Raw genomic sequence first — 57,671 nt, forward strand, 5'->3', positions numbered from 1 at the left:
CACACCCCCATATTCTCTGGATAACTGCGTACAACATTTTTTCATATTTTTAGCTTTATTTTTATAAATGCCGATAGACCGGATATAGGACTCGATTTCTTCCGCATTCGCTTCCGCCACATCTTCTACTGTATCAAATCTGGCATACAAGGCTGGCAAGACCTCGTCTACTTGTTTATCCGTACTTTGAGCGCTTAGCATAATTGCCACCAGGTGCTGCCATGGATGATTATGATAAAATCCATCATTATGCATGCCATAGGTATCTACCAGCCAATCCAATACCTTTTGCACATATTCCTGTCTCATTCCGTTTCTTTTTCCTTCCTGCTTTCTTTCTTTTTCCTTCTGACCTTCTTTTTTTCTTCTCGTAAGAAAGTTGCCTGATTGTCTTCATCCAGTTTGTCTAATGAAATATACGCTTCTGTGTCTATTGGAAGATCCTGCTGTGATAGCTGTGACTCTACCAGACGCTTGATAACATAATAAACTGTGGCAAATAACGGTACTCCGATGATCATTCCGATGACACCAAATACTTCCCCAGCAACCAAAATTGCAAATAATACCCAAAATGGAGACAATCCTGTCGATTCTCCTAAAATTCTTGGTCCGATTATATTACCATCTACCTGCTGAAGAATAATAATAAAAATGATAAATATGATGCACTGCATTGGGTTCACCAGAAGAATTAAAAAAGCACTTGGAATCGCCCCAATATATGGACCAAAAAAAGGGATCACATTGGTAATTCCCACGATCAGACTAATCAGAGTTACATATGGCAGCTTCAAAAGATGCATGCAAATAAAACAGATGATTCCTATGATCAGGGAATCAATGATCTTTCCTGTAATAAATCCTCCAAACATCCGGTCGCACTGTCTTATCGTATCCAGAATAAAAGCATTTACCGAACGATTTTTAGAAACTGCATATAATATCTTCTTTGCCTGTCCCCGAAACTTATCTTTTTCAAACAACACATAGATCATAACAATAAAGCCTATGATAATATTAAAAAGGAATCCGAACATATCAATAATTCCAGACAGAATGGATGTCATAGCCTCATAGATGCCAGTCTTTAACCATTCATTCAGCCAATCGTTGGCCCTTATTACACATTCATTGACAAATTCCATAATCTGGCTATCACTGTGTACCCATTCCTTTAGCTGTTGTGTAAAGGACATCATCATACCTGGCAATGTTATGCTTAAATCCATGATAGTCTTTATTACTTGAGGTAATAACATACGTATTCCAATTCCTATGGTTGCCAGAGTAAGAAAGGTTGTAACAAAAACCGCAATAGTCTTTGCAGGCTTATTCTTAATCCTCCTTCTGATTAGATACTGTTCCATCTTGGTTTCAATAGGCGACAGTAAATAAGCCAGAATCAACCCTATGACAATTGGCTGAAGGGCTGATTTTATTATTGCAATATATGCACTTACTTTTTTAATATTAGAAAAACCAAGATACACAAGGATGACCGCTGAAAGGCTTGCGAATATGGTGATTCCCAATTGTAAAAATCGATGGTTTTCTTTTTTCATACTCCTCATATCCCCTTTCTTCTTAATATGAAAAAGGCGGCAAAGTATCTGCTCTGCCGTCTTGTTACACTAAAAAAATTCACGAATTATTCATCCCAGTTGTGGTACACTTCCTGAACGTCATCATCTTCATCTAATAAGTCTAATGTCTTCTGGATATTCTTAATATCCTGTTCATCTGTTAATTCCACATATGTTTGAGGAATCATGCTTACGTTGGCATCTGCCATCTTGATTCCCTCTGCTTCTAATGCTTCGCGTACTGCACTAAAGTCATCAGGATCTGTAAAAATTTCGTAACTATCTTCTTCTTCTGAAAAATCTTCTGCTCCTGCATCTAGTGCGATCATCATCAGGTCATCTGCATCCATTTCGCATTCTTCTTTGTCAATGATGATCTGACCTTTTTTATCGAACATATAAGACACGCATCCTGGTGTTCCTACATTTCCATATCCTTTTGTAAATGCATTTCTTACGTTAGATGCAGTACGGTTTTTATTATCTGTTAAGGTATCTACGATGATCGCAACTCCGTTTGGTCCATAACCTTCATATGTAATCGTCTCATAATTGACAGAGTTAGCATCTCCTGCTGCTTTTTTAATTCCGCGATCAATCGTATCATTTGGCATATTATTGGCTTTTGCTTTTGCGATAACATCACGAAGTTTACTGTTATTTGCTGGATCTGGTCCGCCTTCTTTTACAGCAACTGCGATTTCTCTACCGATAACGGTAAAAATCTTTCCTTTTTTCGCATCATTTTTTTCTTTTTTGTGTTTGATATTGGCAAACTTACTATGTCCTGACATTTCTATTCTCCTTTATCTTTCTCAATTTTACTTACTTTTATCTGTCGCACCATTTTTTCATGGATATCCATAGATTTAAAGGAATATCCTTCATATATAATTTCAACCTCTTCATTATCCTCTGGGAGATGGCCCAGCTGATCAATCAGAAATCCATTAATGGTCTCAATATCTTCATCTGGAAATTCAATATCCAGAAGCTCTTCCAGTACATCCAGTCTTGTAACACCCTGAATCAGATATCCGCCTTCTTCACCAAGCTTAGTAATCTCATGCTCATCGATATCATATTCATCAAAAATATTACCAACAATAACTTCCAGCATATCTTCCATAGCAACGATTCCTTCTGTCTGTCCATACTCATCTACCACAATGGCCATATGAATCTTCTTCAGCTGCATCTCCTTAAAGAGATCAGAAATTTCCATAGTCTCATGTACAAAAAATGCTTCTCTGGCTATTTCGGACAACGGTTTCTCTTCCTGATTCAAATAGGCTTCGATGACATCCTTTAAATACAACACGCCAAGGATATTATCAATATCCGTCTCATAAAGCGGATATCTGGAATATGGCTGCTCCAACATGAAATTCAGGCATTCCTCAATGGACATATGGTTATCGATTCCTACAATTTTCTTCCGAAACCGCATAACATCCTTGCATTCTTTATCCCCAAATTCAAATACATTGTTGATCATTTCCCGTTCATCTGCCTCGATAATTCCTTGCTCCAGTCCCTGATTCATCATATTCTTGATTTCTTCTTCGTACTCATTGTTCTCTTCGTCATCCTCATCATTTTTCTTAGAACGCGTACTCAATGAACTGGACTGCACGGATTTCTTCAGATGTAAAATATACACCAACTCTACCACACAAATCACTGCAATCAGGATTGTGATGAGGCTGCTCAGTGTACCTATATCGTCCATTCACATTCTCCTTTATAAAATATTGCAATATCCACTATATCATTATTTCCTGCATTCGTCAATGATTCTGCCTATGTATCAAGATTCAGGCTGACCTTTAAAGCCAGATCAACCTTCTCCATGATCCAAGAATCTAGATGGCAGACTCTTTCTTTCAGCCTTCGTTTATCAATTGTGCGAATCTGTTCCAGCAATACTACCGAATCTCTGACAATTTCACACTTTCGGCTGTCCAGTTCCACATGGGTCGGAAGCTTTGCCTTATTCATTTTACTCGTAATCGCCGCACAGATAACGGTGGGACTATGTTTATTGCCCGCATCGTTTTGTATAATTAAGACCGGTCTGACACCGCCCTGTTCAGAGCCTACAACCGGTCTTAGATCTGCATAAAAAATATCTCCTCGTCTAATAATCACGATTTCACTCTCCATCAAAGTTTCTTACTAGAAGTATTACCCCTTTGATAAAAAGTATGCAGATATTATTCATTTAAATAATCAATTGTACGAATTATTTTTCCATTTTGATAATATACTCTAGGAACTCTACGGCTCAAACCACAGACAAATTCATAATTGAAGCTGTTCACATTAGCAACTTCTTCTACGGTAATGGCATTGTCACCGTCTCTTCCTACTAAGGTTACATTATCTAACTCCTGTACTCCTTCCACATCCGTAACATCTACCATAAACTGATCCATACAGATGCGTCCAATGATCGGCGCATATTGACCCCGAATCAAAACACGTCCTTTAGAAGAGAGTGCTCTTGGATAACCGTCTGCATATCCTACCGGAATGGTTGCAATTTTCGTTTTTTTCTTTGTTACATATGTAGATCCATAGCTTACGCCTTCACCTGGACCGACTTCCTTAATATATACAATATGACTTTTCAGACTTAATGCTGGCTGAAGTTGAATCTGATCATGATCCACCTCCTCAGATGGATATAAGCCATATGTCATAATACCAGATCTTACCATATCCAGTCGAACATCTTTAAGGTCCATAATTGCAGCACTATTGGATACATGTTTGATTGGAATATGAATTCCATTTTCCTCTAATTTCTTTACAAAACGTTCATATCTCTCGTATTGATGATATGCGGATGTTTTGTCTGTTTCATCCGCACAGGCAAAATGTGTAAAGATACCTTCAATCTCTATATTTGGTAATTCTTTGATTTTTTGAATGATTTTTATAGATTCTTCATTATCTTTAAAGCCAATTCTGTTCATTCCCGTGTCCAGCTTAATATGAATCTTTGCTGTTTTTCCAAGAAGGACTGCAAACTCAGAAATCTTTTCTGCCATTTCATATCGAAATACGGTCTGCGTCAAACCATACTGTACAAGTTCTCCATATTGATACGGAGAAGTATAGCCTAAAATTAAAATCGGTTTTTGAATTCCCCTCTTGCGCAATTCAATTCCTTCTTCAATGATGGCCACTGCAAATCCATCAATGCCAATCTGATTTAAGGAATTAGCTACCATAACTGCTCCATGACCATACCCGTCTGCCTTAATAACAGCCATGACCTTGACCTGTTCCCCTACGGCTTTTTTCACTTCTTTTATGTTATGATTGATTGCATCCAGATTAATCTCTGCATATACCCTTAAATATTTTTCCACAACTATTTGCCTCCTAACACGTCTGGAATATATTCTAATAAATCAGAAGCCATAAGACTGTAGGCTCCTTTCTGTGCTCTGGCATAATCACCAGCCAGACCATGACAATACACCCCCAGCCTTGCTGCTTCACTTCCGCCTAACCCGCCAGAACAAAATCCTGCTATGATTCCAGATAATACATCTCCAGAACCACCTGTTGACATACCATTATTACCACTTGAGTTTATGAATGTCAACCTTTCACCAGAAGAAATTATAGTTCGAGCATTCTTTAAGACGAAGGTTACATGATTTTTTTTCGCATATTCCCGAATTGTACGAATCGGATCTTTTAAAATATCATCCATACTTTTATCTAGGATTCTGGATGCTTCTTTTAAATGAGGTGTAAGAATAATGTCTGCTTTTGCTTCTGGCAAAAACATTTCCAGTTTTCGTAACAGATTACATCCATCTGCATCAATGACCAGTTTTCCTTTATATTCCATAAGCATGATTTTTAACAGCTCTTCCGTAATAGAATTTTGTCCCATGCCTGGTCCAATGACTGCTGTCTGGCATTGCTGCATGTGCTTTCTCAATAGTTCCTTTGCTTCTTTTTCATTTTGATAAACTGTCATCACTGCCTCCGGAAGCAGGGTCTGCAGAATCACTCGATTCTCTTGTGTTGTCAATATTTGAACCAGTCCACTTCCACATAAATATGCGGCCTTTGCACTAAAATAACATGCACCTGCCATATTCATGGTTCCAGCAACAATCAGTACCTTCCCATAGGTGCCTTTATGAGAATCATTTCGTCGTTTCGGCAACCGGCACAGATCCTCTTTCGTATATGTGAAGACTTCCGGTTCGTACTGAGAGACCACTAACTGAGGAAATCCTATATCCACCACAAGAACCTCTCCGGCATAATCACTACCAGGATATAACAGCAATCCCCGCTTCATAAGACCAAATGTAATTGTAATGTCACATTTCAGCGCTGTTCCGAGAACTTTTCCCGTAGTACAGCATATGCCAGATGGAGCATCAACAGCTATCTTACAGGCATGGGACTGGTTCATCTCATCCAGCACCTGTGCATATTTTCCCGTAATCTCTCTGCTCAACCCTACACCAAAAATAGCATCTACCAAAACATCATATTCTTCATAATCTGCCTCCTGACACACCGGAATTCCGAGGGCCAACAAAATCTGCATCTGATCCATAAATTGCTCCGATGCCTTTAGCGTATTTCCAATCACCTGTATAGTTACCTGATAACCACTTTCCACCAGCATCCTTCCAAGCGCAAGACCATCCCCTCCATTATTGCCTGTTCCAGCTACAATGCATATTTTTTCCTTTGTACTAAATCTTTCTACAATCATATCGTGCATCTTCAATGCCGCTTTTTCCATCAAAACCATACCTGGAATTCCGATTCCCTGTATGGTCATCTGATCAATCTTCTGCATTTCTGCACTGGTCGTTATATATCTCATCTTTTCTCTCTCCTACTGCAAATCCAATCGCAACTGATTTCGTATTTGAAATAGATACATAAATTCGGTCAATTCCCAATTGTTCCGCCTGTTTCTTTGCATTTCCATGTAAAACCACATATGGTTTTCCGAAACTATCTCTGCCAACCTCAATCTCATTTGGCTCGCACTGGCGAAATCCGGTGCCAAACACTTTGACCACTGCCTCCTTAACAGCAAAATTGCCCGCAGCCTTTGAATAATCATTAGCAGCGAGCATCCTCTCCTGTACATGAAAAATACGTTCCAGACTATGCTGTCTGGAACATATTCTCTCCATTCTATTAATTTCTACGATATCAGTTCCCACGCCAACGATCATGGTTACCGCCTCCAAAAATTAAACTTCTGTACTATGAATTCTATAAGAAAGTGTCATTAAACTTTCTGCCAAGTGTACATTCTCAACCATAATATCTTCTGGAAGATTTAAATCAACTGGTGCAAAATTCCAGAATGCTTTAATCCCCCAGTCAACCATCTCTCTGGCCATCTCCGGAGCCATCTGCTTCGGCAGTGTAAGTGCCGCAATCTTAATATCATGGTTCTTAATAAAGTCCTCTAAGGTATCAATATCATATACCTCTACACCACGCACAGTAATTCCTACCAATCGTGGATTCACGTCAAACAGACCTAAAATACGAAAACCGTTTGGCTCAAAATGCTGATAATTTGCCAAAGCCTGTCCCAAATTACCTGCACCGATAATAATCAGATTATTGATCTTATCCAAGCCTAAAATCTTGCCGATCTCTGCATGTAGATGTTCAACGTTGTATCCATAGCCTTGTTGACCAAAGCCACCGAAATTGTTCAAATCCTGACGAATCTGTGAGGCAGTCACCTGCATTCTCTGACTTAATTCCTTGGAAGAAATCCTTGAAACTTCATTCTCCTTTAATTCTCCAAGGTAGCGATAATATCTTGGTAATCGCTTAATTACTGCAGGCGAAATTTCTTTTGTTGATTTATTTGAATCTGCCACTTAAATTCCTCCTTGCTATCCATCTTACTCATTTAAATTTATTATAATGGATTGTCTATAATCTGTCAAACCTTTCTAAAATCTTTACTAAATTTCTTTCCTATGATAGAATATTCTTCGATTACACTAATATAGATGAGGATGAATACAATGATTTTATCATGTCAAAACATAACAAAAACCTTCGTGGATAAAACCGTCTTAAGGGATATTTCCTTTCATATTGAAGATCAGGAAAAAGCTGCTATTGTAGGAATCAATGGTGCCGGTAAATCCACCCTTCTAAAAATCATCATGAATGAAATGGAAGCCGATAATGGTCTGGTCACTCTATCCAAGGGAAAAACCATTGGATATCTGGCACAGCATCAGGAACAGGCCTTTCATAATACTATTTATGATGAAATGCTTTCTGTGAAACAGGAAATTATTGATTTAGATAGAAAAATCCGTCAATTAGAACAGAATATGAGCGGTTTGAGTGGTACAGAGCTGGAACAGGTACTAAATTTATATACAAAAGCCACCCACCGTTTTGAACAATTGAACGGATATGCATATAAAAGTGAAATTACCGGTGTTCTAAAGGGACTAGGTTTTAAAGAAGAAGAATTTTCAAAACGAATTTCTACCCTGTCTGGTGGACAGAAAACCCGTGTTGCTCTCGGAAAGCTTCTTCTATCCAAACCAGATATTATCCTGTTGGACGAGCCTACCAATCATCTGGATATGAATTCCATTTCTTGGCTGGAAACCTTTCTCATGAACTATCATGGAGCCGTTTTGATCGTTTCACACGACCGTTATTTCCTTGACAAAGTTGTAACAAAAATCATAGAAATTTCCAATACTCACGCCAGAACTTATAGAGGCAATTACAGTGATTTTGTGGCCAAGCGTGACCAGATCCGTGCCATCGAATGGAAAGAATATGAAAAGCAACAACAGGAAATCAAGCATCAGGAAGAAGTCATTACCAAACTAAAACAGTTTAACCGAGAAAAATCCATCAAACGTGCAGAAAGTCGCGAAAAGATGCTGGACCGGATCGAACGGATCGAACGACCTGTGGAAATCGATACTAATATGAAATTAAAGCTGGAGCCCTCTACCATCAGTGGTTCTGATGTACTGACCGTAGAAGAACTCAGCAAATCTTATGGAAATCATACGTTATTCAAAGACCTTAATTTTGAGATCAAACGTGGAGAAAAGGTTGCCTTGATCGGTGAAAATGGAACTGGAAAGACAACCATATTAAAAATTATTAATAAATATGTTTCAAAAGATACCGGTATCATCCGCCTTGGTTCTAGAGTAAAGATCGGCTATTATGATCAGGAACAACAGGTACTTCATGATGAGAAAACGATTTTCCAAGAAATCAGCGACTCCTACCCATCACTTACCAATACAAGAATCCGAAATGTACTGGCTGCATTTCTATTTCGTGGTGAGGACGTCTTTAAATTGATCAAAAGCTTAAGTGGTGGAGAGAGAGGAAGGGTTTCCCTGGCAAAGCTCATGCTTTCTTCTGCTAATTTTCTGATTTTGGATGAGCCTACCAACCATCTGGATATTTTCTCAAAAGAAGTTTTAGAGGATGCACTAAGCCAATATACAGGAACCGTATTTTATGTTTCCCATGACCGCTATTTTATCAATAAGACAGCCACACGCATTCTAGAACTTAATCAGGAACATTTGGATGAATATAAAGGGAACTATGATTATTATCTGCAGAAAAAGGAAGAGTCTCAGGCAAGAGAAATACTTTCTGCTTCCACAACTCCAATAGAATCGGAAAAAGACAGCGAGGTCAAACTGGATTGGAAACAGCAAAAAGAAGAACAGGCCAAACTTCGTAAACAGGCCAATGCCATTAAGAAATTAGAAGAAAAGATTGCAGATTTAGAGGATCAATCTTCTGCTCTTGATGAAGAAATTGCGCTTCCAGAAAATGCTTCCAATTCCGATAAGCTTATGGAACTGACCGCACAAAAAGCTCATATAGACGAAACCCTGTTAGATTTATATGACCAATGGGAAGCTTTGTCCGAGTGAAAAAAATACCAAAAAACTTTCCACCTTCCAAAAGATTTCTTATGCAATCAAAAGGAACTGTCATATAATATATTTTTATCGGAAAAATGCGGGTTTCTTTGACTATGGGATAGTGAGTGAGAACGAAATCATTCCGATTAGCAATCAGACTACGGAGCTTCCAAATCTGATACATGTTTTCTCTTGTTCTATACCATGACAGACGAAAATCTTATTTCTCGTCCAGGGACAAATGGCTATGTAAGCAAGCTTCCAGCCATTTGTCCTTATGGACGACCAAAAGCATTGCTTTTGGTAAAGATTTTCTGCCTGAGAAAACATGTAAGCTCCTTCGCAGATTGCTTTACCGGAATGGTTTCGTTCTTTGTAGTATATTGGCTTCTCTCATATTCGTGTGGAGAAACGGAGTGTGGCAAAGAAGAAAACTTCTCCGAAAGCGACATATGCGGAATGTTAGAACAACCTGTTGGCTGGATTCTATCACCAGAACTGCTTCAGGCATCGAAGATGACTGTTTTCCATAGGACAGTTGGTAGGGAAGTTTACTTACCTTTCCAACTGTTATGGAAAAAAGGAATGCAGTTCGTCTTGTGCCATGCCAAGCCCGACTAGCGGAGCGGATTAGGGTTTGGCTCGGGGTAAATCCAGACAGCTTTGGTTGTTCTTACGTTCTGGCATCCTAGGCGCAGGAGGAGAAATTTTCTTCTTCATTTAGTCCACAAAACCCGCATTTAATGGACTATAAGTATTATAAAAAACACAGGAGCTGTGCTAAAGAAGTGAAATTCGCTTCGTTTAGCAACAGCTCCTTTCTTACTGATTTCAGTCATCATAAACTGATTCTGCTTCCCATTCAAGAATCTTTCCTGTGGAAGCATCGATTTCAAAATCATATTCCATTTCCTCATAAATGACAGAGCCTTCGTAAATCTGTCTTCCATCATCTTCATCCAAATGGATTCGAACATCGGATTCCTGTGCACCCTTCACTTTTGCTAAGACTTTCTTGATCGCAGTGTCTTTACTTACCTTTACATCTGTACGATCCGTTCCAAAATCATCTTCAATCTCCGTATCCTTACTTCTAATGGTTCCATCGGATGCATCAATATCATAATCATATTCTTTATCACCTACATAGAAGTCTACTTCATACTCTTTTGTTCCATCATCTGTCTCCAGCTTAATGCGCATACCACTGACATCGGATTCCTTCACCCCTGCATCTTTAAGAGCAATCTGCTTTGCTTCTTCTTCAGAGATGGCTGACTGCACATTCTTCGTCTCTACTTTTGCTTCTGCTGTCGTAGCAACGCTTTCTGTTCTTGGTTCTTCTCTACTCTCATTCTGATTGCCACACCCCATCATTCCTGCTGCCAGTGCGGTCATTCCTATAAAAACGATCATTTTCTTTTTCATGTTATATTTCCTCCTTCTTAATTACTATACACAGAATAACAAAAAAATATTAAAGTAATATTAGAATTCTTAAATTTCCAAAATAATTGTAAAAGGTCCGTCATTTTCCAGAGATACCTTCATATCCGCACCAAAGATTCCTTTTTCAACGACAGACACCCGCTTTTTACACTCTGAAATAATATACTCATATAATTCCTCTGCCATAGCCGGTCCTCCAGCTTCTATAAAAGATGGACGATTTCCTTTTTTGCAATTTGCATATAAAGTAAATTGAGATACCAATAATAGTTCACCATCCACGTCACGTAAAGATAAATTGGTTTTTCCATTTTCATCTTCAAAAATACGCAAACCAATTAGCTTTTTGATATATTTGTCCGCAATCTCCTTTGTATCAGAATCCGAAACACCGATCAACACCAAAAGACCTTTTCCAATAGCACCGACACAGTGTCCATCTACATTTACTTCTGCATGATTTACTCTTTGAATCAAAAATTTCATTTTCTCTTTCCTCCAATTATTTATTATTATATCATTCTGTAAAAAAATTTGTCTATTTTTTTAAATTTATAGATTTTCACTAGCATATTATGGATTAATTTTATATAATAATCAAGAAAGATTGGAGGTTATTATGAAGTTAATTTCATTTATTGTCCCATGCTATAATTCTCAGGATTATATGGAACACTGTATTGAAACCCTGCTACATGGGGGAGACGAAGTTGAAATCTTGATCGTCAATGATGGTTCTAAGGACCGTACTGCTGAAATTGCAGATTTCTACCAACAGAAGTATCCAACGATCTGTCGTGCTCTTCATCAGGAGAACAAAGGACATGGTGGAGCAGTAAACACGGGAGTCGCACATGCCTCTGGTATCTATACCAAGGTCGTTGACAGCGACGACTGGGTAGATCAAAAATCCTTAGACTTAATTCTTGATAGATTGAGGGAGTTATATCGTCAGGACACGATAATCGATATGGTCCTGGCAAACTATGTATATGAAAAACAAGGACAGAAACACAAAACTGTAATTCAGTACCGACGGGCTATTCCGACAGGAAAGATTTTTGGCTGGGATAAATTAAAACGTTTAAAGATCAACCAATATATTTTAATGCATTCCGTTATTTATCGTACAGGTCTTCTAAAAGAAAGCGGTTTACAGCTTCCAGAGCATACCTTTTATGTAGATAATATTTACGTTTACCAGCCACTTCCATATGTAAAGACCATGTATTATATCGATACTGATTTTTATCGTTACTTTATTGGAAGAGATGATCAGTCTGTCAATGAGAAAAATATGATTGCCCGCATTGATCAGCAGTTATTCGTCAACCGTTGGATGATCGATTACTTTTTCACGGCAAATGTTAATAATAAGTATTTACGACGTTATATGATTCATTACTTAAAGATCATCATGACGGTCTCTACTGTTATTGCGTTAAAATCTAACACAAAAGAAAATCTGCGCAAAAAGCAATCCTTATGGCGCTATTTGTACCGTAAGGACAAAAAGGTATATTATAAAATCCGTCTTGGTGCTATGGGACAGCTGATGAACCTTCCTGGCCGAGGTGGCCGTAAGGCTACGGTTACTCTATATAAGATCAGCCAGAAGATTGTTGGATTCAATTAGGAGGAAACACTATGAGTCAATATGATTATTTAATCGTCGGTTCCGGGCTATTCGGTTCTGTCTTTGCACATGAAGCTTATAAAGCAGGTAAAAGCTGCTGTGTCATTGAAAAGCGAGACCATATTGGAGGCAACATTTATACCGAGGAGAAAGAAGGTATTCAGGTTCATACATATGGTGCCCATATCTTCCATACTTCTGACAAGAAGATTTGGGATTATATTCACCAATTTGCCGATTTTAATCGTTATACCAATTCTCCGGTTGCAAATTACCATGGCAAGATTTATAATATGCCATTTAACATGAACACCTTTAATAAACTGTGGGGTGTCGTTACTCCTGCAGAGGCTAAAGCAAAGATTGAAGAACAGAAAAAAGAATATTACACGGAACATCCACAAAATTTAGAAGAACAGGCTCTGAACCTGGTCGGTAAAGATATTTATGAAACTCTGGTCAAAGGCTATACTCAGAAGCAATGGGGTCAGAAATGCAGTGAACTGCCTGCATTTATCATCAAACGACTACCAGTGCGCTTCACTTATGACAATAATTATTTTAATGACGCGTATCAGGGAATTCCTATTGGCGGGTATACTCAGATTATCGAAAAGATGTTAGCCCATGCAGATGTGCATACGAATACAGACTTTTTTGACCAGAAAGAATACTGGATGAATCAGGCAGATCAGGTTATCTTCACCGGAATGATTGATCAGTATTTTGGTTACCAGCTCGGCCAGTTGGAATATCGAACATTAAACTTTGAGACAAAGGTGTTGGATTGTGATAATTTTCAGGGAAATGCAGTCGTCAATTATACAGCCTATGAGGTTCCATATACGAGAATTATTGAGCATAAACATTTTGAATATGGCACTCAGGATAAGACCGTTATCACTTATGAATATCCTGCAACATGGAGTCCTGGCGATGAACCATATTATCCTGTGAATAATACACGCAATAATCAACTATATCTACAGTATAAGGAATTGGCCAAAAAAGAACCAAATGTGATTTTTGGCGGTCGGTTAGGACAATATCAGTATTATGATATGCATCTTGTCATTGCAGAAGCCTTAAAGCTGGCAGAGAAACTTTTATAACTCTCACATATTGAAACGAACAAGCTCCACTGTCATACTATAAATTAAGTATGAAATGGAGCTTATTTTTATGGAGCAAGTGTCCCAATTAATACACCTCGATTATGCGAAAGAACAACAGATAACCGGAAAGAACGTTACCATTGCCTATCTGGATTCTGGAATCACCATGCACCACGACTTTCTAAAACCACACAACCGACTGATTCTGTTCAAAGATTTTGTTAACCATCGCTCGCTTCCTTATGATGACCATGGACATGGGACTCACGTAACCGGCATTGGATCTTCCAGCCGGATAGGAGTTGCCCCTTCTTCTAATATCCTTTCATTAAAGGTATTAAACCGGCAAGGCAACGGAAAAGCACGTAATATCATCCGGTGTTTCCAGTGGATCTTACAATATAAGGATATCTATCAGATTCGCATCGTTAATATTTCCATTGGCATGGAAGCAGATTCTACTCAAACCCATTCCAGGACGCTGCTTCACTGGGTCAATCGCCTATGGGATGCTGGATTGATCGTCTGCATTGCTGCAGGAAATCTGGGTCCTGCGAAAGGTAGTGTTACGATACCTGGAATCAGCAAAAAAATCATTACCGTAGGTGCATCCGATGATCAGTGTCAGGAGGATTATTCCGGCCGAGGTCCCACCAAGGCCTGTATTATCAAACCGGATCTCACTGCTCCCGGCACGGACATTCTCTCTTGCTATGGTTCCTCTCACTATATAAAAAGAAGCGGGACTTCCATGGCAACGCCCATGGTGTCTGGAGCAATCGCACTCTATCTGGAAAAAAATCCCGCTGCTACAAATAAAATGGTAAAACTGAAATTGCGCTCCAGCTGTGATGACCTTGGTTATCCACCAAATCAACAGGGCTGGGGACGAATTAATATACAAAAATTACTAAATGATTAAAAATTTACAACTGCTTCTTTTGGTGGCTTGGCACGTTCCATTCGAAGACCATTCAGCATGATATGTTCGCTGCGATAATGAACTTTTGCAAGCATCATAACCCATTCGCCGTCTTTCACATCCAATGGATCTAATGTATCTGACTTTGCCTTCCCAATATTGCACGGATAAGCAAAGAATGAGATATCATCCTCACAACAGGTCATGATCTTTCGACCGGGATAAACACCAGTGCGTGGCAGACGGTTCGAATGGCGAATCTGAACTTTCATCTGAACAACTTTCCCGTCATATCTCTGTGGGTGCTCCTGCGCATCTACAAACCAGATTCCATATTCTGCATCTTCAATTTCAATTATGTCTTTTGTCACATCAAACGGAAGTAAATCTTCTACTTCAAACTCTTTTCCATCACTTCTTTCAAAGTATACCTGAGACCGGCTGTTAACTGCCATGATCGCACGGCGATAGGTGGCTGCAGGTGTGTGATCATCACATCTGTTAAATACTACCATATCTGCCATTTTGAATTTTTCGATCAATAACGCTCTCATATTTCGCATGTACATATCATATGTGCTGGCATCCACTGTCATGATCGCCTGATAGATTACCCCAGGTGTATCAACAAAAGCATCATATAAGGTCTCTTGCTGCCACATACCGTTAAATTCTACGATGATCATTGTTGGATCATATTTTTTAATACAGGAATTGATCAACTGCGGCGTAAAATCTTCTTCATCCTCGACATACACACAGGCATTGGTCTCAAATTCCTCTTCTCCTTCTTCGCAAGAGATTACCATAATCCTCTCTCCTGCACGAAAATCCGGCTGTCGCAGCGTGTCATTGATAAATGAAGTTTTTCCACTATCTAACAGCCCTGTAAATACATATACTGGAACTTCCATTACTCTCACCTACTTAAATAATTTTGCAATTTCCTCTTCGTTCATTTTAGAACCAATAACACAGATTTTTCCACAAACCTCTGGGGCTCCCTCTCGGATTTCCATTTCTTCTGGCACATAATCGAAATAAATCCATTTTCCATCCTTAGCAGGCACCATTCCCTTGGCACGGAGAACATTCTCCGGAAGCTGTTTCAGAATCTGTTCTATTTCTTCTTTAGTAAATTTCTTGCTTGTTTCCAGACCCCAACTACCAAATACATCATCCGCATGATGGTGGTGATGTTCATGACCACATCCACAATCATGATCATGGTGATGATGTTCATGCTCATGATGGTGCTCATGTTCATGATGATGCTCATGTTCATGATGGTGCTCATGTTCATGATGGTGCTCATGTTCATGATGGTGCTCATGTTCATGATGGTGCTCATGTTCATGATGGTGCTCATGTTCATGATGGTGCTCATGGTGATGCCCACAAACAGGACATGCATCATCCAACAAATGTGCAGAATGAATATCTGCTCCTTCCATTGTGGAAAGAAGCTTTTTGCCATCCAGCTGATTCCATGGAGTCGTAACGATAAATGCTTCTGGATTCTTTTCCTTTAACAGATCCATGATCTGTTCCAGCTTTTCCTCCTTCATGCTGTCTGTTCTGCTTAAAACAATGGTTCCTGCACTCTCTACCTGATTATTATAAAACTCTCCAAAATTCTTCATATAGGACTTACAGCGTTTTGCATCTGCAACTGTTGTCAGACTGTTGATCGTTACTCCTTCCACTGGTTCCACTGCTTTTACCACGTCAGATAGTTTTCCAACTCCAGATGGTTCAATAACGATACGGTCTGGATGATAAGTATCTACGACCTGCTGCAAGGATTCTTCAAAATCTCCTACTAAAGAGCAGCAGATACATCCAGAATTCATCTCACGAATCTCAATTCCTGCTTCTTTTAAAAAGCCACCATCGATCCCGATTTCTCCAAATTCATTCTCGATTAATACGACCTGTTCTCCTGCATATGCTTCCTTTAACAATTTTTTAATCAATGTTGTCTTTCCAGCACCTAAAAACCCTGAAATAATATCTATTTTTATCATTTTCTATTTCCTCCTAAAAATAAGGTCTTCCAACAGTTAGATTATAGTTTATCACTTTCTTTTGAAAATGGCAAATTTTAAGAATTCTTCTATTCAATCAAAAAATCACAAAAAATATAATTACTGACATCCAAGCCTCTATCCGTAAGCTTTACAATGCCATTTTCACAAATCAGTAAGCCTTCCTTCTCATGTTTTCGAATCACCTGTCCGTAAATTTCCTCCATAGTATGACCAAACTTTTGATAAAAATCCTCAACATTGACCCCTTTTGTCATCCGAAGCCCCAGAAACATAAATTCACCCATCTTATCTTCTTTGGTCAACACTTCTACGTCCTGAGGGGTTCCGTCGAAGCGATATTTGAAAAGCGTCTCTTCATTATGAAACCGTTTCCCTTTAAAGAAGGAAGAAGCACCCAGTCCAAATCCCAGATATTCTCCTCCAGTCCAATAGACACTATTGTGCCTGCATTCATATCCTGGTTTTGCATAATTTGAAATCTCATATCGCTCATATCCATGCGCATGTAGAAATTCTTTTGTCATCTGGTACATCTGACGATCCAGTTCTTCTCCCGGTAATTTTTCTAATAAAATCTCATCTTCGTACAAAGGAGTTCCCTCTTCCACAATCAGACTATAAGCAGAAATATGTTCTGGATCCAATCGTACTACCTTCTTAAGCGTCTTTTGATAGCTTTCGATGGTCTGCCCAGGCAAAGCAGACATCAGATCCACATTGATGTTCTCAAATCCCACTTTCCTGGCATCTCGATAATTTCGTTCAAACTGCTCCCACGTATGGATTCTTCCCAGCATCTCCAGCTCCTGATCATCTCCACTTTGAAGCCCTATGCTCAGTCGATTGATTCCGATTCTTTGATACTGTAAAAGTGTTTCTACGGTCAATGTCCCTGGATTGGCCTCCATGGTAATTTCTACATCCTCTGTTAATGTATAATATTCTTTTATGAGAGAAAGCAGCTCTTCCATCTGTTCTACTCTCAATATTGATGGCGTTCCACCGCCAAAAAAAACAGAAATCACCGAAGCTCCACTGGCCCACTGGCTTTTCCATTGTAATTCCTTCTTTAACTCCTGAATATAAGAATTCCTATCCTCCTCCAAACTAGAAAAGGATAGGAAATCACAATACTTACATTTCTGAACACAAAAAGGAATATGAATATATAAGCTTATATCATTTCTAATTTTCATCTAACTTTAATACACTCATAAATGCTTTCTGTGGAATCTCTACATTGCCCACCTGACGCATTCTTCTCTTTCCTTCTTTTTGTTTCTCCAATAATTTCTTTTTACGTGAAATATCTCCGCCATAGCACTTGGCTAATACGTCTTTTCGCATAGCTTTTACGGTTTCTCTGGCGATGATCTTGCTTCCAATGGCTGCCTGAATTGGAATCTCAAATAAATGTCTTGGTATCTCCACTTTCAGCTTTTCGCACATCTTTCTTCCACGTTCATATGCTGTATCCTCATGTACAATGAAGGATAATGCATCCACTTCTTCTTTGTTGATTAAAATATCCAGTTTTACAAGACGGGATTCTTCATATCCCTTCATCTCATAATCAAAGGAAGCATATCCTCTGGAACGTGATTTTAGTGCATCAAAGAAATCATAGATAATCTCATTCAGCGGAAGCTCATACTTTAATAAAGCTCTGGTCTCTTCCATATATTCCATGCTCAGGTATCGTCCACGACGTTCCTGACAAAGCTGCATAATCGCTCCCACGTACTCCGTCGTAACCATAATTTCTGCATTTACGATCGGCTCTTCCATTCTTAAGATCTCAGATGGATCTGGAAGATTCGATGGATTGGTCAGTTCGATCATCTGACCATCTGTTTTATAAACCCGGTATACAACCCCTGGGGCAGTCGTAACCAGATCCAGATTGTATTCTCTCTCCAGACGTTCTTGTACGATTTCCAGATGTAAAAGTCCTAAAAATCCACAACGGAATCCAAAGCCCAGTGCAATGGATGTCTCCGGTTCAAACTGCAACGCTGCATCATTTAACTGAAGCTTTTCAAGAGCATCTCGAAGGTCTGGATACTTAGCACCATCGGCAGGATATAACCCACAAAACACCATTGGATTTACCTTCTTATATCCTGGAAGTGGCTCCTTACATGGCCGACTGGCATCGGTAACGGTATCTCCCACTCTGGTGTCCTTCACATTCTTAAGGCTTGCAGTAATATATCCTACCATGCCTGCGGACAATTCATCACACGGAATAAACTGTCCTGCACCAAAGGTACCAACCTCTACTACCTCTGCTTCCGCACCAGTTGCCATCATACGCATGCGGGTACCTACTTTGATCGTACCTTCCTTGATTCTGGCAAAAATGATAACACCTTTGTAAGAATCATAAAGGCTGTCAAAGATTAACGCCTGCAATGGCCCATCAGGATCTCCTTCTGGTGGTGGAATTACTTCTACGATCTGCTCTAATACATCCTCAATATTAATGCCATTCTTAGCAGAAATCAGCGGTGCATGCTCTGCATCAATGCCAATTACATCTTCTATCTCTTCCTTTACACGTTCTGGCTCCGCACTAGGCAGATCAATCTTATTGATTACCGGCATGATCTCAAGATCATGATCCAACGCCAAATATACATTGGCCAATGTCTGAGCTTCAATTCCCTGAGCAGCATCTACAACAAGAATTGCTCCCTCACAGGCTGCCAGACTTCTAGAAACCTCATAATTAAAATCCACATGTCCCGGCGTATCAATTAAATTAAAAATATATTCTTCTCCATCATTGGCTTTATATACAATTCGAACTGCCTGAGATTTAATCGTAATTCCTCTCTCACGCTCCAAATCCATATTATCCAGAACCTGTGCCTGCATCTCTCTTGATGTTAAAAGTCCTGTCTTTTCGATAATTCTATCTGCCAAAGTTGACTTTCCATGGTCAATATGTGCGATAATACAAAAATTTCGTATTTTACTCTGATCAATGGCTGCCATACCTCTTCCTCCTGTTTCGTATATCAATGCTTTTTTGCATCTTGATTCACTTTTATATTATGACGGAAGCAAGGCAAATTGTCAATTATTTCAGCACCATGGATAACAGCTTTGCCAAAGGTTTCATAGCATTATAAGCCTCAGAAACTGTATTGGTCTGAGCTCCCACCTCTACCAGCATACTTCTTTTTCGGTAATGAAGGTTATATCGATATCCCTTTATATAAACCTTTCTCGTGAATCCCGGATAATTTTCATATGCCTTCTTCTGCATCTGCATGCTAAAAGCCAAATTCCATAACTTATTAGGATTTTTTAAATATGAGATTTCCCCATTGGTAGCCGTCCGGCTCATCCCATTGAAAAACATAATCTGTGCCGTCTTTTTTCCATCAATTTTCGTCACTAGCCTGGTCCCCTGTGCTACTCCATCTCTATGCAAATCGATAATAACCTGAATCTGTGGATACTTTTTCAAGATTCTTTCAATTCCCTGCGCCGCATAATAATATGCCTTGGAACGATCCAATCTTCCAGCTCTTACATCATAGGACGTTGTATCATGATACACGCGAAATCCCATCTTCTTCAATTCCTTTGTAAGCTGTTCTCCTACTCCAGTCACTGTATCGCTTTGTTTTCCAGAACGGCTATCAGCATAAGCTTCACTGCCATGTGTATGAAAAATCAGGATCTGTGGGGATTCCTGGCTATTCAATTGCAGGTTTTTTCGAAATAATTCTCTTCCATCAAGCTCCTGGTCTGTAATCGTTGTAGTACTATCCACCTGAATAAAATATTTTCGTAAAAAAGAACGACTATATAGCTGTTTTTCCGTAAAGGTGGTGATGGAATTTCCAGATACATTCTTTGCTTCACTGGTTTCATCGTCTTCCGAATACAAAAAGGCAGGAACTGCATTTTCACTGATCAGCTCCTGACTGTTGATACCGTAATTCTCCAAATATCCTAAATATGGTATCATTTCGTTAGATACAATCCTTTTCATAATGCTATAAACTAACTGTATATTGCTCTGATCCTGGTATCCATATTGGGGAAGCATTTCTTTTACTGTATATTTTACAATCTGCACTGTTTGATTCACACAGCCTTCCTTTAAGTCCTGCCTAATCTCTTTTTTCTGAATTCCAATCAATAGTATCGATGTCGTTGCAAGAATCATAAAAAATATACTGCTTATTTTCATCCATTTCTTCTTCATATCCTGCCCTCATTGCTCTTCTCATCCCGCTGATTGATTTCCTCTTCCTATTAATCTATTCTACAGCTTTGATTTTTATGCTTCTTTTCCAATAATCCACTGATTAATTCCTTCTGATATGGTAAAACTAATACGTTTTACCGCTTCATCAATATTTTTTGGCGTAACGAACATTTTCGCAAATGGCGTATTTACCATTTCATAGGCAAAATGATGGCGTTCTTCTTCCGATATGGCTTCCTGACCCACAAAAGGCTCTAATGCATCATAAATAATTGTAGAAACCCCTATCACAGTAGGTACTCCTATGGCGATTACAGGAATTCCCATGGTCTCTATGTTCATACCTTCCCTATGATTCCCAATGCCTGCTCCTGGCTGTATTCCCGTATCACATATTTGTATTGTGGAATTTAGCCGATTAGAGCTTCTGGCTGACAAGGCATCAATGGCAATTAATACCTCCGGTTTGGTCTCTTTGATAATTCCCCTTAGTATCTGGCTTGTCTCCATGCCAGTCTGAGCCATCACCCCTGGTGCTACACCACGAATATCCCTGGCCTTTTTATAATACCCATGCTTGCGTAAATGACTGGTAATAAACAAGTGCTCAATGACATATGGGCCCAGTGCATCTGGTGTCACATTCCGATTACCAAGTCCTGCTACCAAAACCCTCTTCTTATTCGGCAGCAAAAGATTTAACTGCTCCGCCAAAGCCTCGCTCATTTCCTCATGGTAGCCTTTATCATTTTCCTGCATATCACTACATTCTAATGTGATATAAGTTCCTATCGGTTTTCCCAGCTGTTTACTCCCCTTCTCATTTTCAATCATAATACGGGTTTCTTTGATATGATTATCTGCATCCACTCTAGTTCTCATGTGAATTCCTTCCATCCCGTATTGATGATCCAGATCTTCTTTCAGCTCCAGTGCTAAATCTGTTCTTACTACCATATTTCCTAAACCTCCGTGTTTTAAATAAGGTTAGTATATACAGAAAAATCCATTTTATTTTAAAAAAGCATTGACAAAATATAAAGTTTTTACTACAATTAATGAGTATGTTTTATGCATGGCATATCCGTGTCTCGTCATGTATGATAATTATTACTATAACAATATATAAGAATACATTTGGAGGTGCCCAGATTGGCAAATATTAAATCAGCAAAAAAAAGAATCAAAGTTATTAACACAAAAACACAGAGAAATAAAGCAATCAAAACTAAAGTAAAAACTTACATTAAGAAAGTTGAAGCAGCAGTTGCAGCAAAAGATGCAGCTACCGCTCAGACAGCTTTAACAGCTGCTATCGCAGAAATCAACAAAGCTACTTCTAAAGGAATTTTCCACAAGAATACAGCAGCTAGAAAAGTTTCTAGATTAACAAAAGCAGTTAACAGCATTGCTTAGTCAATATAAATAAAACATACGAAGAAGACAAAGAAAAGTCCCGTCAGCTTTTCTTTGTCTTTTCTTTTTTATCTAAAAAATGAGGGTTTCTTTGACTATGGGATAATGTGTGAGAACGAAATCATTCCGATCAGCAATCAGGCTACGGAGCTTCCAAATCTGATACATGTTTTCCTTTTTTCTACACCATGACAGACGAAAATCTTATCCCTCGTCCAGGGACAAATGGCTATGTAAGCAAGCTTCCAGCCATTTGTCCTTATGGACGACCAAAAGCACTGCTTTTGGTAAAGATTTTCTGCCTGAGAAAACATGTAAGCTCCTTCGCAGATTGCTTTACCGGAATGGTTTCGTTCTTTGTAGTATATTGGCTTCTCCCATATTCGTGTTGAGAAACGGAACATGGAAAAGAAGAAAACTTCTCCGAAAGCGACATATGCGGAATGTTAGAACAACCTGTTGGCTGGATTCTATCACCAGAACTGCTTCAGGCATCGAAGATGACTGTTTTCCATAGGACAGTTGGTAGGGAAGTTTACTTACCTTTCCAACTGTTATGGAAAAAAGGAAGGCAGTTCGCCTTGTGCCATGCCAAGCCCGACTAGCGGAGCGGATTAGGGTTTGGCTCGGGGTAAATCCAGACAGCTTTGGTTGTTCTTACGTTCTGGCATCCTAGGCGCAGGAGGAGAAATTTTCTTCTTCATTTAGTCCACAAAACCCTTATTTACTGGAAAACCGAACAATCAATAATTCTACCCCAATGCGGTCGTTGAAAATTCCGGTTTTAATCCCTTCATCGGTTTCTCCACAGCATCTGACCATATCCATCAACTGCTCCATCGTAAAATACTCTGCCTGTTTACGAAGCTTCCCTACTACATATGGATGAATCCCCGCCTGCTTCCCAATCACCTTATTTTGCGACTGGGTCTTAGCCATAGATTTTACGATCAACATCTGATTACACTGGCGGACCAAAAGAGCCAAAATCTTAAGCGGAGGCTCTTTTAATTCTAAAAGCTCATAGTACAGTGCCAGCGCCCTTTTCTGCTGTTTCCCCGCAATGGCTTCCAGCATATCAAAAATCTTTCCTGTAATCTCCGTAGAACAGATAGCATCAATATCTTTTTTCGTAATTTCATTTCGTTGCCCGGTATAAAGGACCACCTTCTCCAGTTCATTGCGAATCTGATTCATATCTGTTCCCACTTTATGAAGAAAATAAGCCCCATTGGCATTGGTCATCTGTTTTCCTTCTCGTTTTAAAAGAGAGGCGACCCAGACCAAAAGCTGCTTTTCATCCTGAACGGCCATATCTGCTGCATAGCCATTTTTATTGATAAATTTATATATTTTAGAACGTTTGTCAATGGTCTTTTCCACAAAAATCATCACCGTCGTATCCGGAAGTCCTTCCAATTGCTTTATAAAGTCCTCATCGCTTTTCTTTCCAAGTTCGGTATCTTCCAGTACAAGTACCCTCTTCTCTGCAAAAAAGGGAAGGGTTTCTGCTAAATCCAAAATTTCTTGCTGATCCACTCTTTTGCCTTCAAAACTTCCGTAGTTCATGGTATCTCCGTCAGCTACCAATGCATGTACGAGACGTTCCTTCATCTGCCGTTTTAGATAATCCTCTTCCCCATATAAAAGATAAAATGGGACAAATTCCTGTTTTTTAATATGTTCATTGATTGTTTTCATTGTTATACTGCACTTTCTCTTCTGAAACTTTCAGAATAAAATCTCAAAGCCAAAAGTATTTTTATAAGCGGATGTTTCCTGTTTATTAGTATATCATAGTTTCACAAGAAAATCTCCCCTTCCTCTCTTCCATCCAGATTGCCCCTCTCTCAGCCGTCACCAATATCTCACTTCCACTTTCCTTTAGACGATCCAACACTTCCTGGCTGGGATGACCATAGCGGTTATCCTTTCCACAGGAAATTACGGAATACAGCGGCTTTACCTGACCAAGCAAAGCCTCTTTCGTTGCATTTTGGGAGCCGTGATGCCCTGCTTTTAATACTTCTGCCTGTTGAAGCCCCATCGCTACCAGCCTGTCTTCACCTTCTAGCTCCAAATCTCCAGTAAGCAGGCAGTCAAATTCTTTATAAGACAGTAAGAATACCAGGGACTGTTGATTCTTTTCGGCTTTATATCCCTGCTCTGGAAAGAGACAGGTCAGTCTAATGGCACCATCCTCTATCCAATCCCCTTTTGAAAATGCGTAAATTGGAATCTGATTCTCCTCTGCCTGTATTTTGATCTTTTGATACCCTTCTTCCGTCGTATCAGTACCTTCGAAAATAATCATTTTTTTGATAGGATAGAATCCCATCATCTCTTCGATTCCAGAATAATGATCTGCATCAAAATGGGTCAGAATCACTGCATCCAATGATTGGATTCCCTGCGATTTTAAATATGGCAATATTCGGTATTTCCCAACTTTAGATATATCGCTGCTTCCTCCATCAATCATATAATGTTGTCCATTAGGGCTATTGATCACAATACAATCTCCCTGCCCCACATCTAAAAAATATATAGAAAATCCATTGTGCATAGAAGCACACAGTACATATAGTCCCATCATTATACAAAAGATTCCATACCGGTTCTTCTTCCATTTTATCAGCATACAGAATAAAAGAAGTGATAAAAGATACATGCATATCTGTATGGATGATGGCTTTCCAATTACAATAGCTGGAAAAACAAGAAGCTTTTCATATAGCGTTAAAATCAGATGGCATCCCACAAAAAATGGTTTCCAATTCCATACCAGTCCTGCAAAGCCACAAAACAACAAAGGTCCCATCAACGGCACTATAATAAAATTCAAAAGAATAGAGCACATTGATATCTCATAGAAAAACCAAAGCTGAATAGGCAGCAATGCCAGCCAAATAGAAAGACCAAGCCATAGAGGAGCTCCCCTTTTCCATCCACGAAAGCAAGGGTAGATACATCCGATGGAAAATACTGCGCCAAAAGATAACAGAAAGCCTGCATCATACAGATAGTAAGGACTTTCTATAAGAATCAGACTTCCTGCTACCGATGTAGCGGTAATGAAATCATAGTGTCTTCCTTTGATATCTGCCCCAATGTACAAAATCAACATAACTGTCGCACGAAAAGCGGCCACCGCATTTCCGATCAACATGCAATAAGGAATCATCAGGAGAAAAGAACCTGCTCCTGATGCTGCAAATGGCATTCCTATCCACCTTAAGAGTTTATAGAGAGTACCTCCTATCATAGAAATATGAAGACCAGAGATTGCAAGTATATGAGCCACTCCATTTTGCTGATATCGTTCTTTTAGTTCTTGATCCATATAAGACTTTTCTCCCAACAGAATCGCTGACATGATCCCTGCATCCGATTCGGATAAAGACGTCTGACATCTTTCGAGCCATCTCTTTTTTAAATGAAACAAAAAGGTCTTTCCTCTATCTTCTCGTTCATTTATGATTGTATAATCATCATAAAATCCACTATACCATATATTTCTACATCGATAATATTGCCTTAAATCAAACTGTCCAGGATTTACAGGTGCCTTATAAGGAACCAGCTCTGTCTGAATCCTTACCTTCTGCCCCGGAAGAAGCTTTTCACTTTTACCGTACAAAAGAATTCCTCCTTCCATTGGATTACCATCGATCTGATACGGAGATAGTTTGATGTAATCCGTCATCCCAGCTCCAATCTCTGCTACAGTACCAGTGATATTGCCATAAATGGATTCTTTCGGTTCTTGTATCTGTTCTCCTGCGGCCATAAGCAGACACCCCAAAAGAAAGCCTATTAAAAAAGAGATTTTAATTTTTATATTGAGTCTTTTTGCAAAAGCAAAGCGGCTCCCTTCCTTGTCTTTTACTAAAAACAGGCAGAGAGCCACACATACTCCCGCCATTACTTTACTTATGCAATAACATCCCTCTCCAAGGACCACACCTGCAAACACATAAAATAATGGTCGATTTTTCATATTCAATTATTCCTTCATTGGTAATTCACGAAAGACAAAGCTATCGTCCGTCAGAGAACCGATTGGCGTCCCATCGGCATCCATCATCGTTTTTCCGCCAATGGAAAATTCTACATAATCAATCCCCTGAATCTGCACAAGAGTTTTTACAATTGCCGCCCGACAGATTACATCTTTGGATTTATCCAACGTCTCATATCCGACAGCAAAATCAATATTTACAATGTTATTTCGAGCAACCACATTATTGATGACAACCTCGTTGGGAATCGCAATAAAATATTCTTCATTCTTTGGTTCCTTCAGCATCCACCCGATCATTTCATCTGCAACCGTCTGATTATCTTCCCCTTCCGGACTTTTTCTCGTCTCATATACCAACCGGGATCCTGTCTTATTCGTATAGTAAATCTTTACGCGAGAATCCTCCGGCTGTTTTTCTTCTTTTTTTAATCCGCAACCGCTGCATATGATAAGAAGAATGCAGCAAAGAAAAAAGAAGATTTGTCTTTTTTTCCTCATCACCTTCTCCTTTCTATGCATGATAACTGAGTGGAATACGAACGGTAAATGTTGTACCTTCTCCCTCCACACTGTATAGCTTAATTGCTCCTTTATGGACCAGAACAGCATTTCTTGTAATTGCCAGTCCAAGTCCAGTTCCTCCAGTCTTACGGGATCTGGCTTTATCGACACGATAAAAACGTTCAAATACCTGATCCTGACAATCCTCTGGTATTCCAACACCCGAGTCAGATACCTTTACATAAAAATACTTATGGTCTGCATTTAACGATACACGAATCCACCCATCGTCCTTATTATACTTAATGGCATTCTCAATCAAGTTGTTGAAGGCCAGTGATAATTTGACCTGATCGATCTCTGCCGTAACGGGACGAAAACTTTCAAATATGATTTCAATATTTCGCTTTTGTGCCAACGGCTTTAATCTCTTTAAGATTACCTCCAAAAGCTCATTAACACTGGTAGCCTTAATATCCAGTTTAGCCGCCTTTTTATCCATCTTGACCAGAGATAATAAGTCGGTGATAATGTCATTCTCACGGTCAATCTCAGCTACGATATCCGTTAAGAACTCCCGATATGCTTCTTCCGGCATTCCCTCTTGTGCAAGCAATGAATCGGCAAGTACTTTCATGGAAGTCATCGGTGTTTTCAGCTCATGAGAAACATTGGATACGAATTCCTGTCTGGAGTCCTCTAACTTCTGCATTTTGGATAAAATAGAGTTAAACATCTTAACCAGCTCCTTCAACTCTGTATATCCAACCTCTTCAATTAGTTCATCCTCATGTCCCATAGCGATGTACTTCAGACTTTTATTGACCTTTTTGAAATCCCTGGTTAGAAAAATACTGATAAATGCCGCCAGGGTCACTCCAATAATAATAAATGCTACGGATAACAGCATCCTTTGCATACGAATCTCATTTTTCGTTGCCAGCAGCTCATCCATGGAAATCGTTGCGATTATGACTCCCTGTACCTCTTCACTTCGTGAATTTTCATATACAATCGGAAGCATCAATTCCATATATCCATCTGGATAGGTAATTATTTTGTCTTTGGATCCTTTCATGATCCGTAAGATATCCCTGGACATAAAATATTTGCCCTGATATCCCGTATAAGTATCCTTGAGAATCCGATAGTTTTTATTGATAACGACAATTCTTCCTCCCAAAGATACTGCCAACTGATCAATCTGAGTCGACACGGAGTTTGTCGTATCATTGATCAGAAAATTGACGGAAACAATCTGATTTGCAATCATCGTACATTGATTTTCTACGGTTGTGACCTTCAGATCCAATGCTTTTTCATTATAAGAGTTTTCTAAACTCTGTCCAAAGAAAAATACGATAACGATGGTGAGCAAGGATAAGGATGAAAAGATCACAAACTGCATGCTGCGAAATACAGATGTCTCGCCTTTAATTCTGGAAATAATAACCTACACCCCATTTTGTATGTATATATTCAGGCTCACCAGAATCACGTTCAATTTTCTCACGCAAACGACGGATATGAACATCTACGGTACGAACATCACCTGGATAATCATATCCCCATACGGTTTTTAATAAATTTTCACGACTGTATACTTTATTTGGATTGGAAATCAGCAGCTTCAGTAGGTCAAATTCTTTTGCTGTCAGATTCACTTCCTTACCATCTGTATACACTCTTCTGCTTTCGCAATCTACTTTCAAGCCGCCGCTTTCCACTACCTGTGGCTTTTCTTCTACAACTTCCTTACGGCTGCTTCTACGGATAATCGCCCGGATTCTTGCCTTAACTTCTAAAATATTAAATGGTTTTGTAATATAGTCATCTGCACCATATTCCAATCCCAATATCTTATCCATATCGTCCCCTTTTGCAGTCAGCATAATAATCGGCATATTGGAAAATTCACGAATTGCCTGACAAACTTCAAAACCTGTCAGTTCCGGAAGCATAACGTCCAACAATACGACGTCATATTCCGTCTTTTTTGCCATATCAAGTGCTTCCTGTCCATCATAAGCACAATCCACGGTATAATCGTCCTGTTCCAAGCTAAATTTAATGCCTTTAACGATTAGCTTTTCATCATCCACAACGAGTATTTTTCTTCCCATTTTTCCACCTCTACTATAACGTAATATAATCTTTCATTTTATTATATACGCCTTCCTTTATACCAGATATATTCATCAACTCTTCTAACGACTTGAATCCTCCATGTTCCTGCCGGTAAGCAAGAATACGGTCCGCTTTGGACTCCCCAATTCCAGGAAGCGTCATCAATTCTTCTTTCGAAGCCTGATTGATGGATATCAAATCAGAGGATGACTCATCTGACTTCTGAGTCAACGTACTTTGCTGATCAGTCTTTGATGGAATGTAAATCTGCTGTCCGTCTTCCATCTTTTGTGCCTGATTCACACTGTCATAAGCTGCATCCCTGGTAAGACCTCCTGCAGCCTCAATCGCCACTACGATCCGATCGTCTTTCTTTACCTGATACACACCAGGTTTCTTCACCTCACCGCAGACAAATACCTGTATCGTCTCCTCACCAGAAGTCCCAGTCTCCGACTCTCCCTTCGCATCCTCCTTGGTAGAAACGACAACTTCATTCTTACTTTGCCCACAAGCACAGGCAACAGCTGTCAGTATGCTTAAAAACGTAATTAATATCAGTGTTTTTGTTTTTTTCATCAAACATCCTCCTGCATTCCCATAGCCCGCAGTCAGCTGATACTAATCCACTATTATTCATTTTACCTAATTTTATCCCCTGTTACAAGTGGAATTTATGTTTTCCACTTAAAAATTACGATTCCGCCAATGGTCATCAAAAGTCCGACCAGTCTGCTCCAGCAAAAATCCACCTTCTGTGTCCCAAATAACCCGAATAATTCTATGAGATAAGCGACCACGATCTGAGCAGTCACGATAACCATGACTGCTTTCGCCGGTCCTAATGCACTCATGCTTTTAATCACCGTCATGGTAATTCCTGCTCCTATGATACCTCCCAAAAGAAAATACTTAGGCTCCACCTTCCACAAGTTAAAAAAGGACTGATTTCGTTCCTTTACAAACCATACTGACAGACACAAAAGAAAGCCTGTGAACTGCACAAAACTATTGGCAATCCACAGACTTGTCTGCTTTGTCACTCCCGTGTTAAAGACTCCCTGAATGCTCATCAAAGTGCCTGAAATCAACGCGATTATAAATCCCATCATGACTTCCATACTCCTTTTATCATTTATGCCAATTTAATTAGAGTATATGCATTTTGACTGACATTCATACAATTATTTTCTTTTTTATGATAATTCTGCAAACACTTCATCCAGAATCTGGATCATTTCATCCACATGCTCCTTTTCGATGACAAGTGGCGGCACAAATCGAAGAATATTTGCCCCGGCATTGATGATGATCAAGCCCTTATCCATAGCCTTTGTAATCACCGGTGCCACTGGCATTTCACATTCCAGTCCATGCATCAGACCGATTCCTCTATGTTCTTTAATACAGTCATATTTTACTGTCAACTCATCTAATTTTTCTGATAAATATGCTCCGATCTCATTGACATGATCAACCAGATTTAACTTTTCAAACAAATCGAATACCTTGCTGACCGCTGCAGTAGCAAATGGATTTCCTCCATAAGTTGTTCCATGATCTCCAGGAACCAAAGCTCCATCTGCCTTTTCACCAACAACAAATGCACCTACCGGCACACCACATCCCAGTGCTTTTGCCAATGCCATAACATCTGGTTTTACCCCATAAAGATCATGAGCATATAAGGAACCACAACGTCCCATCCCACATTGAACTTCATCAAAGATCAACAGAATATCATGCTCATCACATAATGCACGAAGTCCTTTCAAAAATTCTGGGTCTGCTGGATAGATTCCGCCTTCCCCCTGTACAACTTCACAGATGATTCCACAGGTTTTATCTGTAATCTTAGATTTTACATCTTCCAGATTATTAAAATCTGCAAATACTGCTACACAATCTTTTGGAACAAATCCAGCCTGATACTTGGAATTTCCAGTTACTGATAAAGCTCCCTGGCTTCTTCCATGGAAGGAATGGTTCATTGCGATAATTTCATATTCCTTTGAAGCATCTTTGTTGTATGCATATTTACGAGCCACCTTTAAAGCTCCTTCAATGGCTTCCGTTCCACTATTGGTAAAAAAGACCTTCTTCATTCCACTACTTTCTACAATCTTTTCTGCCGCTTCGATAGCAGGCTGATTATAATACAAATTGGAAGTATGAAGAATCTTATCAATCTGTGCCTTTAAAGCATCATTGTATTCCTGATTGCCATATCCAAGGGCAAATACTGCTATTCCTGCTGCAAAATCCAGATATTTTTTTCCATCCAGATCATAAAGATATACTCCGTCTCCTCTGTCCAGGACAACGGGATAACGATTGTATGTCTTTAAAATGTAATTTTCTGCCTTATCGATATATTTTTTCATAGATATCATCCTTTCCGAAAATAGGTTCTTTCAAAATAGCTGTACCGATACCCTTTTCTGTAAAGAATTCCAAAAGTAAGCAATGTTCTACACGCCCATCTAAGATATGTACTCTGGCAACTCCATTTTCAATGGCCTGAATGCAGTTGTTCAATTTTGGAAGCATTCCTCCTCCAACAACACCTTTCTCCACAAATTCATGAGCCATGTCCAGATCCATTTCAGGAATTAAGGTTCTCTTATCCGTTGGATCAATAAATACTCCTTCAATATCTGTTAAAAATACTAATTTTTCAGCTCCAACTGCAGTTGCAATGGCACAGGCAGTGTCATCGGCATTGATGTTATATCCTTCGTTATTTTCACCCAGACCGATCGGAGAAATAACTGGTACAAAATCATCTTCGATCAAAGCTTCTAACAGTTCTGTATCTACTTCCTTGATCTGTCCCACATAACCAATATCTTTACCAGCTGCAAGCTTTTTCTCCACACGGAGCATCTCCGCGTCCTTTCCACTTAAACCAACGGCTTTGATTCCCAGTTTTCCCATCATTCCAACCAATGCCTGATTTACTTTAAACAATACCATTTCTGCAATTTCCATAGTATCCTTGTCTGTTACACGAAGCCCATTGATAAACTCTGGTTCTTTTCCAGACATGCGGACCCATTTACTGATTTCTTTTCCACCACCGTGTACAATGATCGGTTTTAATCCAATCAATTTTAATAATGCAACATCTTTTAATACACTATATTTTAAATCTTCATCCAGCATAGCGCTTCCGCCGTACTTTACGACAATCTTTTTTCCGTTAAATTTCTGGATAAAAGGCAAAGCTTCAATCAAAGTCTGAGCTTTGAGCATCTCCTCTTTCATATAATTTTCCATCTTCATTCCTCAACTTTCTATCTTCATCATAATACTCTTACATAATCAGGATTAGGAGCGGTAATCCGCATTGATGGATACGTAATCGTATGTCAGGTCACATCCCCACGCCGTTGCTTCTTCTTCTCCTGCATGTGCATCTACAATTGCGATAACTGGATTTTGAGATAAAATCTCTGTGGCAATTTCCTCACTATAATCGGTGGCAACACCATCTTTCACAATTGCCAATTCTCCTGCACTGCTCTTTAAAACAATATCTACCAGCTCTGGATCAAAGTCTGCTCCAGAATATCCCATGGCACAGAGAATTCTTCCCCAGTTTGCATCCTTTCCAAAAACAGCAGCCTTTGTTAAAGAAGAAGTTACAACAGATTTGCTTAACAGCTTGGCATCCTCCTTTGTTGCTGCATGCTTTGCCTGAACCTCAAATAACTTGGTACATCCTTCTCCATCTCCTGCAATGCATTTTGCCAGATGTTCATTTACAGTATGTAAGGCCTTTACAAAAGTGTCAAATGCCTCTCCTTCCTGATCGATCACCGCATTTTCTGCCATTCCATTGGCAAGAACCAAAACAGTATCATTGGTGGATGTATCCCCATCGACAGATACCATATTATAAGTATCCTCAACATCTGCTTTTAATGCCTTTACAAGCATTTCCTTTGTAATGGCTACGTCTGTCGTAACAAATCCAAGCATAGTTCCCATATTAGGATGAATCATACCAGATCCCTTACACATTCCTCCCATAGTAACTATAGTTCCACCAATTTCAAAGGTAACCGCAATCTCTTTCTTTCTTGTATCCGTTGTCAGGATTGCTTCTGCTGCCTCATGTCCGGCTTCTTCGGTATCAGAAAGTGTAGATGCCAGCATATCCACACCATGAAGGATCACATCCATCGGAAGCTGTGCTCCGATTACGCCGGTAGACGCTACCAGCACCTGTTCTGCTGTTACCCCAAAGTGATCTGCCGCCTTTTGAGCAGTCGCTTTTGCATTCTCCATTCCTTTTTGTCCGGTACATGCATTGGCAACACCGCTGTTTGCAACGATGGCTCTTGCTTTATCCTGACTTTCCACAATCTGCATATCCCATTTTACAGGTGCAGCCTTTACTTTATTTCTTGTAAATGTTCCTGCGCATACTGCATCACATTCACTTACGATCATAGCCATATCTTTATTGGTTTTTCCAGGTTTTACTCCTGCTCGAAGTCCTGCTGCCTGAAATCCTTTTGCAGCTGTTACACCGCCATTGATTATCTTCATGTATGACACTTCCTCTCTAACTTTTTACTGAATTCGCTAAACACTAACTTCATTCTTCGCCTTTGGCTCGAATTCACTAAGTGCTCAATGCCTACGGGAACATCGGAACTTGCATTAATCCTTTTGTCTCTGGGAAACCAAATAATAGATTCATATTCTGAACTGCCTGTCCGGCTGCTCCTTTTACCAAATTGTCCATGGCACCCATCATGATAACACGGTTTGTTCTTGGATCTAGCTTAAAGTTCACATCTACATAGTTACTTCCTTCCACCCATCTGGTTTCTGGTGTCTGATCCTGATCTAAGACTCTGACAAATGTTTCTTCCTTATAATATGAATCATAAATTGCTCTTACTTCTTCATAAGTAACTTCCCTGGTCAGATTTGCATATGCGGTAATCAAAATTCCTCGATTCATCGGTACCAGATGAGGCGTAAAGTTCAGTTTTACCTCTTGTCCGGATGCATAGGAAAGCTGCTCTTCAATCTCTGGAGTGTGTCTGTGTGTAGCCACTCCATAAGCCTTGATATTCTCATTCACTTCACAATAAAGATTATTCACCTTAGCACCACGTCCAGCTCCGGAAGTTCCTGATTTTGCATCAATAATAACTGTATTCATATCAATCAGTCCTTCTTTTGCCAAAGGATAAATAGAAAGCGTGGAGCAGGTTGGATAACAGCCCGGATTTGCGATCAGTCTTGCTCCTTTGATTTTTTCCCGATTGATCTCACAAAGCCCATATACTGCTTCATCGATAAACTGAGGACTGCCATGCTTGATTCCATACCATTTTTCGTAAGTTTCCAAATCTTTAATACGGAAATCCGCACTTAAATCAATAATCTTTACCTTTGATAAAATCTCTTCATTTACCAGATTTCCACAAAGTCCCTGCGGAGTTGCTGTAAAAATAACATCTACCTGAGATGCCAGTTCGTCCATATTGTCATCCATACACTTAGCATCTACGATCTGAAACATATTGCGAAATACATCGTAGTATTTTTTATCGATATAGCTTCTGGAACCATACCATTTAATTTCTACTTCTCCATGCTGCAGAAGGATTCTGACTAATTCCTGCCCTGCATATCCAGTGGAGCCAATAATACCTGCTTTTATCATATCAATCTCCTCTATATTATTGTTATTTTTTCATATAGTAAGCTAACGTTTAATAATTATACAACCCTTTTCCTAGATATGCAACCTGTTTTTCTATTTTTCGTAAATCTTTTACATAATTATTCATTACATTCACATATTTATGCATAAAATTAGTGAAAAACCCAAAAAAGTACTTGCATATTATTCATAATTGACGTATATTTATAGTCGATGATGCTAAAAGCAAACATCCATTACTTGAGAAAAAGATATTAGGAGGATATATAGAAATGAAAGAAAAAGTTGTTTTAGCCTATTCTGGCGGACTGGATACCACCGCAATTATTCCTTGGTTAAAAGAAACCTTTGATTATGAGGTTATCTGCTGTTGTATCGACTGTGGACAGGGCGAAGAGTTAGACGGATTAGAGGAACGTGCAAAATTATCCGGAGCAAGCAAATTATATATCGAAGACATCGTAGATGAATTTTGTGAAGATTATATTGTACCATGTGTACAGGCTCATGCCGTTTATGAAAATAAATACTTATTAGGAACTTCTATGGCTCGTCCAGTCATTGCAAAACGTCTGGTAGAAATTGCTCGTAAAGAAAATGCAAGTGCCATCTGTCATGGTGCTACTGGAAAAGGAAATGACCAGATTCGTTTTGAATTAGGAATCAAAGCACTGGCTCCTGACATTAAGATCATCGCTCCTTGGAGAATGACAGATGTATGGACCATGCAGTCTCGTGAAGATGAAATCGAATACTGCAAACAGCACGGTATCCATTTACCATTCTCTGCTGATTCCAGCTACAGCCGTGACCGTAACTTATGGCATATCAGCCATGAAGGTCTGGAATTAGAAGATCCTGCTTTAGAACCAAACTTTGATCATATGTTAGTATTAGGTGTTACACCAGAAAAAGCACCAGATGAAGGCGAATACGTAACTATGACATTCGAAAAGGGAGTTCCTACTTCTATCAATGGTGAAGAAATGAAAGTTGCAGATATCATTCGTAAATTAAACCAGTTAGGTGGAAAACACGGCATTGGTATTGTTGACATTGTAGAAAACCGTGTAGTAGGAATGAAATCCCGTGGAGTATATGAAACTCCTGGTGGAACAATCTTAATGGAAGCTCATCAACAGTTAGAAGAATTGATCTTAGACCGTGAAACATATAAAGCAAAAATTGATATGGGTAACTTATTAGCTCAGATCGTATATGAAGGTAAATGGTTCACACCATTGCGCGAAGCTGTTCAGGCATTTGTTGAGAAAACTCAGGAATATGTAACTGGTGAAGTAAAATTCAAACTTTACAAAGGCAACATCATCAAAGCTGGTACAACTTCTCCATATTCTTTATACAGTGAATCTTTAGCAAGCTTCACAACTGGAGAATTATACGATCACCACGATGCAAGTGGATTCATCAATTTATTTGGTTTGTCTTCTAAAGTACGTGCAATGAAAAAATTAGAAATCGCAGAAAAGAAACTGTAATCTTTATCGAATATGAATTTATAAAATAAAAATTTCTCCGACGGTATCTATCATAAGGTGCAATAGGAGAAATTTTTTTGTTAAAAAATCTTATAATGAGGCTTTTCTTCTCCAAAGAGTGCATAGCGGATATAATCATCCAGCAAAATCGCAATCACGGATAAAAAAAACCAGACCACCGAAAATTGCAGGCAGATCTGGCCTTTAAAATTATATGGCAGATTGGAGTAATCCCAGACATTCCAACCCAGCCATACATTCACGATCAATCCGGTAATCAACTCCAATCCAGTAATGATTCCGGACGATAATACCATCTGGCTGATCAGACTGACCTCCATGCCCATCCACTCATTCAGCAAGCCACATGCAAGAAAACACAGTCCTCCACAAACAAACATCGAATAATGAGAAAATCCTCTCGCAATGACTTCCAGACAATAATATGCGGCTCCTCCAACAAAAAACAGAAAAAAATACTTTTCTATCGTGTATAATCCCTTCATATGCAACCCCTTTTCATGCGATACTACCAGTATATACATTTTGAATGGAACTATACATCCCCGCCGTCCAAAAAATCACCCAATGTTTATTCTTCGGTTATACAATATCAGCCAGATCACGAATTACTTCCCCAGCCAGAATCAGCCCTGCGACAGAAGGAACAAAGGAAATACTGCCAGGCTCTCTGTGTTTTCGTGGAGTTTCTTTTGAATATACGACTTTTAAACTTTTGATTCCTCTGGCCTTTAACTCTCTCCGCATAACTTTTGCAAGGGGACAAACGGAAGTTTTATAAATATCACTGACCTCGAACAAGGAAGGATCTAGTTTATTACCCGCACCCATACAGGAAATGACCGGCACCTCTTCTTCCTTGGCTTTACAGATCAGTGCAAGCTTGCCGGTAACCGTATCGATGGCATCTATGATATAATCGTATTGTCGAAAATCAAACTGATCTGCTGTCTCCGGCAAAAAGAATACTTCATTGGCATCCACTTGACACTTGGGATTGATATCATAAATTCTTTCTTTCATTACCTGTACTTTTGACCTTCCAATGGTGCTATTAAGCGCGATAATCTGGCGGTTTATATTACTCTTGCTGACCGTATCATGATCAAATAATGCCAAGTGCCCAACACCAGCTCTGGCAAGTGCTTCAATGGCAAAGCCTCCCACACCTCCGGCTCCAAATACTGCTATCGTGCTTCTTTTTAATTTCTCTACTGCTTCTTCTCCAATTAATCGGCTGGTACGTTCATAAAATTCCATCTTTTCACCTCTTTTATTTTCTGATCCATAATTTCATTCATATAGATAAACTTTTCCCTTCTATCGTCTGATAATATCATATTTTTCAAAATATGTAAAAAGATAAAGAGATAAATTCTTTTAAATCTAGACTTAGTCTTTTTTTTATAGTAAAATATATAGTATGTATGCCTTTATCTGATCTGAAAGATTTTTTAGGACAGGTTGGGCAATAAGAAAAATAACAGAAAAGAGGAATCGATTATGGCACAATTATGGGGCGGACGCTTCACAAAAGAAACCGATAAATTAGTATATAACTTTAATGCTTCCATTAGCTTCGATCAGAAATTCTACAAACAGGATATCAAAGGCAGCATGGCACACGTAACCATGCTTGCAGACTCTGGAATCCTTACTATGGAAGAAAAGGACACCATCTTAAAGGGACTTCAATCTATTTTAGATGACGTAGAAGCCGGTACTCTGATCATTACTGATGAATACGAAGATATTCACAGCTTTGTAGAAGCTGTATTAACCGAACGTGTCGGCGATGCCGGGAAGAAGCTTCACACTGGACGAAGCCGTAATGACCAGGTTGCCTTAGACATGAAGCTCTACACAAGAGACGAAATTGAGGAAATCCAGGATCTCATCATAAACCTGTTAAAGGCTCTTCATGAAATTATGAAACAGAATTTAGAGACGTATATGCCTGGTTTTACCCATCTTCAAAAGGCTCAGCCAGTAACGGTTGCCCATCATGTAGGTGCATATATGGAAATGTTCAAGCGTGATTACGATCGCCTCTGCGATATTTATGACCGTATGAATTACTGTCCACTGGGTGCTGGTGCTCTTGCCGGAACCACTTATCCGCTGAATCGTAATCAGACAGCTGAATTATTAGGATTTTATGGTCCTACCTTAAATAGCATGGACTCTGTATCGGACCGGGATTATCTGATTGAATTGCTATCCGCATTGTCCACTGTTATGATGCATTTAAGCCGTTTTTCTGAAGAAATCATCATCTGGAATTCCAATGAATACCAATTTGTTGAGATCGATGATGCTTACAGTACAGGAAGCAGCATTATGCCACAGAAAAAGAATCCTGATATTGCAGAACTGGTAAGAGGAAAAACTGCCCGCGTATATGCTGCATTAAATAACATTTTAGTTGCAATGAAAGGGATTCCTCTTGCTTATAACAAAGATATGCAGGAAGATAAGGAATTGACCTTTGATGCCATTGATACTGTAAAAGGATGCCTGGCATTGTTCACCGGCATGATTTCTACGATGACATTTAAAAAAGACCGTATGGAAGCCAGCGCAAAGGGCGGCTTTACCAACGCAACTGATGCAGCCGATTATCTTGTAAATCACGGCGTCCCTTTCCGCGATGCACATGGAATCGTAGGACAGCTGGTATTATATTGCATTGACAAGAATATTGCTCTGGATGATATGTCTTTAGAGGAATTTCAGGCCATTAGCCCAGTGTTCCAGGAAGATATCTACGAAGCCATCAGTCTGGGAACTTGTGTAAGCAAGCGTAATACCATTGGTGCACCAGGTATGGATGCAATGAAACAGGTAATCGAAATTAACGAAAATTTCTTAAAGGAAATTGACCACTAATTGAGGGCAACTATGAAAAAAAAATTATTGCTTTGTCTGTCAGCAGTCTTTCTGCTACTGCTGACAGCATGTGGCATTGAAGTCGATACCAGCCTATCCGTCAATGATAAATTTGAAGGGAAAAGGACCATTCTTTGCTCTATGAAAAAAAATGATATTAAGGCTTTGAATAAAAATCTAAAATCCTTAAACTCTGTGATCGAAGAAAACTGCCCAAAATCCATGACCTACCAGGATCAATCCGATGAGGATCAATTCCAATATAAATTTACCATTTCCTTTTCTTCCTTAAAGGACTATAAGAAAAAGGTAAATGATTGTCTGAATTTTGCAGCTGAGATCAATTATTCTTATAGTAACTCTCCGTTCGCCAACGGGCTATTGTATAATGAGAATTTTACCAGTCGAGAGCTTATGGCCTGGTTCTCTGAAAGCCTTGTGGAAGAAGAGATTCTCAGTGAATCGGAGGCAGACAGCATCTGGTCTATCAAAGATACTTCTTTTATTTTTAATGGGGAAAAACACGTAATGGACGATAAAATTACCATTGACACCATGGAGTATCTCCCTCTGGATCATATAAATGTGTATACGGAAGAACTGGAAAATGGAGGATTCAAACGCAAGATTCTTTTCCAGATTCCAAAAGAGAGTCTGGACAAGAGTTCCAAATCCATCCGCACTTACTTAACAGGGCATCTTAACTCCTCTTATGAGGTACAATGGGATTCTGTAGAAAATGGAAAAACCTGCACCATTGCCTTTCATGCCAAAGATGTGGAACAGTTGACACAACGTACACAGATTGTGCTCAAATCAGATGGATCCTCTTCCTGTAACACGCTCATAAATGAAACGGAACCATTTCAGTTTAAAAAAGGTTATAAAGAGAATTATCCACTTACTTCTTTTGCTTCTACCAGCGATGGCAAAGTGAACTATAAACTGTATTATAAACCCTCTTCCCATTCCACACTCCCAGACTTTAAGGAAAAACAAAAGGATGGTTACTATCTGATCTATAATGGTAGCTCTAAAAAGCTTCAGGCTGCATTTAATGAACTTCATACGATCACCTTTGCATCCTATCAGCTATCCACCATTTATCATTCAGACAGTCATATTCAGAGGGAATTATGGCTCCATTATCAGAACACGCTCTCAGCGGAGGAGTTGGATATCTTAAGGAAGTATTGTAAAAAATGCGGCTTTTCTACAATAAAGAAAGTAGATGATCAGACGTTATTTTTTCTTTCCGAGGGCTCTCCATCTTATGTAACTTCTGCATTTGACCAAGTCTTCCAGACGAAGAATACCATTAAGATTTCTACAAAGAAACACCTTTTTGGTAAAAGTCAGACTACAGAAGTACAAGATTATATTGATTTATCCCAGATCAACTGGAATTCTGAAATAAAGGGTACGTATTATTTCATTTCCAACAGCAACGAATCTATGAAAAAGGTAACCTTAGATTCTGACTCTAAAGTTACCGATTTGAAAAAGCAAAACACATTGGAGAAATCTTCCGTATCTGATTCTTCCAACTTATCTGAATTCAAAGGAGCTTATAAAGCTTCTATGAGCGGAAATGTAATCCATACCTCTTATACTGGCGGCGTAACAGATATCTATGGTTCCATTCTGGTCACCCTGGCACTTCTGGTCATCGGCCTCTGTGTCATGATCATGATTGCTTACCGTTATCGAACCCAACTAAAGAACTTATTAAAGTTAAAGCGAGGCTCCTAACCGGAAAGCCTCGCTTTTCTTATTTCTGAATCAAATGTACATCCATCTGATTATATGGGATATTGATTCCAGCTTTATCAAATTCTAACTTGATTTTTTCTAATATATCCCATCGAATTGAGTTATAAAGATCCGTTGGTACCCATACACGAAGTCCCAAAGAAACACAGCTATCAGCAAGATTGTCTACAAATACCTGAATGGCATCCTCATTCAATGTCTCTGTATGATTGGCAGCCACCTTCCGCATAATCTCTTTCGCCAGAGTGATATCATCTTCATAGCCAATACCTACTCTGATATCAATCAAACGTTCTTCCTGTCTCGTTACGTTGGTTAAACTGGAATTGGTAATGGTACCATTTGGAACAACGATGATTTTATTATCTATGGTCTGAATTCTCGTATAAAATAAATCAATTGCAACTACGGTTCCTTCATTTCCATGAGAATCTTCTTTGATATAATCTCCTACCTGAAATGGTTTTACCAGAAGGATTAAAAATCCACCGGCAATATTGGATAAGCTTCCCTGCATAGCCAGACCAATGGCAACACCGGCAGAAGCAAGTAATGCTGTAAAGGCTGATCCCTCGATGCCTATTTGCGTTGCAGCCATAATAATCACTATGATTTTGGATCCGATTCGCACAAAAGAGAGTAAAAAACTTCCTACACTATCATCAATGGCAGAACGTTCTATAAATTTCTTTACAATCTTTGTAAGATAATTGGCTATTTTCATTCCAACTACTAAAATAACAACAGCCCAAATAAGATTCATTCCAAATGCCGTCAATTTATCTAGAATTTTTTCGATTGCTTTTTCACTAATTGCTATATTTTTCATATGACTCCTTACAATCACAAAAAGCTACAAGGAGCTTCCTTATAGCTTTTTGTCTATTCATTTTTTATTATTTTGCCTGAATATATCCCTTAGCAGTTAATAATTCTGCGCAAAGAACAGCTCCACCCGCTGCACCACGTACGGTGTTATGAGATAATCCTACGAATTTATAATCGTATACGGTATCTTCACGAAGTCTTCCCACGGAAACACCCATTCCATTTTCGTAGTTTACATCCATTTTTACCTGTGGACGATTGTCTTCTTCTAAATACTGAATGAACTGTTTTGGAGCACTAGGAAGGTTCAATGCCTGTGGCTCTCCGCTGAAGTTCACTAAACGATCAATCAATTCTTCTTTTGTAGGTTTCTTATTGAATTTTACAAAAACAGCAGCTGTATGACCGTTTAATACAGGAACACGGATACACTGAGTAGTAATCACTGGAGAAGATGCCTTTACGATTTCTCCATTTTCTACCTTACCCCATAATCTTAAAGGTTCCTGTTCGCTCTTTTCTTCTTCACCGCCGATATAAGGAATGATATTCTCAATCATCTCTGGCCATTCTTTGAATGTTTTACCAGCACCAGAGATTGCCTGATAAGTTGTTGCAATGACCTCAACTGGTTCAAATTCCTTCCAAGCTGTTAATACTGGAGCATAGCTCTGGATAGAACAGTTTGGTTTTACGGCTACGAATCCACGAGTAGTTCCTAAACGTTTTTTCTGTGCTTCGATAACTTCTGCATGTTCTGGGTTAATTTCTGGAACCATCATTGGAACATCTGGTGTCCATCTATGTGCACTGTTATTAGAAACAACCGGCGTTTCTGTCTTAGCATAAGCATCTTCGATCGCTCTGATTTCTTCTTTTGTCATATCTACTGCACTGAAAACGAAATCAACTTCTGCAGCAACTGCTTCTACTTCGTTTACGTTCATTACTACCAAAGACTTTACCGCTTCTGGCATTGGAGTATCCATTTTCCAACGTCCGCCAACGGCTTCTTCGTATGTTTTTCCTGCTGATCTTGGACTTGCTGCAACTGCAACCACTTCATACCAAGGATGATTTTCTAACAAAGCGATGAATCTCTGTCCAACCATTCCTGTTCCTTCAATTTTTTATCCATCTTTATAATCCTCCGAATATTAAAGCACTCTTACTTTTAATACGTCGCGTACTTTTTTCATTGTTTCTACTAATTCCGGTACTGGAACAGATTCTAAATCTAAGATCGTATATGCATACTGACCTTTTGATTTATTTGTCAGGTTTACGATGTTCATTCCTGCTGCTGCGATCAAAGTAGTAAAATGTCCCAACATATTTGGTCTATTCTTATGACAAATGGTCATTCTGGCAGCTCCCTGGCATACACCCATATCACAGTTTGGATAATTTACGGAATTTGTAATATTACCATTTTTAATATAATCTACAATCTGTTCTACTGCCATAATAGCACAGTTATCTTCAGACTCTTCTGTAGAAGCACCTAAATGTGGAATTGCAATGGTATTTGGCGCAGAAGCAACTGCTGAATCAGGGAAATCTGTTACATATTTACCAACTTTACCATTTTCTAATGCTTCGATGATTGCTGCATCATCTACTAATCCACCACGAGCAAAGTTCATGATGCGAACGCCATCCTTCATCATTGCAATGCTCTCTTTGTTGATCGTGCCTTTTGTGCTATCCAAAAGAGGTAAGTGCAGTGTGATATAATCACAATTTTCATAAATTTCTTCTATATTTTGTACTACTTTTACATGAGAAGATAATTGCCATGCAGATTTTACAGATAAATATGGATCATATCCATATACCTTCATTCCTAAACGGAATCCCATATTAGCAACTAAAACACCAATTGCACCAAGACCGATAACACCCAGTGATTTGCCTTTTAATTCATTTCCTGCATATTTTTTCTTTTGCTTTTCTACTGTCTTCGCAAGATTTTCATCATCCGCATTTTCTTTTGCCCAGTTCACTCCACCGATAATATCACGGGAAGCTAACAATAACCCTGCAACTACTAATTCTTTTACTCCATTTGCGTTGGCACCTGGTGTATTAAATACAACAACACCTTTTTGCGCATAATCATCTAACGGAATATTGTTTACACCTGCTCCAGCTCTTGCTACTGCTAAAAGCTTTTCTGGTGCTTCAATTTCATGCATAGAAGCACTTCTCACTAAGACTGCTTCTGCTTCATTGATCTCTTCTGTCATCTGAAATTCATCTGTAAAATTATCCAAGCCAATCTGAGCGATTGGATTTAAACATTTCACATTATACATGTTATTTTCATCCTCCACTATTTTGTGTTTGCTTCTTCAAACGCCTTCATAAACTCTACTAATTTTTCTACACCTTCCATTGGCATTGCATTATAAATACTTGCACGCATTCCACCAACAGTTCTGTGTCCCTTTAAGTTTTCGAATCCTGCTGCTTTTGATTCTGCAATAAACTTCGCATCTAAATCTTTATCACCAGTTACAAATGGAACATTCATTAAAGAACGAGAACCCTTTTCAACCGTTCCCTTAAACATCTTGCTATTGTCTAAGAAATCATACAAAATTGCGGCTTTCTTTTCATTGATTTTTTTCATTTCTTCCAGTCCGCCTTTTGCCTTTAACCATTTGAATACTTTTCCACAGATATAGATACCATAACATGGTGGTGTATTAAACAATGAATTTGCATCGGCCTGTGTTTTCCATTTCAGCATATTTGGCGTAAATTCCATAACGTCATCTCGGATTAAGTCTTCGCGAATAATGCATACCACTACCCCCGCAGGTCCTACATTTTTCTGAACACCAAAATAGATTACACCAAAATCTTCCACATTTACCGGCTCTGATAAAATACAAGAAGACATATCTGCTACAAGAATCTTGCCTTTTGTATTTGGAACCTCTGGAAATTTTGTTCCATAGATTGTGTTGTTATAACATACATATACATAGTCTGCATCTTCAGATACATTTAAATCAGAACAATCAGGAATATAAGAAAATGTCTTATCTTCAGATGAAGCGATCGCATTTGCTTTTCCATATTTTTTTGCTTCCTGATAAGCTTTCTTTGCCCACTGTCCTGTGATAATGTAATCAGCAACTCCATTCTTCATTAAGTTCATTGGAATTGCGGAAAACTGCTGGGAAGCTCCACCTTGTAAAAATAATACCTTATAATTGTCAGGAATGTTCATAAGATCACGAAGGTCTGCTTCTGCTTCATCGATAATATCCTGAAACATCTTAGATCGATGACTCATCTCCATTACGGACATTCCACATCCTCTGTAATCTAACATTTCTTCTGCTGCTTCTTTTAGCACTTCCTCTGGTAAAACCGCAGGTCCTGCTGAAAAATTATAGACTCTTCCCATTTTTAATGCCTCCACATCTCTTTTTTTATTTATTTGCTAAGTCCTCTTCCGTAAATGCTTCTGAAATTGCACTTCCAGGAGAGACCATTGGCCAAACTTTTTCATCGCTGTCAATATGACAGTCGATTACAAACGGTTTTTTTGAAGCTACCGCTTCATCAAATGCTGCTTCAAATTCTTCAATTGTAGATACGTGTCTTCCGTCTACTCCAAAGCCTTCCGCAACTTTGATAAAATCAACACCATCCTTTAATGTTGTATAGGAATAGCGTTCTTCATAGAACAGATTCTGCCACTGACGTACCATACCAAGCACCTGATTGTTAATGACTACCTGAATCACTGGAATCTGATATCTTGCTGCTGTCGCCAATTCATTGATATTCATTCGAAAACATCCGTCACCAGCAATATTGATGACTAATTCATCTTTTCTTCCCATCTTAGCACCAAGTGCTGCACCAAGACCATATCCCATCGTTCCAAGCCCGCCAGAAGTCAGAAATTTTCTTGGTTCATGGTAAGAATAAAACTGTGCTGCCCACATCTGATGCTGTCCAACTTCTGTTACAATAATGGCATCTCCCTGTGTCTTTTCGTAGATTTTCTCTACTACCTGAGGGCCAGAAAGTACATCAGATTGATAAGTAAGCGGATATTTTTCTTTTAAATTCTGGATATAATCAATCCATTCTTTATGATCCTGAGATACCAGACGGCGGTTTAATAGCGTAAGCACAGCCTTGATATCTCCGATAATGCAGGAATCTACTACAATATTTTTATTAATTTCCGCCGGATCAATATCAATCTGCAGAATCTTTGCATCTTTTGCAAATCGCTTTGGATTACCTAATACACGATCACTGAATCTTGCTCCAATGGTAATCAGGAGATCACATTCACTGATTCCAAAATTCGATGCCTTCGTTCCATGCATTCCTACCATACCCGTATACAAAGGATGAGTACCATTAAATGCTCCTTTTCCCATTAAGGTATCGCATACCGGAGCATTCACCTTTTCCACAAATTTCTTTAATTCGCTGCTGGCGTTAGATAAAGTTGCCCCTCCGCCAACCATGATAAAAGGCTTTTTCGCGTCTTTGATCATATCTACAGCATGGTAAATATCCTTTTCCTGTAAATCTTTTGTTTCTCTCTTGATCACAGCTGGTTCCATAGCTTTATAGCCAGTAACCGCTGCTGTAACATCCTTCGGAATGTCGATGAGTACCGGACCCGGTCTACCGGATTTCGCAATGCGAAATGCATTACGAATGGTATCTGCCAAATTTCTGACATCCTTAACGATATAGCTGTATTTTGTAATTGGCATGGTAATTCCAGTAATGTCTATTTCCTGAAAACTATCCCTACCTAAAAGACTCACTCCTACATTACAGGTAATTGCTACGATAGGAATGGAATCCATATAAGCCGTTGCAATTCCTGTAACAATATTGGTCGCACCCGGACCTGAGGTTGCCATACACACGCCGACTTTTCCTGTTGCACGAGCATATCCGTCTGCCGCATGAGAAGCTCCCTGTTCATGAGATGTTAAAATATGTGTAATCTCATCTTTATGTTTATATAATTCATCATAAATATTTAAAATTGCCCCGCCAGGATAACCAAATACTGTATCAACGCCCTGTTCTTTCAAACACTCAATTACAATTTGAGAACCTGTTAGTTGTTTCATTGATCTTACCCTCTCCTAATTATTCTTTTACGCTTAAAACTGCACCCTTACAGCTGTCAGTAACTAATGATGCGTAACGAGCAAGATATCCTGTCTTCACTTTTGGTTCTTTTGGCTGCCATTTTTCTTTTCTTGCTGCAAGTTCTTCATCAGATACTTTTACATTCAATGTACATGCATCAATATCAATCTGGATGATATCTCCTTCTTCTACTAATGCAATCGGACCACCGACAGCAGCCTCTGGACATACATGTCCGATGGAAGCTCCACGGCTGGCTCCACTGAATCGGCCATCTGTAATCAATGCAACGGAAGAACCAAGTCCCATTCCTGCGATTGCAGAAGTAGGATTTAACATCTCTCTCATACCTGGGCCTCCCTTTGGTCCTTCATAACGAATGACTACAACATCTCCGGCTACAATCTTACCACCCTTGATTGCTGCGATTGCATCTTCTTCACAATCAAAGACGCGTGCTGGACCTTCATGCTGCAGCATCTCAGGAACAACAGCAGAACGTTTTACCACACAGGAATCTGGTGCCAGATTACCTTTTAATACAGCAATTCCACCTACTTCACTGTAAGGATGTTCGATTGGACGAATCACTTCTGGATTTTTATTTATACATCCTTCGATGTTCTCTCCAACAGTTTTTGCTGTACATGTCATACAATCTAAGTTTAATAAATCCTTCTTAGAAAGCTCATTCATAACCGCATATACGCCGCCTGCTTCATTTAACTCATCCATATAGGTATGGCCTGCTGGAGCAAGATGGCAAAGATTTGGTGTTTTTGCACTGATGCTATTGGCAATCTCAACATTTAATTCCACGCCTGCTTCATGGGCAATTGCTGGAAGATGAAGCATACTATTCGTAGAACATCCCAATGCCATATCAACTGTTAACGCATTCTGGAATGCCTTTTCTGTCATAATGTCTCTTGGTCTGATGTTCTTACGAACCAATTCCATTACCTGCATACCTGCCATCTTTGCTAATTTAATTCTTTCAGAATATACAGCTGGAATGGTTCCATTACCACTTAAGCCCATACCAAGTACTTCTGTTAAACAGTTCATAGAGTTTGCAGTATACATACCAGAACAAGAACCGCAGGTTGGACATGCCTTATGCTCAAATTCTAAAACATCTTCTTCCGTCATTGTACCTGCTGCATAAGAACCAACAGCTTCAAACATAGAAGATAAGCTTGTTCTCTTGCCTTTTACATGTCCTGGAAGCATTGGACCCCCGCTGACAAAGATCGTAGGTACGTTTACTCTTGCTGCTGCCATTAACAGTCCTGGTACATTCTTATCACAGTTTGGAATCATAACAAGGGCATCAAACTGATGTGCCAGTGCCATTGCTTCTGTGGAATCTGCAATCAGGTCTCTTGTCACTAAGGAATATTTCATTCCAATGTGTCCCATGGCGATTCCATCACATACTGCGATCGCCGGGAATACAACTGGTGTACCACCAGCCATAGCCACTCCTAATTTTACTGCTTCTGTAATTTTATCCAAATTCATATGACCTGGTACAATTTCGTTATAAGAGCTAACGATACCGACCATTGGTCTCTTCATCTCTTCCTCTGTATGACCTAATGCATTAAATAAAGATCTTGCAGGGGAAGCCTGCATTCCGCATCTAACTGCGTCACTCTTCATTATCAATTCCTCCTTCAAATTTCTTCCATTATATTAAGAACGTCTCTGCGAAGCAGGCAGAGACTTTCACTTCATGTATATCTTTGATTACAGACGTGCTGCAATTAAATCTCCCATTTCTACAGTTCCAACTTTGGTGCATCCTTCTGCCATAATATCAACCGTACGATACCCCTCTGCCAGCACCTGTTTCACTGCCGTCTCAATGGCATCCGCTTCTTCATCCAGATCAAAGGAATAACGCAGCATCATTGCTGCAGAAAGAATCGTAGCAATTGGATTTGCAATATTCTGTCCTGCAATATCCGGTGCAGATCCATGGCTTGGTTCATATAAGCCAAATTTTCCTTCTGCCATACTAGCAGAAGACAACATACCAATAGAACCTGTGATCATGCTAGCTTCGTCAGATAAGATATCACCAAACATATTTTCTGTAAGGATTACATCAAACTGTCCTGGATCGTATACTAACTGCATTGCACAGTTATCTACCAGCATATGCTCTAATGTTACTTCTGGATAATCCTTGGCAACTTCTTCTACAACCTTTCTCCAAAGTCTGGAAGAATCTAAAACGTTAGCCTTATCAACGCTGATTACTTTTTTACTTCTCTTCATAGCAATATCAAATGCCTTGATTGCAATTCTTCGGATTTCATTTTCATCATAAGTAAGAGAATCATATGCCTTCCATACACCGTTTTCTTCTACTGTTTTTCGCTCACCAAAATATAATCCACCGGTTAATTCCCTCATAATAACCATATCAAATCCATCTTTGATGATTTCTTCTTTTAATGGACAGGCATCCTTTAATTCTTCATATAAATATGCCGGTCTCATATTTGCAAACAGATTCAGCCCTTTTCTAAGTGCCAGGAGACCTGCTTCTGGTCTTAAATTAGCTGGAAGCTGATACCATGGTGAGGTAGTTGTATTTCCACCAATGGACCCCATTAAAACTGCATCACTGTTTTTACAAATTTCCAACGTCTCATCGGTTAAAGGCTTTCCATATGCATCAATGGAAGCTCCTCCCATTAAGACTTGAGTATATTCAAAAGCAATTCCTTTTTTTGATACTGCTTTATCAATTACTTTCATTGCTTCTGTTACGATTTCAGGTCCGATTCCGTCACCTTTAATTACAGCAACCCGATAACTCATTTTCAACATTCCTTTCTACTGAAAAATATTCTGATACTTAGAATATCATATTTTAATAGAAAAAGCTAATCCTTTTCTTTATAAATTGCGAATTTATGCATTTTTTCTACATATTGTTTCATAAAACACCACTTTTTCAAAGAATCCTTTGTATTTAATTGTTCAATCGGTAAGAATTAACATTGAATTTTTTTTGCAAAAATGTTAAAATGTAATAAATATTTAATATTTTTGACATAGTTTAAAATATTAAAAATTCTATAGAAAGGACATTTATATGAGAAAAGTAAGTAAGAAACTATTGTGTATTCTGATCAGTGGTACGGTTTTAGCAACCAGTGCACCATCTGTTTTGGCAGAAACAACTTCTGGCACTATTATAGAAGAAACAGATGATGAAGCATCCAGTATAGTCTCAACCGAGATTCAGACAGACAGCCTTCCTGCAGAGCATGCAGCTCTTAATACAGCAGCTGCTGCTGTCGATCCAGACTATCAGACGTTAAAAATTAACGGTACCACATCCAAGTTAAAGCGCGTCCATGCCTCCATTGGAAATATAACAATCAATTCCCCCATGGATGGATATTTTTCCGGTGATATTTCTATGATATCTGGAAAACACGTATTGGGGGAAACCAGTGCATTAGAAATCGACTATTCTTATAATAGTTCTACAAAGAAAGTCACTTTCAAGCGCGGAAGCCGTACGCTTGTGTATACCTTAGATAGCAAAAATGCTACCTATAATGGGTCCTCTTGCACAGCACCTGCAGCTCCAAGACTGGTTTACAACTGTGACGATAGCAGTAGTTATGTGATGGTTCCTGGTAATTTTACAGTATCTAAGCTGGGATTGAATTACAAATACATCTCAGACACTCGTACTGCACGAATCTGTATTCCATCTACCAGTACCTATCAGACGGTGAATTACTCCAATGAAACTTATACTTTGAAGAAACGCCATGCAACAGTAAATGGTACTAAGATTTCTACTAAAATGTATGGTTTTCTAAAGGGTAATGCTACCATGCTGAGCGCCAAGACGATCTTTGGAAGCGCAGAAAAATTAAACACTACCTATGCTTATTCTTCCAGCACGGATAAGATCACATTTACACATGGTGATGACACATTGATCATGACATTGGGAAGTACGGAAGCTACTTTGAATGGAGAAGCCTGCACGGCTGATGAAGCTCCCGTAAAAGCCTATAGCCATGATGCAAATGCTTCTTACGTTATGGTCCCTGCTAACTTTGTAGCGACACAGCTTGGTTTTAAATATAAGTGGAATTCTGACACGTTGACAGCAGCCATCACAACAAGCGATGCAACTGCTAGTTCTACCTCCAGAAGTCTGCTTACACCAAAAACAAAGCTGACTGCCAGCAGCAGCAACTATTGTGTACGCTTTAAGCTTCCAAGCGATGTATCTTACGGTACAACAACTGCCACCGATGATTATCGAAATAAGAAATTATACATCTATCTAAATGGCGGCAATTACAAAACATTCATGGAGAAATCTTCCAACAGATCCGTTAAGACTTCTCCATCATCCATTACTGTAAGCTACAGCTCAGACAAAGACCGTACCAGCATCTGTATTAAGACAAGCTCCATCAGAGGCTTTAGTGTAGTAGAGAAAGACGGATACATCTATGTTCGCTGGGCTGCTCCAAAGAGCATGTTCAAAAACATCATCTGTCTGGACGCAGGGCACGGTGGAGACGATTCTGGTGCCGTAGGCAACGGATACTATGAGAAGAATCTGACCTTAAAGATTGTAAAAAAAGCAAAAACATACTTTGATAAGAACTCAAATTACAAAGTATATTACACTCGTTTAAGCGACTGGTATCCAAGCCTTGATTACCGTTCCGACTTATCCAATAGTGTAACGGCAGATATGTTTGTCAGCGTACATATTGATGCAGCAGATTCTTCCACTGCAGGAGGCACCAGCGTATTATATAATACTACCAGTGACCATTATAAGGCTCCTGCCTCTTCCTTAACTTCTTATAAACTAGCAGATATTAATCTGGACAAAGTTTTGGGTGTAACAAACTTTACAGGAAGATCTGACAAGCTGGTACTTAGGAACAACTTATCTGTATTAAGAAAAAGCAAAACTGCTTCTTCCTTAATCGAGGTAGGATTCATCACCAAGAAAAAAGAAGCACAATGGATCAACTCAAATTCCGACAAGGTTGGAAAAGCTGTCTATGATTCTATCGTAAGTGCTACCAGCAAATATCCTACTTCTAAGTAGTAAATACAAAAGCTCAGTATTCGGCAGATTACCGATACTGGGCTTTTCTCATGTCTATCCATATCATGTTGAAATGCTCACGCTTATTCTTCTAATATTGATTCGTGTAAACAGGTATACACAAATAGCACCCTTCATTGATCTGATATCCGTCTAAATCGTTACACTTTTTAATCTCATATACATAATCTCTGATATCTCCACAAGGCTCTTCATAATACTTCTCGGCAATCCCCCAGACAGTATCCCCCTTCTTCACTTTAATCGTCTTATATTGAATCACCGCTTCATTATTGGCACTAACATCGGAACGAAGAAATCCCACAAGCCCAATTGCCAGCACACATACCAATATCACTGTAATACAAATTGCTGCAAAATTCTTTCTCATACTTTCTCCTCCTCAAAAATCGAACATTTGTTTCTTTTGTTATTTGTATTATATCGAACATTTGTTCTCTTGTCAATATAAATCGAAAATTTGTTCGGAACAGGTATTCGGAAACTTCTTGTCTTGTTTTTCTGTCTATGATATACTAAGAATAAATCAAGGATGGGAGGTTATGTCTTCATGGCATATGGAAAAATTAGTAAGAAACAATCAGAAATTTTAGAATATATCAAAAGCCAGATTTTAGAGAAGGGATACCCACCTGCAGTTCGGGAAATCTGCAAGGCCGTAAACCTTAAATCCACGTCCTCCGTACATTCTCATCTGGAGACACTGGAGAAGAATGGCTATATTCGTCGTGACCCTACAAAACCACGTGCAATCGAGATTATTGACGATACCTTTAATTTAACCCGCCGAGAAGTATCCAACGTACCGATCGTAGGAACGGTTGCTGCCGGACAGCCACTCCTGGCGCAGGAGCATATCGAAAATTATTTTACAATCCCAACCGAGTTTATGCCTAATAGCGAGACTTTTATGTTAACTGTGCAGGGAGACAGTATGGTGAATGTGGGAATTTACAATGGTGACTATGTTCTTGTAGAATCCTGCAGCACTGCCTCTAATGGAGAGATCGTAGTAGCTTTGGTAGATGATGGTGCCACAGTCAAAAGATTTTATAAGGAAGACAGCTATTACCGCCTGCAGCCAGAGAATGATTTTATGGAACCGATCATCGTAGATGATGTCTCCATTCTGGGAAAAGTAATCGGTGTATTCCGTTTTCTCAATAAGCATTAAAAAAAAGATGGATTCCAATTGCCCTATCTCTTCCTTTGATATAGCATTATGAAATCCATCTTTTCTCTCTATTCTCTATTTCAAAATTACTTATTCAAAATCAATTTCTTTTCCGTCCTTCCAGATTCTTTCAAGATCATAGAACAGACGGTTTTCTTTATCAAAGATATGAATGATCACATCATTAAAATCCATGAGAATCCAGGAACCCTGTCGGTATCCTTCCAGCTGTTTCATCTCATATCCTGCCTTATACAGCTTTTCCTGTACATTGTCTACCAGTGCACGCACCTGACTGTCACTGTTCCCATGGGCAATGATAAAATAATCGGCCATTACGGTCACACCAGTAATATCAATTACCTTAATATCCTCTGCCTTCTTTTCATCTAAGGCATCATAGGCGATTTTCGCCATTTTTCTTGATTCTTCCATTATTGCACCTCGTGTTTCGTGTAATAGTGATAAGTTTCTAATGTCATTGGATCGCAGCTAGCCGTTTTTCCATTAAGATATTCTAAAGTCTGCTTCAGAATAAAGATCAGGCATTGGTCCAGATCCTCGAATGCCAGTCTGCGTATCTTATCAAGCTCTGGAGCCTTGTCCCGATTAGGTTCCATGTAATCAGCTACAAATATAATCTTTTCCAACAACGTCATATCTGGCTTTCCAGTTGTATGCCATCGAATCGCAGATAAAATTTCTTCATCCTCAATACCATAGGTCTCTTTCGCTACCTCTGCACCCAATTTGGCATGCAGAAGTTCTGGATTCTCCTGTTCAACCTGGGTGAATGGGATTTTGCGTTCCTTGCACATTGCAACCTTTTCCTTATTAGGAATCCATTTGGCGCAGTCGTGCAGCAATCCTGCCAGATCTGCCTTCGCCATATCACATCCATAGCGCATAGCAAGACAGTCAGCCGTGTACTCTACCCCCAAAGTATGCTCATAACGTCCTGGTTTTAATACTTTTTTTAAATGCTCTTTGATTTTATCTTTTTTCATACAACTTATGCTCCTTAATATAATGCAGAACCGCGTCAGGAAGCAGATATCTGCAACTTCTGCCGAGCTCGATCTGTTTTCTTAAGTAGCTTGAAGAAATCTCCAAATTAGGACTATTCAGACGGAGTACCTGGGCATCATATTTATCATTCAGATATTCAATCTGTGCATCGATAGCACTATATGAATCTGCACGGGAAGCAGCTACAATCTTGGCCAGAGCTAAAATCTTGGCCGGATCCTTCCAGCTTTCAATATGATACAGGGAATCCGCTCCCAATATAAAATAAAAATCCACATCCGGATATGCCTTTGTCAGTTCATCCAGAGTATCTACTGTATAAGTGTTTCCAGACCGCTTTAGTTCCACATCCGAAAAACAAAAATGAGGATTGTCTTCAATAGCCAATTGGATCATTGCCACCCTGTTTTCCTCTTTAATATTACTGGAAATATTTTTATAATAAGGATTCTTGGCAGGCATGATCAGCACCTGATCTAGCCCAAACTGTTCATATGCAGTTTCTCCTAACATCAAATGTCCATAGTGTATGGGATTAAAGGTTCCTCCCATAATTCCAATCTTCCTTCGTTTCATAGGGCTGTTCCTCTATTTTTTCGGTTGCTTCTGACCTGGAAGAAAAATCTTCTTATGATCTCTGGATTCTTTATATAATACAATCTTTCTACCGATAACCTGCACAACCTGTGAGCGGGTACGCTCTGCCAGAAGCTCAGCAATATCTCTAGGGTCATTTAAGCAGTTTTTCAGCACATGGATTTTGATCAGCTCACGAGCATCCACCGCTTCCCGGATTGCTTCAATATTTTCTGGTGTTACGGACGATTTTCCAATCTGAAAAATCGGATCAATATTCATAGCAAGCCCTTTTAAATACGCTCTTTCTTTGCTTGTCATTCTCATTCCTCCATCTATTTATAATAATCAAATTCCAATTCATACAGACGGACCGTATCTCCCTCCTGGATACCCAGACGTTCCAATTCATCCAGAATACCATTCTCTTTTAAGAATTTCTGGAAGAAATTAAATCCCTTTTCTGACTCCAGATTGGTGTATCCGAGCATTCTCTGAATTCTTGGTCCTTCTACATCATATAGCCCATCTTCTTCATTATAATAAACCAAAATTGGTTCCTCTGCCTCTTCTTTGTTTTCCAGGAAAAATTCCTGTTCAAATTCCGTCGGTTTCTCCGGAAGTTCTTTTAACAGATCGTTTACATACCAAAGAAGCTCCTTCACACCCTCGCCTGTTACAGCAGAAATCGGAAATACTTTCATTCCATCCTTTTCAAATTCATCCTTTAACAGTTCAACGGCCGTTTCCCTGTCCTCTTCCGTCATGGCATCGATCTTATTCGCAGCAATCACCTGTGGTCGCTTTGCAATCTCCGGATTATAAGAGATCAGCTCATTCATAATTGCATGGATATCCGCAATCGGATCCCTTCCTTCTACCGATGCAGCATCGACAATGTGAATGTTTACCTTTGTTCGTTCGATATGGCGAAGAAATTCAAATCCCAATCCAACACCTTCGGATGCTCCTTCAATAATTCCAGGAATATCCGCAATGACAAATCCATTTCCATCTGCCAGATCCACAACACCCAGATTTGGATTCAATGTGGTAAAGTGATAGTTTGCAATTTTCGGTTTTGCATTGGTGACTCTGGATAAAAATGTTGATTTTCCAACATTCGGGAATCCTACCAATCCCACATCGGCAATGACCTTTAATTCAAGGGAAACATACAATTCTTTTGCTTTCTGACCCGGCTGGGCATACTTTGGTGCCTGCATCGTGGATGTTGCATAGTGCTGGTTTCCTTTACCACCACGTCCTCCTTCCAGCAATACAACAGGCTCTGTCTTGTTGGACATATCTAAAATTACTTTCCCGGTTTCCGTATCCTTAATAATGGTTCCTGGTGGTACCTTAACAACCATGTTGGCTCCGTTGGCACCATGACATCTTCTCTTTCTTCCCGGTTCCCCATTGCCTGCACAGTATTTGCGTTTTTGTCTGAAATCAGCCAACGTGTTCATTCCTTCATCTACCACAAAGATCAAATCTCCGCCTTTTCCACCATCACCGCCATCCGGACCGCCATCTGGTACATATAGCTCTCGACGGAAGCTGGCACATCCATCGCCACCACGTCCGGAACGGATATAAATATCTGCTCTATCTGCAAATTTCATCGTCTCACCTCTTTTTTTACAAATCTCACGTATATGAAAAGCGGCTCCAAATAAAACTTTGAAGCCGCTCATTGTTTAAATTATGCTACTGGATGTACAGAACACTGTTTTTTGTCTCTACCTTTTCTTTCGAAACGTACAACACCATCAACTAATGCAAATAATGTATCGTCTTTACCACGTCCAACATTTACTCCTGGATGAATTTTTGTTCCACGTTGTCTATAAAGAATGTTACCAGCCTTTACAAATTGTCCGTCAGCTCTTTTCGCACCTAATCTTTTAGATTCAGAGTCTCTACCGTTCTTTGTAGAACCCATTCCTTTTTTATGAGCGAAAAATTGAAGGTTCATTTTCATCATGTCGTTACACCTCCTTGAATGATACTTTAATATATCGACCATGCTCTTCCTCAATGCTTTCCAATCCCAAACGTAAGGACTGAAGCAATAATTGAGCTTCTTTACTTCGCTTTCCTTTCATCTTCATACGGATGATGCCTTTTGCTTCATCGCACTGGATTTCCAGATCATCTTTTGTAAATCTCTCAATCGAATTAAGGGCATTCGTTACCAGGGCTGATATCCCTGCACACACAATATCCTCTCCGGACTGTGCGTAACCAGCATGACCCACTGTCTGAAAACCAAGAATTTCTCCTTGATCATTCTGATAGAACCGAACTTTTGTCATTCCTTCGATCCTCTAATTATGCATTAATTTTTTCGATTTTTACTTCTGTATATGCTTGTCTATGACCATTTTTCTTATGGTAGCCTGTTTTTCTCTTGTATTTGTAAACGATAACTTTTTTAGCTTTTCCATCGCCTACAACACTTGCTTCAACAGTTGCTCCTGCTACAGTAGGATTTCCTACTTTCACATCATCACCACCAACAAATAATACCTGGTCAAAAGTAAAAGTAGAACCAGCTTCTGCACCAAGCTTTTCAACTCTGATCACATCGCCTTCACTTACTTTATACTGTTTACCACCTGTTGCGATAATAGCGTACATCATGGCACCTCCTAATAATAATCTCGCCAGCTTCGGTGCTGTATCTTACAGACTTTTACCTCACTGTGCGGCATACTTCGTTATCATACCATCAACCTTATTATTTGTCAACTATTTTAAAAAACATTTTAGAAATTTATCTCGTATTGACCGTCTTCGACTGTCACGATGCTGGAACTGTAGAAAGTCTCTGCCATTTTCTGAAGGTAATAGGTGTCTTTTACTCCTCCCGTTTCATACGGTGAGTGC

59 protein-coding genes (2 of these 59 cut by a window edge) are annotated in these 57,671 nt (G+C 39.2%); 12 read left to right on the forward strand and 47 right to left on the reverse strand.

Features of this window, described 5'->3' with window-relative positions:
* The 9 genes from nth to BHF69_RS04905 all read right to left on the reverse strand — a co-directional run.
* A protein-coding gene (nth, locus tag BHF69_RS04865; protein ID WP_075669952.1) for an endonuclease III crosses the window boundary here: on the reverse strand, window positions 1–309 show its 5' portion. It extends 330 nt beyond the left edge of the window; only the first 309 of its 639 coding nucleotides appear in the window; it begins with the start codon at window positions 307–309; the stop codon falls past the left edge of the window.
* Complete coding sequence (locus BHF69_RS04870; RefSeq protein WP_158022553.1) at window positions 306–1,565, reverse strand: AI-2E family transporter; 1,260 nt, start codon at window positions 1,563–1,565, stop codon at window positions 306–308. The genes nth and BHF69_RS04870 overlap by 4 nt, the downstream gene beginning before the upstream one ends.
* 86 nt (window positions 1,566–1,651) lie before the next feature.
* Window positions 1,652–2,380, reverse strand: coding sequence for a YebC/PmpR family DNA-binding transcriptional regulator (locus BHF69_RS04875; RefSeq protein ID WP_075669954.1), 729 nt, complete (start codon window positions 2,378–2,380; stop codon window positions 1,652–1,654).
* Between the two features lie 2 nt (window positions 2,381–2,382).
* Entirely contained in the window at window positions 2,383–3,318 is a 936-nt protein-coding gene (locus tag BHF69_RS04880; protein ID WP_075669955.1) for a hemolysin family protein, read from the reverse strand.
* A gap of 71 nt (window positions 3,319–3,389) precedes the next feature.
* Window positions 3,390–3,737 (reverse strand): type II toxin-antitoxin system PemK/MazF family toxin, encoded by a 348-nt coding sequence (locus BHF69_RS04885; protein WP_075671687.1) that lies wholly within the window; start codon window positions 3,735–3,737, stop codon window positions 3,390–3,392.
* A 65-nt stretch (window positions 3,738–3,802) separates the two neighbouring features.
* Window positions 3,803–4,966: an alanine racemase gene (gene alr, locus BHF69_RS04890; RefSeq protein WP_075669956.1), complete on the reverse strand. Its 1,164-nt coding sequence runs from the start codon at window positions 4,964–4,966 to the stop codon at window positions 3,803–3,805.
* A gap of 2 nt (window positions 4,967–4,968) precedes the next feature.
* Window positions 4,969–6,459 carry a bifunctional ADP-dependent NAD(P)H-hydrate dehydratase/NAD(P)H-hydrate epimerase gene (locus tag BHF69_RS04895; RefSeq protein WP_075669957.1) on the reverse strand — a complete coding sequence of 497 codons (1,491 nt, stop codon included), beginning with the start codon at window positions 6,457–6,459 and terminating at the stop codon, window positions 4,969–4,971.
* The gene (gene acpS / locus BHF69_RS04900) at window positions 6,419–6,820 is read right to left on the reverse strand and encodes a holo-ACP synthase (RefSeq protein WP_075669958.1); all 402 of its coding nucleotides are present in this window, start codon (window positions 6,818–6,820) and stop codon (window positions 6,419–6,421) included. The genes BHF69_RS04895 and acpS overlap by 41 nt, the downstream gene beginning before the upstream one ends.
* 18 nt (window positions 6,821–6,838) lie before the next feature.
* Window positions 6,839–7,486, reverse strand: a complete 648-nt coding sequence (locus BHF69_RS04905; protein ID WP_075669959.1) for a redox-sensing transcriptional repressor Rex — start codon at window positions 7,484–7,486, stop codon at window positions 6,839–6,841.
* 150 nt (window positions 7,487–7,636) lie between these two features.
* Here BHF69_RS04905 and abc-f point away from each other — a divergent pair, with 150 nt between their 5' ends.
* Together abc-f and BHF69_RS04915 are read left to right on the forward strand one after the other, a co-directional pair.
* Window positions 7,637–9,550, forward strand: a complete 1,914-nt coding sequence (gene abc-f, locus BHF69_RS04910; RefSeq protein WP_075669960.1) for a ribosomal protection-like ABC-F family protein — start codon at window positions 7,637–7,639, stop codon at window positions 9,548–9,550.
* 195 nt (window positions 9,551–9,745) lie between these two features.
* Window positions 9,746–10,162 (forward strand): hypothetical protein, encoded by a 417-nt coding sequence (locus BHF69_RS04915; protein WP_143249483.1) that lies wholly within the window; start codon window positions 9,746–9,748, stop codon window positions 10,160–10,162.
* A gap of 210 nt (window positions 10,163–10,372) precedes the next feature.
* Here the strand turns inward: BHF69_RS04915 and BHF69_RS04920 are convergent, their stop codons facing one another.
* Complete coding sequence (locus tag BHF69_RS04920) at window positions 10,373–10,969, reverse strand: PepSY domain-containing protein (protein ID WP_075669962.1); 597 nt, start codon at window positions 10,967–10,969, stop codon at window positions 10,373–10,375.
* Window positions 10,970–11,038: 69 nt separating this feature from the next.
* Window positions 11,039–11,476: a D-aminoacyl-tRNA deacylase gene (gene dtd / locus BHF69_RS04925; protein ID WP_075669963.1), complete on the reverse strand. Its 438-nt coding sequence runs from the start codon at window positions 11,474–11,476 to the stop codon at window positions 11,039–11,041.
* A gap of 133 nt (window positions 11,477–11,609) precedes the next feature.
* On the opposite strand from dtd, the gene BHF69_RS04930 reads away from it, so the two are divergent.
* The 3 genes from BHF69_RS04930 (at window position 11,610) to BHF69_RS04940 (ending at window position 14,663) form a co-directional block, all read left to right on the forward strand.
* A complete protein-coding gene (locus tag BHF69_RS04930) occupies window positions 11,610–12,626 on the forward strand; it encodes a glycosyltransferase family 2 protein (RefSeq protein ID WP_075669964.1) in 1,017 nt (338 codons plus the stop codon).
* Window positions 12,627–12,637: 11 nt separating this feature from the next.
* Window positions 12,638–13,738 carry a UDP-galactopyranose mutase gene (glf, locus tag BHF69_RS04935; RefSeq protein WP_075669965.1) on the forward strand — a complete coding sequence of 367 codons (1,101 nt, stop codon included), beginning with the start codon at window positions 12,638–12,640 and terminating at the stop codon, window positions 13,736–13,738.
* 70 nt (window positions 13,739–13,808) lie between these two features.
* The gene (locus BHF69_RS04940) at window positions 13,809–14,663 is read left to right on the forward strand and encodes a S8 family peptidase (protein WP_075669966.1); all 855 of its coding nucleotides are present in this window, start codon (window positions 13,809–13,811) and stop codon (window positions 14,661–14,663) included.
* On the opposite strand, the gene BHF69_RS04945 is transcribed toward BHF69_RS04940, so the two are convergent.
* The 6 genes from BHF69_RS04945 to gpr all read right to left on the reverse strand — a co-directional run bounded on the left by BHF69_RS04945 (window position 14,660) and on the right by gpr (window position 21,899).
* Window positions 14,660–15,577: a GTP-binding protein gene (locus tag BHF69_RS04945; RefSeq protein WP_075669967.1), complete on the reverse strand. Its 918-nt coding sequence runs from the start codon at window positions 15,575–15,577 to the stop codon at window positions 14,660–14,662. The genes BHF69_RS04940 and BHF69_RS04945 overlap by 4 nt on opposite strands.
* A 9-nt stretch (window positions 15,578–15,586) precedes the next feature.
* A complete protein-coding gene (locus tag BHF69_RS04950) occupies window positions 15,587–16,690 on the reverse strand; it encodes a CobW family GTP-binding protein (RefSeq protein ID WP_075669968.1) in 1,104 nt (367 codons plus the stop codon).
* An 89-nt stretch (window positions 16,691–16,779) separates the two neighbouring features.
* Window positions 16,780–17,910, reverse strand: a complete 1,131-nt coding sequence (gene hemW, locus BHF69_RS04955; protein WP_075669969.1) for a radical SAM family heme chaperone HemW — start codon at window positions 17,908–17,910, stop codon at window positions 16,780–16,782.
* Window positions 17,900–19,714, reverse strand: coding sequence for a translation elongation factor 4 (gene lepA, locus BHF69_RS04960; RefSeq protein WP_075669970.1), 1,815 nt, complete (start codon window positions 19,712–19,714; stop codon window positions 17,900–17,902). The genes hemW and lepA overlap by 11 nt, the downstream gene beginning before the upstream one ends.
* An 85-nt stretch (window positions 19,715–19,799) precedes the next feature.
* Window positions 19,800–20,939 carry a stage II sporulation protein P gene (gene spoIIP, locus BHF69_RS04965; protein WP_242946116.1) on the reverse strand — a complete coding sequence of 380 codons (1,140 nt, stop codon included), beginning with the start codon at window positions 20,937–20,939 and terminating at the stop codon, window positions 19,800–19,802.
* Window positions 20,940–21,014: 75 nt separating this feature from the next.
* Window positions 21,015–21,899 carry a GPR endopeptidase gene (gpr, locus tag BHF69_RS04970; protein ID WP_075669971.1) on the reverse strand — a complete coding sequence of 295 codons (885 nt, stop codon included), beginning with the start codon at window positions 21,897–21,899 and terminating at the stop codon, window positions 21,015–21,017.
* A gap of 195 nt (window positions 21,900–22,094) precedes the next feature.
* Between gpr and rpsT the strand changes: the two genes are divergently transcribed.
* Both rpsT and BHF69_RS14135 read left to right on the forward strand, forming a co-directional pair.
* The gene (gene rpsT / locus BHF69_RS04975) at window positions 22,095–22,358 is read left to right on the forward strand and encodes a 30S ribosomal protein S20 (RefSeq protein ID WP_334292908.1); all 264 of its coding nucleotides are present in this window, start codon (window positions 22,095–22,097) and stop codon (window positions 22,356–22,358) included.
* A gap of 443 nt (window positions 22,359–22,801) precedes the next feature.
* Window positions 22,802–22,963 carry a hypothetical protein gene (locus tag BHF69_RS14135; protein WP_158022554.1) on the forward strand — a complete coding sequence of 54 codons (162 nt, stop codon included), beginning with the start codon at window positions 22,802–22,804 and terminating at the stop codon, window positions 22,961–22,963.
* A gap of 115 nt (window positions 22,964–23,078) precedes the next feature.
* On the opposite strand, the gene holA is transcribed toward BHF69_RS14135, so the two are convergent.
* From holA to argC, 11 genes are all read right to left on the reverse strand, one after another.
* The gene (holA, locus tag BHF69_RS04980; RefSeq protein WP_075669973.1) at window positions 23,079–24,059 is read right to left on the reverse strand and encodes a DNA polymerase III subunit delta; all 981 of its coding nucleotides are present in this window, start codon (window positions 24,057–24,059) and stop codon (window positions 23,079–23,081) included.
* A gap of 85 nt (window positions 24,060–24,144) precedes the next feature.
* Window positions 24,145–26,358 carry a DNA internalization-related competence protein ComEC/Rec2 gene (locus BHF69_RS04985; protein WP_075669974.1) on the reverse strand — a complete coding sequence of 738 codons (2,214 nt, stop codon included), beginning with the start codon at window positions 26,356–26,358 and terminating at the stop codon, window positions 24,145–24,147.
* Between the two features lie 6 nt (window positions 26,359–26,364).
* Window positions 26,365–26,880: a GerMN domain-containing protein gene (locus BHF69_RS04990; RefSeq protein ID WP_158022555.1), complete on the reverse strand. Its 516-nt coding sequence runs from the start codon at window positions 26,878–26,880 to the stop codon at window positions 26,365–26,367.
* A 13-nt stretch (window positions 26,881–26,893) separates the two neighbouring features.
* A complete protein-coding gene (locus BHF69_RS04995; RefSeq protein WP_075669976.1) occupies window positions 26,894–28,291 on the reverse strand; it encodes a sensor histidine kinase in 1,398 nt (465 codons plus the stop codon).
* Between the two features lie 25 nt (window positions 28,292–28,316).
* Window positions 28,317–29,006 (reverse strand): response regulator transcription factor, encoded by a 690-nt coding sequence (locus BHF69_RS05000; RefSeq protein ID WP_075669977.1) that lies wholly within the window; start codon window positions 29,004–29,006, stop codon window positions 28,317–28,319.
* 13 nt (window positions 29,007–29,019) lie between these two features.
* Window positions 29,020–29,589 carry a helix-hairpin-helix domain-containing protein gene (locus tag BHF69_RS05005; protein WP_075669978.1) on the reverse strand — a complete coding sequence of 190 codons (570 nt, stop codon included), beginning with the start codon at window positions 29,587–29,589 and terminating at the stop codon, window positions 29,020–29,022.
* Window positions 29,590–29,684: 95 nt separating this feature from the next.
* Window positions 29,685–30,122 carry a DMT family transporter gene (locus tag BHF69_RS05010; protein ID WP_075669979.1) on the reverse strand — a complete coding sequence of 146 codons (438 nt, stop codon included), beginning with the start codon at window positions 30,120–30,122 and terminating at the stop codon, window positions 29,685–29,687.
* An 84-nt stretch (window positions 30,123–30,206) separates the two neighbouring features.
* Window positions 30,207–31,403 carry an aspartate aminotransferase family protein gene (locus tag BHF69_RS05015; RefSeq protein WP_075669980.1) on the reverse strand — a complete coding sequence of 399 codons (1,197 nt, stop codon included), beginning with the start codon at window positions 31,401–31,403 and terminating at the stop codon, window positions 30,207–30,209.
* A complete protein-coding gene (gene argB / locus BHF69_RS05020; protein ID WP_075669981.1) occupies window positions 31,375–32,295 on the reverse strand; it encodes an acetylglutamate kinase in 921 nt (306 codons plus the stop codon). Before argB ends, BHF69_RS05015 begins: the two co-directional genes overlap by 29 nt.
* Window positions 32,296–32,340: 45 nt before the next feature.
* Complete coding sequence (argJ, locus tag BHF69_RS05025; RefSeq protein WP_075669982.1) at window positions 32,341–33,567, reverse strand: bifunctional ornithine acetyltransferase/N-acetylglutamate synthase; 1,227 nt, start codon at window positions 33,565–33,567, stop codon at window positions 32,341–32,343.
* 91 nt (window positions 33,568–33,658) lie between these two features.
* On the reverse strand, window positions 33,659–34,699 hold the full coding sequence (argC, locus tag BHF69_RS05030) for an N-acetyl-gamma-glutamyl-phosphate reductase (RefSeq protein ID WP_075669983.1): 1,041 nt from the start codon (window positions 34,697–34,699) through the stop codon (window positions 33,659–33,661).
* A gap of 272 nt (window positions 34,700–34,971) precedes the next feature.
* Between argC and BHF69_RS05035 the strand changes: the two genes are divergently transcribed.
* Entirely contained in the window at window positions 34,972–36,198 is a 1,227-nt protein-coding gene (locus BHF69_RS05035; protein ID WP_075669984.1) for an argininosuccinate synthase, read from the forward strand.
* Between the two features lie 80 nt (window positions 36,199–36,278).
* Here BHF69_RS05035 and BHF69_RS05040 read toward each other — a convergent pair whose 3' ends face one another.
* Window positions 36,279–36,704: a putative ABC transporter permease gene (locus BHF69_RS05040; RefSeq protein WP_075669985.1), complete on the reverse strand. Its 426-nt coding sequence runs from the start codon at window positions 36,702–36,704 to the stop codon at window positions 36,279–36,281.
* 97 nt (window positions 36,705–36,801) lie between these two features.
* Complete coding sequence (locus BHF69_RS05045) at window positions 36,802–37,479, reverse strand: tRNA threonylcarbamoyladenosine dehydratase (RefSeq protein WP_075669986.1); 678 nt, start codon at window positions 37,477–37,479, stop codon at window positions 36,802–36,804.
* A gap of 243 nt (window positions 37,480–37,722) precedes the next feature.
* On the opposite strand from BHF69_RS05045, the gene argH reads away from it, so the two are divergent.
* The gene (gene argH / locus BHF69_RS05050) at window positions 37,723–39,108 is read left to right on the forward strand and encodes an argininosuccinate lyase (RefSeq protein ID WP_075669987.1); all 1,386 of its coding nucleotides are present in this window, start codon (window positions 37,723–37,725) and stop codon (window positions 39,106–39,108) included.
* 12 nt (window positions 39,109–39,120) lie between these two features.
* Window positions 39,121–40,860, forward strand: coding sequence for a hypothetical protein (locus tag BHF69_RS05055; protein ID WP_075669988.1), 1,740 nt, complete (start codon window positions 39,121–39,123; stop codon window positions 40,858–40,860).
* A 19-nt stretch (window positions 40,861–40,879) separates the two neighbouring features.
* Here the strand turns inward: BHF69_RS05055 and BHF69_RS05060 are convergent, their stop codons facing one another.
* The 7 genes from BHF69_RS05060 to leuB form a co-directional block, all read right to left on the reverse strand.
* Window positions 40,880–41,710, reverse strand: a complete 831-nt coding sequence (locus tag BHF69_RS05060) for a mechanosensitive ion channel family protein (RefSeq protein WP_075669989.1) — start codon at window positions 41,708–41,710, stop codon at window positions 40,880–40,882.
* Between the two features lie 67 nt (window positions 41,711–41,777).
* A complete protein-coding gene (gene asd / locus BHF69_RS05065) occupies window positions 41,778–42,821 on the reverse strand; it encodes an aspartate-semialdehyde dehydrogenase (RefSeq protein ID WP_075669990.1) in 1,044 nt (347 codons plus the stop codon).
* Window positions 42,822–42,866: 45 nt separating this feature from the next.
* Window positions 42,867–44,027 (reverse strand): phosphoglycerate dehydrogenase, encoded by a 1,161-nt coding sequence (locus tag BHF69_RS05070; protein ID WP_075669991.1) that lies wholly within the window; start codon window positions 44,025–44,027, stop codon window positions 42,867–42,869.
* A gap of 17 nt (window positions 44,028–44,044) precedes the next feature.
* Window positions 44,045–45,130 (reverse strand): 3-phosphoserine/phosphohydroxythreonine transaminase, encoded by a 1,086-nt coding sequence (serC, locus tag BHF69_RS05075; protein WP_075669992.1) that lies wholly within the window; start codon window positions 45,128–45,130, stop codon window positions 44,045–44,047.
* 25 nt (window positions 45,131–45,155) lie between these two features.
* Window positions 45,156–46,838 carry a biosynthetic-type acetolactate synthase large subunit gene (ilvB, locus tag BHF69_RS05080; protein ID WP_075669993.1) on the reverse strand — a complete coding sequence of 561 codons (1,683 nt, stop codon included), beginning with the start codon at window positions 46,836–46,838 and terminating at the stop codon, window positions 45,156–45,158.
* Window positions 46,839–46,857: 19 nt separating this feature from the next.
* A complete protein-coding gene (ilvD, locus tag BHF69_RS05085) occupies window positions 46,858–48,525 on the reverse strand; it encodes a dihydroxy-acid dehydratase (RefSeq protein ID WP_075669994.1) in 1,668 nt (555 codons plus the stop codon).
* 87 nt (window positions 48,526–48,612) lie between these two features.
* Window positions 48,613–49,695 (reverse strand): 3-isopropylmalate dehydrogenase, encoded by a 1,083-nt coding sequence (gene leuB, locus BHF69_RS05090; RefSeq protein WP_075669995.1) that lies wholly within the window; start codon window positions 49,693–49,695, stop codon window positions 48,613–48,615.
* Window positions 49,696–49,972: 277 nt separating this feature from the next.
* On the opposite strand from leuB, the gene BHF69_RS05095 reads away from it, so the two are divergent.
* Window positions 49,973–51,976 carry an N-acetylmuramoyl-L-alanine amidase gene (locus BHF69_RS05095; RefSeq protein WP_083651066.1) on the forward strand — a complete coding sequence of 668 codons (2,004 nt, stop codon included), beginning with the start codon at window positions 49,973–49,975 and terminating at the stop codon, window positions 51,974–51,976.
* 91 nt (window positions 51,977–52,067) lie between these two features.
* On the opposite strand, the gene BHF69_RS05100 is transcribed toward BHF69_RS05095, so the two are convergent.
* Window positions 52,068–52,367, reverse strand: a complete 300-nt coding sequence (locus tag BHF69_RS05100; protein WP_075669996.1) for a LysM peptidoglycan-binding domain-containing protein — start codon at window positions 52,365–52,367, stop codon at window positions 52,068–52,070.
* 180 nt (window positions 52,368–52,547) lie between these two features.
* On the opposite strand from BHF69_RS05100, the gene lexA reads away from it, so the two are divergent.
* Window positions 52,548–53,171 (forward strand): transcriptional repressor LexA, encoded by a 624-nt coding sequence (gene lexA, locus BHF69_RS05105; protein ID WP_075669997.1) that lies wholly within the window; start codon window positions 52,548–52,550, stop codon window positions 53,169–53,171.
* 90 nt (window positions 53,172–53,261) lie between these two features.
* On the opposite strand, the gene rsfS is transcribed toward lexA, so the two are convergent.
* The 9 genes from rsfS to BHF69_RS05150 form a co-directional block, all read right to left on the reverse strand.
* A complete protein-coding gene (rsfS, locus tag BHF69_RS05110; protein WP_075669998.1) occupies window positions 53,262–53,606 on the reverse strand; it encodes a ribosome silencing factor in 345 nt (114 codons plus the stop codon).
* Window positions 53,606–54,178, reverse strand: a complete 573-nt coding sequence (gene yqeK, locus BHF69_RS05115; protein WP_075669999.1) for a bis(5'-nucleosyl)-tetraphosphatase (symmetrical) YqeK — start codon at window positions 54,176–54,178, stop codon at window positions 53,606–53,608. The genes rsfS and yqeK overlap by 1 nt, the downstream gene beginning before the upstream one ends.
* The gene (nadD, locus tag BHF69_RS05120) at window positions 54,165–54,776 is read right to left on the reverse strand and encodes a nicotinate-nucleotide adenylyltransferase (RefSeq protein ID WP_075670000.1); all 612 of its coding nucleotides are present in this window, start codon (window positions 54,774–54,776) and stop codon (window positions 54,165–54,167) included. Before nadD ends, yqeK begins: the two co-directional genes overlap by 14 nt.
* Window positions 54,777–54,788: 12 nt before the next feature.
* Complete coding sequence (gene yhbY / locus BHF69_RS05125) at window positions 54,789–55,097, reverse strand: ribosome assembly RNA-binding protein YhbY (protein ID WP_075670001.1); 309 nt, start codon at window positions 55,095–55,097, stop codon at window positions 54,789–54,791.
* Window positions 55,098–55,111: 14 nt separating this feature from the next.
* Window positions 55,112–56,404, reverse strand: coding sequence for a GTPase ObgE (gene obgE, locus BHF69_RS05130; RefSeq protein ID WP_075670002.1), 1,293 nt, complete (start codon window positions 56,402–56,404; stop codon window positions 55,112–55,114).
* Between the two features lie 80 nt (window positions 56,405–56,484).
* Entirely contained in the window at window positions 56,485–56,766 is a 282-nt protein-coding gene (gene rpmA, locus BHF69_RS05135) for a 50S ribosomal protein L27 (protein WP_075670003.1), read from the reverse strand.
* 4 nt (window positions 56,767–56,770) lie between these two features.
* Window positions 56,771–57,097, reverse strand: a complete 327-nt coding sequence (locus tag BHF69_RS05140; RefSeq protein ID WP_075670004.1) for a ribosomal-processing cysteine protease Prp — start codon at window positions 57,095–57,097, stop codon at window positions 56,771–56,773.
* Window positions 57,098–57,113: 16 nt separating this feature from the next.
* Window positions 57,114–57,422, reverse strand: coding sequence for a 50S ribosomal protein L21 (gene rplU / locus BHF69_RS05145; protein ID WP_075670005.1), 309 nt, complete (start codon window positions 57,420–57,422; stop codon window positions 57,114–57,116).
* Window positions 57,423–57,550: 128 nt separating this feature from the next.
* Window positions 57,551–57,671 carry the 3' end of a M18 family aminopeptidase gene (locus tag BHF69_RS05150; protein WP_075670006.1) on the reverse strand. The gene runs 1,193 nt beyond the window's last position, so the window shows 121 of its 1,314 coding nt (coding positions 1,194–1,314); the start codon falls outside the window, past its right edge; the stop codon is at window positions 57,551–57,553.

It is taken from the genome of Anaerostipes sp. 992a (genome assembly GCF_001940245.1).
Classification (GTDB): Bacteria; Bacillota; Clostridia; order Lachnospirales; family Lachnospiraceae; genus Fimousia.

What these genes read in the sequence shown, in the direction of transcription:
- BHF69_RS04870 (WP_158022553.1), bottom strand. Translation starts at nt 1,565, where the DNA reads ATGAAAAAAGAAAACCATCGATTTTTACAATTGGGAATCACCATATTC.
- BHF69_RS04875 (WP_075669954.1), bottom strand. Translation starts at nt 2,380, where the DNA reads ATGTCAGGACATAGTAAGTTTGCCAATATCAAACACAAAAAAGAAAAA.
- BHF69_RS04880 (WP_075669955.1), bottom strand. Translation starts at nt 3,318, where the DNA reads ATGGACGATATAGGTACACTGAGCAGCCTCATCACAATCCTGATTGCA.
- BHF69_RS04895 (WP_075669957.1), bottom strand. Translation starts at nt 6,459, where the DNA reads ATGAGATATATAACGACCAGTGCAGAAATGCAGAAGATTGATCAGATG.
- acpS (WP_075669958.1), bottom strand. Translation starts at nt 6,820, where the DNA reads ATGATCGTTGGCGTGGGAACTGATATCGTAGAAATTAATAGAATGGAG.
- abc-f (WP_075669960.1), top strand. Translation starts at nt 7,637, where the DNA reads ATGATTTTATCATGTCAAAACATAACAAAAACCTTCGTGGATAAAACC.
- BHF69_RS04915 (WP_143249483.1), top strand. Translation starts at nt 9,746, where the DNA reads ATGACAGACGAAAATCTTATTTCTCGTCCAGGGACAAATGGCTATGTA.
- BHF69_RS04920 (WP_075669962.1), bottom strand. Translation starts at nt 10,969, where the DNA reads ATGAAAAAGAAAATGATCGTTTTTATAGGAATGACCGCACTGGCAGCA.
- dtd (WP_075669963.1), bottom strand. Translation starts at nt 11,476, where the DNA reads ATGAAATTTTTGATTCAAAGAGTAAATCATGCAGAAGTAAATGTAGAT.
- BHF69_RS04930 (WP_075669964.1), top strand. Translation starts at nt 11,610, where the DNA reads ATGAAGTTAATTTCATTTATTGTCCCATGCTATAATTCTCAGGATTAT.
- glf (WP_075669965.1), top strand. Translation starts at nt 12,638, where the DNA reads ATGAGTCAATATGATTATTTAATCGTCGGTTCCGGGCTATTCGGTTCT.
- BHF69_RS04940 (WP_075669966.1), top strand. Translation starts at nt 13,809, where the DNA reads ATGGAGCAAGTGTCCCAATTAATACACCTCGATTATGCGAAAGAACAA.
- BHF69_RS04945 (WP_075669967.1), bottom strand. Translation starts at nt 15,577, where the DNA reads ATGGAAGTTCCAGTATATGTATTTACAGGGCTGTTAGATAGTGGAAAA.
- BHF69_RS04950 (WP_075669968.1), bottom strand. Translation starts at nt 16,690, where the DNA reads ATGATAAAAATAGATATTATTTCAGGGTTTTTAGGTGCTGGAAAGACA.
- hemW (WP_075669969.1), bottom strand. Translation starts at nt 17,910, where the DNA reads ATGAAAATTAGAAATGATATAAGCTTATATATTCATATTCCTTTTTGT.
- lepA (WP_075669970.1), bottom strand. Translation starts at nt 19,714, where the DNA reads ATGGCAGCCATTGATCAGAGTAAAATACGAAATTTTTGTATTATCGCA.
- spoIIP (WP_242946116.1), bottom strand. Translation starts at nt 20,939, where the DNA reads ATGAAGAAGAAATGGATGAAAATAAGCAGTATATTTTTTATGATTCTT.
- gpr (WP_075669971.1), bottom strand. Translation starts at nt 21,899, where the DNA reads ATGGTAGTAAGAACAGATTTAGCACTGGAGCTGAAAGAAGATCTGGAT.
- BHF69_RS14135 (WP_158022554.1), top strand. Translation starts at nt 22,802, where the DNA reads ATGTTAGAACAACCTGTTGGCTGGATTCTATCACCAGAACTGCTTCAG.
- holA (WP_075669973.1), bottom strand. Translation starts at nt 24,059, where the DNA reads ATGAAAACAATCAATGAACATATTAAAAAACAGGAATTTGTCCCATTT.
- BHF69_RS04985 (WP_075669974.1), bottom strand. Translation starts at nt 26,358, where the DNA reads ATGAAAAATCGACCATTATTTTATGTGTTTGCAGGTGTGGTCCTTGGA.
- BHF69_RS04990 (WP_158022555.1), bottom strand. Translation starts at nt 26,880, where the DNA reads ATGAGGAAAAAAAGACAAATCTTCTTTTTTCTTTGCTGCATTCTTCTT.
- BHF69_RS04995 (WP_075669976.1), bottom strand. Translation starts at nt 28,291, where the DNA reads ATGCAGTTTGTGATCTTTTCATCCTTATCCTTGCTCACCATCGTTATC.
- BHF69_RS05000 (WP_075669977.1), bottom strand. Translation starts at nt 29,006, where the DNA reads ATGGGAAGAAAAATACTCGTTGTGGATGATGAAAAGCTAATCGTTAAA.
- BHF69_RS05005 (WP_075669978.1), bottom strand. Translation starts at nt 29,589, where the DNA reads ATGAAAAAAACAAAAACACTGATATTAATTACGTTTTTAAGCATACTG.
- BHF69_RS05010 (WP_075669979.1), bottom strand. Translation starts at nt 30,122, where the DNA reads ATGATGGGATTTATAATCGCGTTGATTTCAGGCACTTTGATGAGCATT.
- BHF69_RS05015 (WP_075669980.1), bottom strand. Translation starts at nt 31,403, where the DNA reads ATGATATCTATGAAAAAATATATCGATAAGGCAGAAAATTACATTTTA.
- argB (WP_075669981.1), bottom strand. Translation starts at nt 32,295, where the DNA reads ATGAAGATGGAAAATTATATGAAAGAGGAGATGCTCAAAGCTCAGACT.
- argJ (WP_075669982.1), bottom strand. Translation starts at nt 33,567, where the DNA reads ATGAAGATAATCAATGGCGGTGTAACAGCTGCAAAAGGATTTCAGGCA.
- argC (WP_075669983.1), bottom strand. Translation starts at nt 34,699, where the DNA reads ATGATAAAAGCAGGTATTATTGGCTCCACTGGATATGCAGGGCAGGAA.
- BHF69_RS05035 (WP_075669984.1), top strand. Translation starts at nt 34,972, where the DNA reads ATGAAAGAAAAAGTTGTTTTAGCCTATTCTGGCGGACTGGATACCACC.
- BHF69_RS05040 (WP_075669985.1), bottom strand. Translation starts at nt 36,704, where the DNA reads ATGAAGGGATTATACACGATAGAAAAGTATTTTTTTCTGTTTTTTGTT.
- BHF69_RS05045 (WP_075669986.1), bottom strand. Translation starts at nt 37,479, where the DNA reads ATGGAATTTTATGAACGTACCAGCCGATTAATTGGAGAAGAAGCAGTA.
- argH (WP_075669987.1), top strand. Translation starts at nt 37,723, where the DNA reads ATGGCACAATTATGGGGCGGACGCTTCACAAAAGAAACCGATAAATTA.
- BHF69_RS05055 (WP_075669988.1), top strand. Translation starts at nt 39,121, where the DNA reads ATGAAAAAAAAATTATTGCTTTGTCTGTCAGCAGTCTTTCTGCTACTG.
- BHF69_RS05060 (WP_075669989.1), bottom strand. Translation starts at nt 41,710, where the DNA reads ATGAAAAATATAGCAATTAGTGAAAAAGCAATCGAAAAAATTCTAGAT.
- asd (WP_075669990.1), bottom strand. Translation starts at nt 42,821, where the DNA reads ATGGTTGGACAGAGATTCATCGCTTTGTTAGAAAATCATCCTTGGTAT.
- BHF69_RS05070 (WP_075669991.1), bottom strand. Translation starts at nt 44,027, where the DNA reads ATGTATAATGTGAAATGTTTAAATCCAATCGCTCAGATTGGCTTGGAT.
- serC (WP_075669992.1), bottom strand. Translation starts at nt 45,130, where the DNA reads ATGGGAAGAGTCTATAATTTTTCAGCAGGACCTGCGGTTTTACCAGAG.
- ilvB (WP_075669993.1), bottom strand. Translation starts at nt 46,838, where the DNA reads ATGAAACAACTAACAGGTTCTCAAATTGTAATTGAGTGTTTGAAAGAA.
- ilvD (WP_075669994.1), bottom strand. Translation starts at nt 48,525, where the DNA reads ATGAAGAGTGACGCAGTTAGATGCGGAATGCAGGCTTCCCCTGCAAGA.
- leuB (WP_075669995.1), bottom strand. Translation starts at nt 49,695, where the DNA reads ATGAGTTATCGGGTTGCTGTAATTAAAGGTGACGGAATCGGACCTGAA.
- BHF69_RS05095 (WP_083651066.1), top strand. Translation starts at nt 49,973, where the DNA reads ATGAGAAAAGTAAGTAAGAAACTATTGTGTATTCTGATCAGTGGTACG.
- BHF69_RS05100 (WP_075669996.1), bottom strand. Translation starts at nt 52,367, where the DNA reads ATGAGAAAGAATTTTGCAGCAATTTGTATTACAGTGATATTGGTATGT.
- lexA (WP_075669997.1), top strand. Translation starts at nt 52,548, where the DNA reads ATGGCATATGGAAAAATTAGTAAGAAACAATCAGAAATTTTAGAATAT.
- rsfS (WP_075669998.1), bottom strand. Translation starts at nt 53,606, where the DNA reads ATGGAAGAATCAAGAAAAATGGCGAAAATCGCCTATGATGCCTTAGAT.
- yqeK (WP_075669999.1), bottom strand. Translation starts at nt 54,178, where the DNA reads ATGAAAAAAGATAAAATCAAAGAGCATTTAAAAAAAGTATTAAAACCA.
- nadD (WP_075670000.1), bottom strand. Translation starts at nt 54,776, where the DNA reads ATGAAACGAAGGAAGATTGGAATTATGGGAGGAACCTTTAATCCCATA.
- yhbY (WP_075670001.1), bottom strand. Translation starts at nt 55,097, where the DNA reads ATGACAAGCAAAGAAAGAGCGTATTTAAAAGGGCTTGCTATGAATATT.
- obgE (WP_075670002.1), bottom strand. Translation starts at nt 56,404, where the DNA reads ATGAAATTTGCAGATAGAGCAGATATTTATATCCGTTCCGGACGTGGT.
- rpmA (WP_075670003.1), bottom strand. Translation starts at nt 56,766, where the DNA reads ATGATGAAAATGAACCTTCAATTTTTCGCTCATAAAAAAGGAATGGGT.
- BHF69_RS05140 (WP_075670004.1), bottom strand. Translation starts at nt 57,097, where the DNA reads ATGACAAAAGTTCGGTTCTATCAGAATGATCAAGGAGAAATTCTTGGT.
- rplU (WP_075670005.1), bottom strand. Translation starts at nt 57,422, where the DNA reads ATGTACGCTATTATCGCAACAGGTGGTAAACAGTATAAAGTAAGTGAA.